The following is a 57,671-nucleotide window of genomic DNA, read 5'->3' on the forward strand; positions in this document are numbered from 1 at the left end:
GCATCGGTGGAGACCGATATCGGTCGCACCACTGACCCGGTGCGCATGTACATGCGTGAAATGGGTACGGTCGAGCTTCTGACTCGTGAAGGCGAAATAGAAATCGCCAAACGTATAGAAGAGGGCATCCGTGAAGTGATGAGCGCTATTGCGCACTTCCCTGGCACGGTTGACCACATTCTCTCCGAGTACACTCGCGTCACCACCGAAGGTGGTCGCCTGTCCGACGTTCTGAGCGGTTACATCGACCCGGACGACGGCATTGCGCCGCCGGCCGCCGAAGTGCCACCGCCGATCGACGCGAAAGCCGCCAAGGCTGACGACGATACCGACGACGATGACGCAGAAGCTTCGGATGACGAAGAAGAAGCCGAAAGCGGTCCGGATCCGGTCATCGCTGCCCAGCGTTTCGGCGCTGTGTCCGATCAGATGGAAATCACCCGCAAGGCCCTGAAAAAGCACGGTCGTCACAACAAGGCAGCGATTGCCGAGTTGCTGGCCCTGGCCGAGCTGTTCATGCCGATCAAGCTGGTGCCGAAGCAATTCGAAGCCCTGGTCGAGCGTGTTCGCAGTGCCCTGGATCGTCTGCGTCAGCAAGAGCGCGCGATCATGCAACTGTGTGTACGTGATGCACGTATGCCACGCGCCGATTTCCTGCGTCAGTTCCCGGGCAACGAAGTCGACGAAAGCTGGTCCGACGCCCTGGCCAAAGGCAAGAGCAAATACGCCGAAGCCATTGGTCGCGTACAGCCGGACATCATCCGTTGCCAGCAGAAACTGATTGCGCTGGAAACCGAGACCGGCCTGACCATCGCTGAAATCAAGGACATCAACCGTCGCATGTCGATCGGTGAGGCCAAGGCCCGCCGCGCGAAGAAAGAGATGGTTGAAGCCAACTTGCGTCTGGTGATCTCGATCGCCAAGAAGTACACCAACCGCGGCCTGCAATTCCTCGATCTGATCCAGGAAGGCAACATCGGTCTGATGAAAGCGGTGGACAAGTTCGAATACCGTCGTGGTTACAAGTTCTCGACTTATGCCACCTGGTGGATCCGTCAGGCGATCACTCGCTCGATCGCCGACCAGGCCCGCACCATCCGTATTCCGGTGCACATGATCGAGACGATCAACAAGCTCAACCGCATTTCCCGCCAGATGCTGCAGGAAATGGGTCGCGAACCGACCCCGGAAGAGCTGGGCGAACGCATGGAAATGCCTGAGGACAAGATCCGCAAGGTATTGAAGATCGCTAAAGAGCCGATCTCCATGGAAACCCCGATCGGTGATGACGAAGACTCCCATCTGGGCGACTTCATCGAAGACTCGACCATGCAGTCGCCAATCGATGTTGCGACCGTTGAGAGCCTGAAAGAAGCGACTCGCGAAGTGTTGTCCGGCCTCACTGCCCGTGAAGCCAAGGTACTGCGCATGCGTTTCGGTATCGACATGAACACCGACCACACACTCGAAGAAGTGGGCAAACAGTTTGACGTAACGCGTGAGCGGATCCGTCAGATCGAAGCCAAGGCGCTGCGCAAGCTGCGCCACCCGACGCGAAGCGAGCATCTGCGCTCCTTCCTCGACGAGTGATACCAGAACCCCCGGCCCAGGCCGGGGGTTTTGTTTATGTGGCAGATTAAATTCCTTGCGCAGCCCCTCCCCTGCATACCCCGTCTACACTCGAAGCAATGAATCCCGTGCCCTAACGAGACGGTTATGCCCAGACTGGCGCCCGTGCTTTTCTTGCTGTCACTGATGATCTGGACCGCAACGGCTAACGCGCTGACTCTGACCGATGAAGAACGTAGCTGGCTCGCGGCTCACCCCGACTTGCGCCTGGGTGTCGATGCGTCGTGGCCGCCGTTCGAGTTCCGCGATGAACAGAATCGCTATCAGGGGCTGGCCGCTGATTACATCGACGTGATTCGCCAGCGCCTGGCGATCAAACTCACCCCGATCGAACCTTCGAGCTGGACCGAAGTGCTGGCCCAGGTGAAAACCGGCAGGATCGACCTGCTGCCGGGGATCATGTCCACGCCGGAGCGCCAGAACTATCTGTCGTTTACCCGCCCCTACCTCGATTTCCCGATCGTGATCCTTGCCCACATCGGCGGCGCGCAACCGCGCAAGCTGGACGATCTGTATGGCCTGAAGATCGCTGTCGTGGAGAACTATGCCCCGCATGAGTTGCTGCGCACTCAGCATCCAGACCTGAACCTGGTGGCCATGCCCAATGTCAGCTCGGCCCTGCAAGCGCTGGCGACCGATGAGGTCGATGCCGTGGTTGGTGATCTAGCCTCCAGCGTCTGGAGCCTGCGCCAGCTCAAGCTCGACGGTTTATACGTGAGCGGCGAAACCCCGTATCGCTATCAGTTGGCCATGGGCGTACCCCGCGATAACAAAATGCTAGTGGGCATTCTCGACAAAGTCCTGGCGGACATGAGTCCCGAGGAAATCAGCAGCATTCAGGAGCACTGGGTCGGCAATGTTCTGGACCATCGGACATTCTGGTCGGACCTGCTGATCTACGGTCTGCCGGGTCTGTTACTGCTGGTGATCATCCTGGCGGTGGTCATTCGCATCAATCGTCGCTTGAGCTCGGAAATCGCCCGCCGCGTCGACCTTGAACAGGAATTGCGCAGCAGCGAATACCACTACCGCGGGCTGGTGGAGAGCCTGTCGGCCATTGCCTGGGAAGCGCGCATGAGCGACTTCACTTACAGCTATGTGTCGCCCCATGCCGAAGACCTGCTTGGTTATCCACAGGCGCACTGGCTGATTCCGGGGTTCTGGCGCAACATCATCCACCCCGCCGACCTGACCCGCGCCCAGGCCATTTGCGATGAAGCGGTGCGCGATGGGCGCGACCACGCTCTCGACTATCGAGTGATCACCGCTGACGGGCGCTGCCTGTGGGTGCGTGACATTGTCAGTCTGATTGAACATGGCCATGAGCCCGTGATGCGCGGGCTGATGATCGACATCAGCGAAACCAAGCGCACTGAAGAAGCACTTCGACTGTCGGAACAGAAGTTCGCCTCGGTGTTCCAGCAATGCCCGGATATCCTGGTAATCGCGCGACTGTCCGACGGCTGCCTGCTGGAGGTCAACGAAGCCTTTGAGGAACAGATCGGCCTGAAAGCCGAAGAAGTCGTCGGCCAGACCGCCACCGAACTCAACATCTGGGGCATTCCCGGGGTCGGGCCGGGGCTCTTGCAACGCTTGCAGGCCGGCAGTATTCGCAACCTGGAGATGCCCTTTCGCCGCAACAACGGCCAGGTGTTCACGGGTCTGATTTCCGCCGAACCGTTCGATCTCGACACCACCCCGGCGCTGGTTGTCGTGGTACGCGACATCACCCAGCTCAAGGAAACCCAGCAACAACTGCAAACCTCCGAAGAGAAGTTCGCCAAGGCCTTTCATGCCTCGCCGGATGGCCTCTTGCTGTCGCGCCAGAGCGATGGCCTGCTGCTGGAAGTCAACGAGGGTTTCAGCCGCATCACCGGGTTCAACAGCGCGATGTCGGTGGATCGTTCCGCGCTGGACCTGGGGATCTGGGTCAACCTCAACGAACGCAAGCAGATGCTCGACTTGCTGCACCGCGACGGCTTCGTACGCGATTTCACCTGCCATATCCGCCGCAGTGACGGGCAAATCCGTCTGTGCGAAGTGTCCAGCCGTCCGCTGCCGATCGGCGAAGAAGACTGCATGTTGACCATTGCCCGGGACATCACCGAGCGCCACCTGATGCAGGAAAAACTGCAACAGGCCGCCACCGTATTTGAAAGCACCGCCGAAGGCGTGTTGATCACCGACACCCAACAGCACATCAGCGCGGTCAACCGCGCGTTCAGCGAAATCACCGGCTACAGCGAAAGCGAAGCCCTCGGCCATACCCCGCGCCTGCTCGCGTCGGGGCTGCACGACAGCGCTTTTTATGCGGCGATGTGGCACCAGTTGACCGCCGAAGGACACTGGCAGGGAGAGATTTCCAACCGGCGCAAGAACGGCGAGTTGTACCCCAGCTGGCTGACCATCAGCGCCGTACGTAATCGCGACAAGTTCATCACCCATTTTGTTGCGGTGTTTGCCGATATCTCCAGCCTCAAACACGCGCAAGCCAAGCTCGATTATCAGGCGCACCACGACCCGCTCACCGGTCTGCCGAATCGCACCCTGTTTGAAAGTCGCCTGCTCACCGCGCTGAACAGTCAGCAGGAAAACGGCGGTCAGGGCGCCGTGCTGTTTCTCGATCTCGACCGCTTCAAACACATCAACGACAGCCTCGGGCACCCGGTCGGCGACCTGCTGCTCAAGGGCATTGCTGTACGCCTGAAGGAGCAGTTGCGCGACATCGACACCGTCGCACGATTGGGCGGTGATGAGTTCATTATTCTGCTGCCGGGTCTGCAACAAGCCAGCGATGCCGACAACATCGCATTCAAACTGCTCAACTGCTTTGGCGCACCGTTTCAGGCCGGTGAGCACGAGTTTTTCATCAGCGCCAGCATCGGCACCAGTCTGTATCCCCGCGACGGCTGCGACGTCGCCACGCTGGTGAAAAACGCCGACGCGGCGATGTACCGCTCCAAGGCCAAAGGCCGCAACCGCGTCGAAAGCTACACCCGCGACCTCACCGCCCAGGCCAGCGAACGTGTGGCACTGGAGCACGAACTGCGCCGGGCCATCGAGCGCGAGGAGTTGTTCCTCTACTACCAACCGAAAATCAGCCTCGACGACCATCGCCTGGTCGGCGCCGAAGCGCTGATTCGCTGGCGTCACCCGACCTTTGGCGAAGTGCCGCCAGAACACTTCATCCCACTGGCCGAAGAGAACGGCATGATTCTGCAGATCGGTGACTGGGTGCTCGAAACCGCCTGCCGGCAGATGTTCGAATGGAGCCAGATCTACGACAGCCTCGGACCGCTCTCGGTCAACCTCGCCGGCGCGCAACTGCGCCAGCCGAATCTGCTTGGCCGCATCGAGCAACTGCTCAGGGACAACTGCCTGATGCCGGATTTGTTGCAACTGGAGATTACCGAAAACTTCATCATGAGCCAGGCCGAAGAAGCCTTGGCGGTGCTGCATCAGCTCAAGCACCTGGGCGTGCAGCTGGCGATCGATGACTTCGGCACGGGTTATTCCTCGCTCAGTTACCTGAAACGCCTGCCGCTGGACATCCTCAAGATCGACCAGTCATTTGTCCGTGGATTGCCCGATGACCCGCACGACGCGGCTATTGTGCGCGCGATCATCGCTCTGGGCCGGAGCATGCAATTCACCGTGATCGCCGAAGGTGTGGAAACCCAGGCCCAGCAACAATTCCTCGCCGCCGAAGGCTGCGAACAGATTCAGGGCTACATCGTCAGCCTGCCGCTGCCCCCGGAAGAATTCGCCGCAACGTTTCTTCGTGTAACCGTATCGGATTATTCGGATAGCACAGCCGCCAAACCGTCGCTATAATCCGCGACCTACTGAGGGCCTATAGCTCAGTTGGTTAGAGCAGAGGACTCATAATCCTTTGGTCCACGGTTCAAGTCCGTGTGGGCCCACCACATTTGAAAGCCGCGCAATTGCGCGGCTTTTTCTTGGGCGATCGGTTGAGGGGACAATCTTTGCGAGCGCAATGTTCGGAAGACGTCCAGAAGGCTGTAGGAATGTTCCGAAGCTGTTTTTTCTCCCCTCCCCGCGCCTTGTTGACTGTTTCCCCAGACAAGTAATCTCCGGACGCCACTGCCCGTCCAGGATTGTTTTTATGCTTGTGAATGCTGCGCCACTGATAAAGGAAGCAGCCGACCAACCAACCTGGATCGACCTTGCTCTGCCAGATCTAAGAACATTGCCAAGAGAAATTCGGTCAGCCGCAATCGAAGAAGTAAAAAGGGCTGACGACGCCGAAGGCGCTCTCAAAATCCTTCTGAATCACTTTGGGTTCGTCGACGATTCCGTACTGGCCGTTACTATCCTCACGCCTATTGGAAACGTTGCAGTCATGAGAGACAAACTGGCCCACATCGTCGAGAAACGTCCCGACTCCCGAGAACGCTATGCTCGACATGCCATCGATACGCTGGCGGGACCTTTCGAAGTATGGAAAGTCCTCTACGATAATGGCGGTTTCCGATTAGCATTCATCAACGCCTATGAAGCAAAAAACGACATGCTCGTCGTAGTCGATGTGCGTAACGGGCACGTCCTCTGGAATTTCATGCACGCTCCGTCAAGAGCAATGAACAAGCACCGCCAAGGCGATCTTTTGTACAAACGGTACATTCTTGAAGACAAAGAAAAGGGCAGCCAGTTGGCTGCCCTTGATATTTGAATCCTGATATTTGCATCCTCAGGAAATGGGATGAAGAGGTCTCACCTTACACCGATGTTGCAGCATCGCTGAGGTACCTACGTCCGCTAAAGCCCTGCAAGGCAGCAGATTTCGCGCTCTTGTTGGCATTCTTGATAAATAGACCCGGCAAGTCAAACCAAATATTTGATGTTTGTTTTGGCGCAACGATTGCCTCCACGCATAAGTGGCATGCTCAGTCATCGCCAGCAGCGTGTCGCTAATGGTGCCTGTAACATGCAAACTCATCCGCCCTCGACAGTCACGGAGCCCAACCCTTGCCAGACATCCGCCCACCCGCTCTCGACGAAATCGACCGCCAGTTGATCGCCGCCCTGCAGATCAACGCCCGCGAAAGCGTGGCCATGCTAGCCCGGCAACTGGGCATCGCGCGTACCACCGTCACCTCACGCCTGGCGCGGCTGGAAAAGGCCAAGGTGATCACCGGTTATGGCGTGCGTCTGGGGCAGCGCGTGGTCGATGGCGGGTTGCAAGCGTATGTCGGGATCAAGGTGCAGCCGCGCTCCGGCAAGGAAGTGCTGCGTCGGTTGAGCGCCATGGCGCAGGTGCAGCAGTTGTGTGCAGTGAGTGGTGAGTTTGATTATGTGGCGTGGTTGCGTACCGACTCACCGGAACAGCTGGATCAGTTGCTGGATCAGATTGGCAGCGTGGATGGGGTGGAGAAGACGACAACCTCGATCATTTTGAGCAGCAAGATTGATCGGGGGCAGCCGGTCTGAATTTGTTGGCTGCAAGGACCTCTTCGCGAGCAGGCTCGCTCCTACATTTGGTCGGAGTGCAGTCATTAATCGTCATATTGATCAGATAACCGGCAAAACGACGACACTTTGCGTCTTATTAACGTGTTCTACGCTCCCTAGAATGGCTGGCATCTTTTCCTATACTCAGACGCGCATCCTGCGTCGGGTCGCCAGCAAGGTCAGCCATGAACAAGAACAATCGCCATCCTGCAGACGGTAAGAAACCCGTCACCATTTTCGGCCCGGACTTTCCGTTTGCTTTCGACGACTGGATCGAACACCCGGCCGGCCTCGGCAGTATTCCTGAACACTACCATGGCGCTGAAGTGGCGATTGTCGGCGCCGGTATCGCGGGCCTGGTGGCCGCTTACGAACTGATGAAGCTCGGCTTGAAACCGGTGGTGTACGAGGCCTCGAAACTGGGTGGCCGCCTGCGTTCACAAGCGTTCAACGGCACCGACGGCATCGTCGCGGAACTGGGCGGCATGCGTTTCCCGGTGTCCTCCACGGCGTTCTACCACTACGTCGACAAGCTTGGCCTTGAGACCAAACCGTTCCCGAATCCGCTGACACCGGCCTCCGGCAGCACCGTGATCGATCTGGAAGGCAAAACCCATTACGCACAAAGCCTGAAGGATCTTCCTGCACTGTTCCAGGAAGTGGCTGACGCCTGGGCGGATGCGCTGGAGGCCGGCTCGCAGTTCGCCGATATCCAGCAAGCCATCCGCGACCGCGATGTGCCGCGCCTCAAGGAGCTGTGGAACAAGCTCGTGCCACTGTGGGACGACCGCACCTTCTACGACTTCGTTGCCACGTCCAAGGCCTTCGCCAAACTGTCGTTCCATCACCGCGAAGTGTTCGGTCAGGTCGGTTTCGGTACGGGCGGCTGGGACTCGGACTTCCCCAACTCGATGCTGGAAATCTTCCGCGTGGTGATGACCAACTGCGACGATCACCAGCACCTGGTGGTTGGCGGTGTGGAGCAAGTGCCGCAAGGCATCTGGCGCCATGTACCGGAGCGCTGCGTGCACTGGCCGCAAGGCACCAGCCTGAAATCCCTGCACCGTGGCGCACCGCGCTCGGGCGTGAAAAAAATCGCCCACGCGCCGGATGGCCGCTTTGCCGTCACCGACAACAACGGCGACACCCGCGAATACGCCGCCGTGCTGACCACTTGCCAGAGCTGGCTGCTGACCACGCAGATCGAATGCGACGAAACCCTGTTCTCGCAGAAGATGTGGATGGCGCTGGACCGCACGCGCTACATGCAGTCGTCGAAAACCTTCGTGATGGTCGACCGGCCGTTCTGGAAGGACAAGGACCCGGAAACCGGCCGCGACCTGATGAGCATGACCCTCACCGATCGCCTGACTCGCGGCACCTATCTGTTCGACAACGGGGACGATAAGCCGGGGGTGATCTGTCTGTCGTACTCGTGGATGAGCGACGCGCTGAAGATGCTGCCGCACCCGGTGGAAAAACGCGTAGAGCTGGCGTTGAACGCGCTGAAGAAGATCTACCCGAAAGTCGATATCGCCGCGCGGATCATCGGCGATCCGATCACCGTGTCGTGGGAAGCCGACCCGTACTTCCTCGGCGCATTCAAAGGCGCCCTGCCCGGCCACTATCGCTACAACCAGCGCATGTACGCGCACTTCATGCAGGACGACATGCCAGCCGAGCAACGCGGGATTTTCATCGCCGGTGACGACGTATCGTGGACCCCGGCGTGGGTCGAGGGCGCGGTGCAGACTTCGCTCAACGCAGTGTGGGGGATCATGAAGCACTTCGGCGGATCGACACATAAAGAGAACCCCGGCCCGGGTGATGTGTTCAAAGACATCGGCCCTGTCGCCCTGCCTGAGTAAGAGGAGTCCCCGATGCGTGTAGCCCTTTACCAATGTCCACCGCTGCCCCTGGAACCCGCCGCCAACCTGCATCGTCTGCAGCAACTGGCGATGGAGGCCAAGGGTGCCGACCTGCTGGTGCTGCCGGAAATGTTTCTGACCGGCTACAACATCGGCGCTGAGGCAGTCAGTACGCTGGCCGAGGTCTACAACGGTGAATGGGCGCAGCAGATCGGTCGAATCGCCAAAGCCGCCGGGCTGGCGATTGTCTATGGTTATCCGGAGCGCACTGCCGACGGGCAGATCTACAACGCCGTGCAGTTGATCGACGCGCACGGCGAGCGCCTGTGCAATTACCGCAAGACCCATCTGTTCGGCGACCTGGATCGTTCGATGTTCAGCCCCGGCGAGGATGCGTTTCCGGTGGTTGAGCTCAATGGCTGGAAGCTCGGTTTCCTGATCTGCTACGACCTGGAGTTTCCCGAGAACGCGCGACGTCTGGCGCTGGCCGGTGCCGAGCTGATTCTGGTGCCGACGGCAAACATGATTCCGTTCGATTTCGTCGCTGACGTCACCGTGCGTTCCCGCGCCTTCGAAAACCAGTGTTACGTGGCGTACGCCAACTACTGCGGGCATGAAGGCGAGATTCACTATTGCGGACAAAGCAGCATCGCCGCGCCGGACGGCAGCCGTATCGCCCAGGCCGGTCTGGATGAAGCGTTGATCGTCGGTGAACTGGATCGCCAGTTGATGGCCGATTCCCGCGCCGCCAATCGCTACCTCAGTGACCGCCGTCCCGAGCTTTACCACGCGTTGAACAAGCGCTGACCCCACGCAATCCGCTAGCATTGGCACTTCACTGTTCTGGAAGTGCCCATGCCTGCGCCGACTCACCCCCGCCCCCACACTGAAACCCTGCCAAACGGCTTGCGCGTGACCCTGCGTCAGGTGCCCGGCCTGAAGCGCAGTGCCGCTGCGTTGCGGGTGGCTGCCGGTAGCCATGACGTGCCACTCGAGTGGCCGGGGCTGGCACATTTTCTTGAGCATTTGCTGTTTCTCGGCACCGAGCGCTTTCCCGCCAGCCAGGCGCTGATGGCCTACGTGCAGAGTCACGGTGGGCAGGTGAATGCCAGCACCCGGGAGCGCACGACAGACTTCTTCTTTGAATTGCCGACCGCCGCTTTCAGTGCCGGGCTTGAGCGTCTGTCAGACATGCTCGCCCAGCCGCGTATGAATCCGGACGATCAGTTGCGCGAACGGGAAGTGCTGGACGCAGAGTTTGTCGCGTGGTCGGAAGATCCCACAGCTCAGCAGGAACTGGCGTTGTACGAAGGGTTGCCCGCCACGCATCCGCTACGCGGGTTTCATGCGGGGAACCGCGATAGCCTGAAGGTTGAGTTACCAGCGTTTCAACAGGCGCTGAAGGAATTCCACCGGCAGTTTTATCGCACCGGGCAAATGACGCTAAGCCTGGTCGGGCCGCAGAGCATTGAAGAGCTGCGCGCAATGGCAAACCAATTCGCTGCAGCGCTGCCGATTGGGGATAAAGTGGAGCCGCCAGCGCTCCAGCCGTTGACGGTAAAAAGTTATCAACAGGTCGGCGAGCGAAGCAGCAATCTGCTGTTCGCTTTCGAAGCACTGCCCGAATTGTCCGCCGAAGCGCTGGCGTTTCTCTGCCATTGGCTGAACAGTACCAAGCCCGGCGGGCTGTTCGCCCATCTGCAACAACAACGCCTCGCGGACGGTTTGAAAGCCGTGCCGCTGTATCAGTTCGCCGGGCAAGCGCTGCTGCATCTGCGATTCACCGCCCCCGCCGAATCCCTCAGCGCCATTCGTGAACAGTTTCTGGACTGGTTGAGCTTCTTCGCCGCGCAACAGGACTGGGCAGCGTTGCGCGAGGAATACACCAGGCTGCTTGAGCGTCAGCAGCAAATCAGCGGCGCCTTGCAACTGGCGCGGCTCGACAGTGAACAACGGGAAAACGGTCTGTCGGAAAACGGCGTTGTTGCGCTCAAACAGGTCCTGCGCGACATCGGTGCTGTGGATAACTTCAGCGACCATTGGCACCTGCCGGCCGCCAACCCTTTCCTGCGCTCCAGCGAACCGCTGGCCAACGCCGGCCTGATTCGCGGCCAGACCAGCGCCCATCGTGGTTTGCGGACGTTCGCTCAAGATCGCTCGCGGGGGCGACGTGAGCGCTCACCGATGCAATTCAGTCAGGCGCTGCCGGATAACAGTGATCACGGCGCGATTTACCTGCGTTGGCAGACGGAAGCGGCTGCCAGCACCGACCTGCAGGGCAAGCTGCAACGCAGCCTGCGGGAAACTCGAGAAGATGCGCGGCAGGCCGGCGTCGAGCTGTCGCTCGATGTCAGCGGCACGCAATGGCTGCTGAGACTCACCGGGCTACAGGAACCGATGCCCGGTGTCCTGGAGCATGCGCTGAAATGTCTGACGCAGGTTGACGCCGATTCCCCGCGCACAGAGCCAAAAGCACCGTTGATTCCGATCCGTCAGTTGCTCAAGGCATTGCCTGAGCATTGCCTGACACCGGCCATCGAATCGGACGATGCAAAAGGGCTGTGGACAACTTCACGCTGGGACGGACTGGCCCTGGGCCTCAGCGCACAGACGCAATCGGCCTTGGGCCTGGCCCTGAGCCGCATCCCCGGTATCCCGGACAATCAATTGCCGGCAGGGCCCACGATCACCAAGCAACACCTGTGGAGCCACATCGACACCGCGTCCAGCGAACACGCCTTGCTGCTGTTCTGCCCGACCGCTAGCCACGAGATTGCCGATGAGGCCGCTTGGCGACTGCTCGCGCAACTGTGCCAGACCCCGTTCTATCAGCGCCTGCGGGTCGAATTGCAATTGGGTTATGCGGTGTTCAGCGCCTTGCGGCAGATGCATGGCCAGAGTGGATTGCTGTTCGGTGTGCAGTCGCCAAATACTGCGCCAGTTGAGCTGCTCGGCCATATCCAGCAATTCCTCAAGGGCATTCCTGCGCTGATCGAAAACCTCGATGAAGAGCGCTTCACCCAGCAACGCCAGTCACTCGCAGATCAGTTCGGTGAGAGTCATCTGTCCGGCAAAGACGCCGCCGAGCTGCTGTGGCAGGCCAAGCTCGCCGGCCACTCGTCGGATTATCTGGCGCAACTGCACACGGCCATCGGCCAATTGGAACGCTCAACATTGCTGGCGGCAGCGCAGCGCTTGCTCAACGCCGAGGGCGGCTGGCGCTGCCTGGCCAGCGAATCGTCACCCGGCGCACCCTGGCAAGCGACAAAATGATCATTACCCAGGCTGCAAGGAGCTTTCTCAAAGATTCACGGGCAATACCGTTGAAATTTTGAGTAACATAGCAGCCTAACTATTTGGAACATCCCTGCGCTGCCGTGGACTATAACTATGGACAGCGCTATCCCACCCACCCAATGAGGAGTCACCTTATGTCCTGGACAAAACCGGCTTACACCGACCTGCGTATCGGCTTCGAAGTCACCATGTACTTCGCCAGCCGCTGAGTTCTGCCTACGCAGACTTGCAGTGCAACGCCTCGGCTCGCCGGGGCGTTTTATTTTCAGCGTTGAAAGATGGGAGCGTTCATGTTCGTCCAGATTCTGGGTTCGGCCGCCGGTGGCGGATTTCCGCAGTGGAACTGCAACTGCGTCAATTGCGCAGGCTTTCGCGACGGCAGCCTGAATGCCAAGGCCCGCACCCAATCGTCCATCGCGATTTCCGATGACGGTGTGAACTGGGTGCTGTGCAACGCTTCGCCGGACATCCGCGCGCAACTGCAGAGCTTCGCCCCGATGCAACCGGGCCGAGCCCTGCGCGACACCGGCATCAGCGCGATCATCCTGATGGACAGCCAGATCGACCACACCACCGGCCTGCTCAGCCTGCGCGAAGGCTGCCCGCATCAGGTCTGGTGCACGGACATGGTTCACGAAGATTTGAGCACCGGTTTCCCGCTGTTCAAGATGCTGATCCACTGGAACGGCGGACTGAACTGGAACCGGATCGAGCTCGACCAGAGTTTCACCGTGGCGTCTTGCCCGAACCTGCGCTTCACCCCGCTGCCGTTGCGCAGCGCCGCGCCACCGTATTCGCCGCACCGTTTCGACCCGCACCCGGGCGACAACATCGGCCTGATCGTCGAAGACCTCAACACGGGCGGCAAACTGTTCTACGCGCCGGGGCTGGGCAAGGTCGACGCGCCGCTGCTGGAAATCATGGCCGGCAGCGACTGCCTGCTGGTGGACGGCACGCTGTGGGAGGACGATGAAATGCAGCGCCGTGGCGTCGGCACCCGCACCGGCCGCGAGATGGGCCACTTGGCGCAGAACGGCCCCGGCGGCATGCTCGAAGTGCTGGAGCAGCTTCCCGAGCAGCGCAAGGTGCTTATCCACATCAACAACACCAACCCGATTCTCGATGAGGATTCGCCGGAGCGCGCGGAGCTGGCGCGGCGTAATGTTGAAGTGGCGTTTGATGGCATGAGTATTGTGCTGTAGCGCACGCCCCATCGCTGGCAAGCCAGCTCCCACAGGGTTCTGTGGCGTACACAAAAACTGTGGGAGCTGGCTTGCCAGCGATGACGTCCGACCAGACACCCAAGATTTTAACGGTTGTTCCCCGGAGAACCGCAATGACCGACACCCCGCTGTCCCCCACCGAATTCGAAGCGGCCCTGCGCGCCAAAGGCGCCTACTACCACATCTACCACCCCTACCACGTGGCGATGTACGAAGGCCGTGCCACCCGCGAGCAGATTCAGGGCTGGGTCGCCAATCGCTTCTACTATCAGGTGAACATCCCCCTGAAAGACGCGGCGATCCTCGCCAACTGCCCCGATCGCGAGATTCGTCGCGAGTGGATTCAACGCCTGCTCGACCACGACGGCGCCCCCGGTGAAGACGGCGGGATTGAGGCGTGGCTGCGCCTCGGTCAGGCGGTCGGCCTCGATCCGGATCAACTGCGCTCCCAGGAACTGGTGCTGCCCGGCGTGCGTTTCGCCGTCGATGCCTACGTCAACTTCGCCCGCCGCGCCAGTTGGCAGGAAGCCGCCAGCAGCTCGTTGACCGAACTGTTCGCGCCGCAGATCCACCAGTCGCGCCTCGACAGTTGGCCGCAGCATTACCCGTGGATCGACCCGGCCGGTTACGAATATTTCCGCACCCGCCTCGGACAGGCGCGGCGCGATGTCGAGCATGGTCTGGCGATTACGCTCGAGCACTACAAGACCCGTGAGGGTCAGGAGCGCATGCTGGAAATTCTCCAGTTCAAACTGGACATTCTTTGGAGCATGCTCGATGCCATGAGCATGGCTTACGAACTCAACCGCCCGCCGTATCACAGCGTCACCGAGCAGCGGGTCTGGCACAAAGGAATCACCCTATGAGTTTTGATCGCAGCAAGATCCCGACCTGGCGTCCCGGCTATCGTTTCCAGTACGAACCGGCGCAAAAAGGTCACGTGCTGCTCTACCCCGAGGGCATGATCAAACTCAACGACAGCGCCGCGCTGATCGGCGGTTTGATCGACGGTGAACGCGATGTCGGGGCGATCATCGCCAAACTCGACGAGCAGTTCCCCGGCGTGCCTGAGCTCGGTGACGACATCGAGCAATTCATGGAGGTTGCCCGTGCGCAGCACTGGATCGAACTTGCCTGAAGCATCGGTGCAAGTACCGCCGAAACCTGAAGTCGGCCTGCCGCTGTGGCTGCTCGCCGAGCTGACCTACCGCTGCCCGCTGCAATGCCCGTACTGCTCCAATCCGCTGGATTTCGCCGAGCAGGGCAAAGAGCTGAGCACCGAGCAGTGGATCAAGGTGTTCCGCGAGGCGCGGGAGATGGGCGCGGCGCAACTGGGTTTCTCCGGTGGCGAACCGTTGGTGCGTCAGGACCTCGCGGAGCTGATTCGTGAGGCGCGGCAGCTGGGTTTCTACACCAACCTGATCACCTCCGGCATCGGCCTGACCGAGCAGAAGATCAGTGACTTCAAGAAGGCTGGTCTCGATCACATCCAGATCAGTTTTCAGGCCAGTGACGAGCAAGTGAACAACCTGCTCGCCGGCTCGAAAAAGGCTTTCGCGCAGAAACTGGAAATGGCCCGCGCGGTGAAGGCTCACGGTTATCCGATGGTGCTGAACTTCGTCACCCATCGGCACAACATCGACAAGATCGACTGCATCATTGAGCTGTGCATTGCGCTCGAAGCGGACTTCGTCGAACTTGCCACCTGCCAGTTCTACGGCTGGGCGCAGCTCAACCGTGTCGGCCTGTTGCCGACCAAGGAACAACTGGTGCGCGCCGAACGCATCACCAACGAATACCGCGCCAAACTGGAAGCCGAAGGGCATCCGTGCAAGCTGATATTCGTCACCCCGGATTACTACGAAGAACGTCCGAAAGCCTGCATGAACGGCTGGGGCAGTATCTTTCTGACGGTGACTCCGGACGGCACTGCCCTGCCCTGCCATGGTGCCCGACAGCTGCCGGTACAATTTCCCAACGTGCGCGACCACAGCATGCAGCACATCTGGTACGACTCGTTCGGCTTCAACCGCTTTCGCGGTTACGACTGGATGCCCGAGCCGTGCCGCTCCTGCGACGAGAAGGAACAGGACTTCGGCGGCTGCCGCTGTCAGGCGTTCATGCTCACGGGGGACGCAAGCAATGCCGACCCGGTGTGCAGCAAGTCCGACCATCACGGCGTGATTCTCAAGGCCCGCGAAGAAGCCGAGACCGCCAACCAGACCATCGAACAACTGGCCTTCCGTAATGAACGAAACTCACGCCTCATCGCCAAGGGCTGAGCCTTTCAGCGCCGCCCAGGCTGTCGCCGCCGGCATGGATTTCGCCGAACTGCAACTCGGTGCCCACGGCTTGTTCTGGAATGAATATCGCCCGGAAGATGCCGCGTGCCGGATCTGGCACTGGCGAGACGGCGTGGCGAAATGTCTGACGCCGAATGGCTTCAGTGTGCGCAGCCGGGTGTACGAATACGGCGGTGGCGCGTTTTGTCTGACGCCGGACGGGGTGGTTTTCGTCAATGAGGCGGATCAGCAGTTGTATCGGCAGGCGCTGGATGGCGCGCCCCAAGCGCTGACTGCTGGTGAGTGTCGTTATGGCGATCTGCACTTTGCTTTCGGCCAAGTGCTGGCGGTCGAGGAACTGCGCGACCAGCATCGGCTGGTAGCGATTGATCTGGCCGACGGCACCCGGCATTTGCTGGCTGAAGGTGCGGATTTTTATGCAGCACCGGTGATCAGCCCGGACGGTTCGCGACTGGCCTGGATCGAGTGGAGTCGGCCGCACCAGCCGTGGACATCCACCCGATTGATGGTTGCCGAGCGTCTGGCTGAGGGTGGCTTCGGCGCACCGCATTGCGTGGCGGGGGCTGACCTTGAAGAGTCGATCCAGCAACCGCGGTTCGACGCTAAAGGACGTTTGTTGTGCCTGACCGATCGCGGCGGCTTCTGGCAGCCATGGGGCGAAACGTCCGGCGGTTTGCAGCGACTGCCCTGCGCCGAGGCCGATCATGCGCCCGCCCCGTGGCAAATGGGTGGCTGCACCTGGTTGCCGGTGGACGATTCATTTCTGGCAAGCTGGACCGAGGGCGGTTTTGGTCGCCTGGCGCTAGACGGCGAAGACTTTACCGGCGACTACAGCCGCTTCCGCCATCTGGCGCTGGATCAGCAATTTATCTATTGCATCGCCGCTTCGCCGATCAGCCCCTCGGCGGTCATCGCCATCGATCGCACGACCCGCTCGGTGCAAGTGCTGGCCGGTGGTGTTGCACCTCTTCCGGCGGAGCGCATCAGCCGTCCGCAGACCTTGCGCTACCCGAGCGGCAGCGGAGAGGCTCACGGCTTCTTTTATCCGGCGATGAACGACGAAGCCAAGCCACCACTGGTGGTGTTCATCCACGGCGGTCCGACCTCGGCCTGCTACCCGATGCTCGACCCGCGCATCCAGTACTGGACGCAACGTGGCTTCGCTGTCGCCGACCTCAACTATCGCGGAAGCAGTGGTTATGGCCGCGAATACCGTCAGGCGCTGCATCTGAGTTGGGGCGAGGTGGATGTCGAGGACGCCTGCGCGGTGGTGGCGTATCTGGCTGAGCAAGGTCTGATCGATGGCGAGCGGGCATTTATTCGCGGAGGCAGCGCCGGGGGTTACACCACGTTATGCGCGTTGGCGTTTCAGCAGGTATTCCGCGCGGGCGCCAGTTTGTACGGCGTCAGCGACCCGGTGGCACTGGCCCGGGCAACCCACAAGTTTGAAGGTGATTATCTGGACTGGCTGATCGGTGATCCTGAGCAGGACGCCGAGCGCTACGCCGCCCGCACGCCGCTACTGCATGCGAGCAACATCCGGGTGCCGGTGATTTTCTTTCAGGGTGAGCTGGATGCGGTGGTGGTGCCGCAACAGACCCGCGACATGGTCGCGGCGCTGGAGCAAAACGGCATCCCGGTCGAGGCGCATTACTACGCCGAGGAGCGCCATGGCTTTCGCCGGGCGGTGAATCAGGCGCATGCGCTGGAGCAGGAATGGAAGTTTTATCGGCGGGTGATGGGGTTGGCGGACTGAGCATCGCATTTACATTCCATAATAGCGGTGCCCCTATCGCGAGCAGGCTCACTCCTACAGTTGACCGTGTTCACAACACAAATCTCCTGTAGGAGTGAGCCTGCTCGCGATGGCTTTTTATCTGACTCGGCAATACTCAGCGCTTGGCGATGATGTACACCGCATGCACGATCCCCGGGATATAACCGCACAGCGTCAGCAGAATATTCAGCCAGAACGCCCCGCCGAACCCGACCTGCAGAAACACACCCAGTGGCGGCAACAGAATGGCGATGATGATACGAATAAAGTCCATGAGTCAGCTCCTGAATGGGGGTTGGCTCACGTGAGCCATACAAGCTAATCGACCTGCGCCGTTCGTCAGGGTTCAGTGCAAACGCCATTTGATCGCCACCATGGGGCACAAAAAAACGCCCCACGCCAAAAGAATCAGGCGTGAGGCGTGCGTTATACCGCGAGACGGTTCTTCAAATCGGGCAGGAAACTTCAACTCAGACGGCAATCCCTTTGCGGCATTGCAGTTGCGCGGTGCGCACTCGCGAGAAGGCGCGGGCCAGGCGCAGGAGCATTTCGTCGATGTTGGCCTTGCTGACGCTGAGTGCCGGAGTGAAACGCAGGCAGTTGGTTTGCGGCGCGTTGAGCAGCAGGCCTTCGTGCAAAGCGGCATTGACTATGGCATCAGCGGAATTCTCTGACAGGCTCAGTCCCCAGAACAGGCCTTGACCACGCAGTTCGCCATGCCCGTAGCGGTGTGCCAATCGTGCTAGACCTTCGCGCAGGTGCTGGCCGAGGTCTTTGACCTGCTCGAGAAATACCCGATCCTGCACGCTATCAAGCACCACCAGACCGGCCGCTGTCATCAGCGCATTGCCGTGATGAGTGCCGCCCAGTTCACCGGCGTCAAAACAGCAGGCCTTGCCACGGGCCAATAACGCCGCCAGAGGAACACCGCCGCCGAGGCCTTTGCCGAGCACGACGATATCGGCGCGCACGCCGTAGGACTGTTCGGCGAGCAAAGTGCCGCAGCGGCCGATGCCGGTCTGCACTTCGTCGAGGATCAGCAAAATGCCCAACTCGCGGCACAGGCGCTCGACACCCTTGAGGTAATGCTCGGTGGCCGGAATCACCCCGGCATCGCTCTGGATCGGCTCGAGCATGATCGCCACGGTTTGCGCATCGACAGCCGCATGCAGCGCCGGCAAATCGTTGAACGGCACCATATCGAAACCCGGCAGCAACGGCGCGAAACGGTTGTGCAGGTTGCAGCTGTCCGACGCGGAAATCGTCGCCAGACTACGGCCGTGACAGCCTTGTCTGGCAACAATGATCCGCGAGGCGCCGCCACGATGCAGCTGGCCCCACTTGCGCGCGAGTTTGATCGCTGCCTCGCAGGCCTCGCTGCCGCTGTTGAGCAGGTAAGCCTGATCGCTGGTGGTGCTGGCGCACAGGCGTTCGGCAAGGCTGAGCATGCCGCGGTTGTGCAGATTGAACCCGGGATTGATCAACGCCTGAGCCTGGCTGGCGATGGCTTTGACCAGTGCCGAGGGGCTATGGCCGAGGCTGTTGGCGCCGCCGGCCTGGGAAAAGTCGAGGTAGGCGCGGTCATTGCTGTCCCACAACCAGGAGCCCTGGCCGCGCACGAACACCTGCTGCGGCCGTTCGACACTGGGCATCAGTCGCTCGGCATTCAGGCTATCGCCTGCTTGAGGTAGCCCCGCCTCGAAAGCGAGGTCATCAAGACTCGGCGCCTGGCGCCGCAAACTGAACAGATTCATTGAAAAAAACCTCGTTTGAGGTTTTTTGAACTGCCTATGCAAACACTGTCGAAGCAAACGCTATTCATCGCGCTCTCTGGCCCTGTAAGCCTTGTGATTGCGGTTAGACTAGGCTCACTGACGGCTTCGGGCCATTTCGATTTACCAGCATTTTCGATAAGCATTACTTATGGATTTCAAACAACTGCGTTATTTCGTCGCGGTCTACGAAGAGGGCCATGTCGGCCGCGCTGCCGAACGCCTGTCGATCTCGCAACCGGCGCTGTCGCAGCAGATTCGCCAGCTCGAACAGAACCTCGACGTCACGCTGTTCGAGCGCAGCAGCAAGCGCCTGTTGCCGACCCTCGCCGCGCACACGCTGTACAACCACGCCCTGCCACTGCTCGACGGTTTGCAGCGTGCGCGGGAAGCGCTGGGCAACTTCAAGGGGCAGGCCTTGCGCACGCTGGCGATCGGCGTACTGCAAACCGTGCACACCAGCCTCGTGCCGCAAATGCTCGAACGGGTGCGCAAGGCGCAGCCGCATCTTGTGGTGCAGATCTATGAACTGACGGGCCTGGAGATCGAGCGCCGTTTGCTCAACGGCTCGCTGGACATCGGCATCAGCTACCTGCCGCCGCGCCAACCGGGGCTGCATGGCGTGATGCTGTATGAAGATGAGCTGACGCTGGTCATCCCGGCGGATCATCCGCTGCGTGAATTCAAGAAAGTCTCGATGCGCCAGGCTGCGGAATTGCCGATGTTGCTGCTGGGCGAAGAGTTTCAGATCCGGCAGATCTGGCAGGCGCAGCTCACAAGCCTGGGTCGGCGCCCGCAGGTGCAGGCCGAGCTGAACAATATGCTGGGGATTCTCGACAGTCTGCCGCACACCAGACTGGCGACGGTGCTGCCCGGGCGCTCACAGAGGGAATACGACGAGCAGGATCTGCTGTGGAAGCCGTTGAGCGAACCACGGGTGCCGCTGAAGGTTGGACTGGTATGCCGCGACGTGCAGCGTCAACAGGCGTCTTTGGCGTTGCTGCGCACATTGCTGGAAGAAGTGATTCAGCGTGAGGACAAACTGCTTAAAGCCACGCCGCCACTGGATCCGCTGGCCTGAAAACTTTCCTGCAGGCAAAAGAAAACCCCGCCGAAGCGGGGCTTTGCAGACTGTTTCCCTGACATCCATTTCACTCCGCCATCCTGGCAGAATCCTACGTGTCCGTGTTGTTGCTTTGCGCTTCCTGCGCGACGTCCATGAGTTGTAGATTAGCTGTGGATCCAATCCACGCCTATGGGAGAACAGCAGCACGTCATGTAAGAGAATGCTTACATGACGTTACATCATCAGAACTGCTCAGCATTCAGCAGGAACAGCGACTCGCTGCCGGCCTTCACCGACGCGCTCAACGAGTGGATACGCGGCAGCAGTCGGGCGAAATAGAAGCGTGCGGTGCCCAGCTTGCTGGCGTAGAAATCGTCCTGCGCTTCTTTGCCCAGCGCGGCTTTCGCCATCAGTGCCCACATGTAGGCATAAGCGGTGTAGCCGAACGCTTGCAAATATTCGACCGAGGCTGCGCCGATTTCGTTCGGATTGGTTTTCGCCCGATCCAGCAGCCACGCCGTCAGCTCGTCGAGGATGCTGACGGCATCGTTCAGCGGCTTGGTGAATTCGCCCAGCTCAGCGCCGGCGGTCGCGGTGAAGTGGCGGATCTCGTCTGCGAACAGCTTGTAGAACGCGCCACCGCTGCCGACGATCTTGCGCCCGACCAGATCCAGCGCCTGAATGCCGTTGGTGCCTTCGTAGATCTGGGTGATGCGCACGTCACGCACCAGCTGCTCCTGGCCCCACTCGCGGATGTAGCCGTGGCCGCCGAAAATCTGCTGGCCGTGGACGGTGGTTTCCAGGCCCAGGTCGGTGAGGAATGCCTTGGCCACCGGGGTCAGCAGCGCGACCAGATCTTCTGCGCGCTTGCGGGTGGTCGCGTCTTCGCTGAACTTGGCGGTGTCGAGTTGCATCGCCACGTAAGTGGAGAAGGCGCGACCGCCCTCGTTCGAGGCTTTCATGGTCAGCAGCATGCGACGCACGTCGGGGTGGACGATGATCGGGTCAGCAACCTTGTCCTTGTTCTGCGCGCCGGTCGGCGAACGGCTTTGCAGACGATCGCGCGCATATTCGATAGCGTTCTGATAGGAACGCTCGCCGCTGGCCAGGCCTTGAATGCCGACGCCCAGACGCTCGTAGTTCATCATGGTGAACATCGCCGCCAGGCCCTTGTTCGGCTCCCCGACCAGATAGCCCACAGCTTCATCGAAGTTCATCACACAGGTCGCGGACGCCTGGATGCCCATCTTGTGTTCGATCGAACCGCAGTTGGCCGGATTGCGCGCGCCCAGGCTGCCATCGGCATTGACCATGAACTTCGGCACCAGAAACAGCGAAATGCCTTTCGGGCCAGCCGGTGCGTCCGGCAGTTTCGCCAGCACCAGGTGAATGATGTTCTCGGTCAGGTCGTGCTCACCGCCGGTGATGAAAATCTTGGTGCCGCTGACCTTGTAGGAACCGTCGGCCTGCGGTTCGGCCTTGGTGCGGATAATGCCCAGGTCGGTGCCGGCGTGCGGCTCGGTCAGGCACATCGAACCGGCCCAAATGCCGGCGTACATGTTCGGCAGGTAGGCGGCCCTCAGCTCTTCGCTGGCGTGGGCGTTGATCGACAGGCAGGCGCCGGCGGTCAGCATCGGGTACAGGCCGAACGACAGGCTGGCGGAGTTGACCATCTCTTCTACTTGAGCCGAAACAGCCTTGGGCATGCCCATGCCGCCGTAGGCCGGATCGCCACCGACGCCGACCCAGCCACCTTCGGCGTAAGTCTGATAGGCCTGTGGGAAACCGGCCGGGGTGCTGACGGCACCGTCCTTCCAGTGGCAGCCTTCTTCATCGGCTGCGCGGCTCAGGGGGGCGATGCTTTTGCTGGTGACCTTGCCGGCTTCTTCGAGAATGGCTTCTACGGTTTCTGCGTCGACAGTCTCGGCCAACGCCGGCAGTTCGGCCCAGAGTTTGGCGACTTCGAATACTTCATTGAGGACGAAGCGCATATCGCGCAGCGGCGCTTTGTAGTCAGCCATAGCAAACCTCGCAAGATCTAAACAGGTGATTCGTGGAAGAGTGTTTTCGTTGAGGCCGAGTGTACCTCAACAACTTTTGCGACACATAGGGTCAACCGGTGACTGATTTGTTATTTTTGGTCATCGGCATTCAGCGATAAAACAAAGCCCGCAATCAGCGGGCTTTTGAGTGATGAAGCGTGGCTTGATTCAGCCAGCGGCGCTGTCCATCCGCACCGCGCCGCGACGGTTCTGTCCGAACGCCATGACGCAGTTACGCCCGGCGCCCTTGGCGCTGTACAACGCCTGGTCGGCGGACTTGAGGACTTCTTCCGGGGTGCGTTGCTCGACGCGCTCGGCAACGCCAATACTGACCGTGACCGAAACACTGGAAGCACCACTGCCGCTACGTCGCTGGCGCCCTTGCTGATCGTCCTGCGGGCGGTTCTCCTGATTGCGCAACTGAATGTTGTAGGAGGCAATCGACTCGCGGATCACTTCCAGGTGCGGCATACATTCCTCGAGGGTTTTGCCCGCAAATACCAGGGCGAATTCCTCACCACCATAACGATACGCCCTACCGCCGCCGCTGATTTTCGACAGCTTGCTGGCGACCAGTCGCAGTACTTGGTCACCGACGTCATGACCGTGGGTGTCGTTGAATTTCTTGAAGTGATCGACGTCGCTCATCGCCAGCACATAGTTGCGCCCCAGGCGCTGCATCCGTTCATTGAGCGCACGACGCCCCGGCAGACCGGTGAGTTCATCGCGAAAGGCCATTTGATAGGCCTCATGCGCCACGGCAGCGGCAATCATCAGCATCACCTGACTGCACATGATGTTCAGGGTGAACGGCAGGATGAAGGTTTTCGGCAGCATCCAGAACACCCCGAGCAGGCCGACCAGTTGCGCCGCATGCAACGGCCGAGGGTTGCGCCAGTACTGCCAGGCCAGCAGCAGGAACGCGGAGAGGAACACCGGATAAGACATCTGGATCAAACTCATCCAGGCGCCGTGCAGCGCCGGCCAGCGGATTTCCGAGAGCCACATCAATAACGCCTGGGGATAACTCTGTTCAAGGCCGAGGGCGACACTGCCGAAGGCCAGCAACACGGCGAACCGCGCCACCATGTCCTGGAACAGATGCGTGCGTTCCTGCCACGCGGCGAACAGCCCGAACAGCAGCGGCAACAGCAGACAAACAAGGTGGAACACCACGGCGGCGTCCTCGCGGACTTTGCCGTTGTCGCGGTAGTAGTCGGTCTGGGTGTCGAGCAAGAAGTAGGCGATGTACACCGTGAGCATCAGAAACAGCTCGCGCTGACGTCGGTAAACCGCACAGTAGGCGCCGCCCAACAGCAGCACCAGAGTCGGCAGCACATTGAATAGCGAAGTGAAGAACACGTTGAGGTCTTTGACGTACGCAGCCGCCAACCCCGCGAGCAACAACAGCAGTGAAGGTAGAAAATGACTGAAACGTACAGCGGAAGAACGCGGCAAGGGTAAAGCTCCGACCCGTCATATCAAAGAGATGGCATTGTGCCTGCAATGTGGCCAGTTAAGCACACACAATGTGATCCAGATCACACGCAGTCTCTTTAACGGCAGAAAACCCGGGTTTCTGAGCGATTCGGAAACAAAAAACCGCTGCCCCCAAGGGAGCAGCGGTTTTCGTCAGACCACGTTAAGGCTTAGTAGCCCAGTGCGAAGTCTTCTTCTTTCATGTCCATCAGGTTGTTGGCGCCCGACAGCATGGTGGCCACGTGGGTACGGGTACGTGGCAGGATGCGCTGGAAGTAGAAGCGCGCGGTTTGCAGCTTGGCGGTGTAGAACGCCTCGTCGCTGGTGCCGGCGGCCAGTTTTTCCGCTGCCAGACGCGCCATGTCAGCCCAGAAGTAGGCCAGGCAGGCGTAACCGGAGTACATCAGGTAATCCACGGAGGCCGCGCCGACTTCTTCGCGATCTTTCATGGCCGCCATACCGACCTTCATGGTCAGCTCGCCCCATTCCTTGTTCAGTGCAGCCAGCGGTGCAACGAACTCTTTGACGGCTTCGTTGCCTTCGTTGTTCTGGCAGAACTTGTGGACGATCTTGGTGAAGCCTTTCAGGGCCTCGCCTTGAGTCATCAGCACTTTGCGGCCCAGCAGGTCGAGTGCCTGAATACCGGTGGTGCCTTCGTACAGCATCGAGATGCGGCTGTCGCGAACGTTCTGCTCCATGCCCCACTCGGCGATGAAGCCGTGGCCGCCGTAGATCTGCACGCCGTGGTTGGCGGATTCGAAACCGACTTCGGTCATGAACGCTTTGGCGATCGGCGTCATGAAGGCCAGCAGTGCGTCGGCTTTCTTCTTCTCTTCTTCGTCGACGCCGTATTTGACGATGTCGACCTGTTTGGCGGTGAAGTACACCATCGCACGGTTGCCTTCGGCGAATGCTTTCATGGTCAACAGCATGCGGCGTACGTCAGGGTGCACGATGATTGGATCAGCAGCTTTATCCGGCGCTTTCGGGCCAGTCAGGGAGCGCATTTGCAGACGGTCGCGAGCGTATTTCAGGCCACCCTGGAAGCCGATCTCGGCGTGGGCCAGACCTTGCAGCGCAGTACCCAGACGTGCGGTGTTCATGAAGGTGAACATGCAGTTCAGACCTTTATTCGCCGGGCCGATCAGGAAACCGGTGGCACCGTCGAAGTTCATCACGCAAGTGGCGTTGCCGTGGATGCCCATCTTGTGTTCCAGCGAACCACAGCTCACTGCGTTGCGCGCACCGATGGTGCCATCGGCGTTCGGCAGGAATTTTGGAACGATGAACAGGGAAATGCCTTTGGTGCCAGCCGGAGCGTCCGGCAGGCGGGCCAGTACGATGTGGACGATGTTGTCGGCCATGTCGTGTTCACCGGCCGAGATGAAGATCTTGGTGCCGGAAACCTTGTAGGAACCGTCGGCCTGAGGTTCGGCCTTGGTGCGCAGCATGCCCAGGTCGGTGCCGCAGTGCGGTTCGGTCAGGCACATGGTGCCGGTCCACTCGCCGGAGACCAGTTTGGTCAGATAGGCTTCTTGCTGCTCAGGGGTGCCGTGCTCGGAAATGGTGTTCATCGCGCCGTGCGACAGTCCCGGGTACATGCCCCACGACCAGTTGGCTTCGCCGACCATTTCGCTCACAGCCAGACCCAGCGACTCAGGCAGGCCTTGACCGCCGTGCTCGACGTCATGGGCCAGGCTTGGCCAGCCGCCTTCGACGAATTGCTTGTAGGCTTCTTTGAAGCCAGTTGGGGTTTTCACGCCGGACTCGCTCCAGGTGCAGCCTTCGAGGTCGCCCACTCGGTTCAGCGGTGCCAGTACCTGCTCACAAAACTTGGCGCCTTCTTCGAGAATGGCGTCAACCATGTCCGGCGTTGCTTCGGAGCAAGCTGGAAGGCTCTGATAGTGCGCTTCGTAACCGAGCAGTTCGTCACGAACGAAGCGAATATCACGCAAGGGGGCCTTGTAGTCAGGCATAGCGATAAACCTCTGCTGATGTAACCGGGAATGAACGACCGTGTTGATTTGTTATGACGGTCAAACAGTTGTTTGAAACATACGTTTACGCCGAAATCTTGTCAAGCATCGATCTTTTGCCGTTCGTCATGACTTTTTTCAAATGCCGGACACGGCAAACCGCCATGGACTGCAAAGCGCCACGGGCAATGAAAAAAGATTAGTTGAGGGAGAAGGACTTACAACGAAAAACGCCGCGACGAGGCGCGGCGTTCAGCAGGCAGGAGACACGAAAATCAGGCAAACGTATCGATGATCGTCCCGAGCATTTCATCGGAAGCCTTGGCGACCTTGGTGCCCAGCTCCACCTGAAACTTGCCTTGGGCCATCTCGGCCATCGCGCTGCCCGGATCCATTTGCTGACTGCGGTCGATACCGCGCAGACGATCGACCTGCGCCTCGGAAGACTGGCTGGTGACCGAACGCTCGATGGTGTTGTTGGCGATCTGGCTGGCCGCCTGATCAACACGATTCTGCCCGGTCTGAATGGTACTCAAACCCGCATAAAAAGCTGTGTTACCGGTGATTTCCATGGGAGTTCTCATCCTTGGGAAGGATCAATGGCTGCCATTGAAGCAGAGGCGCCCTAAAAACACCCGTCAAAAATACTGATGGCACAGTGCCCCGTCATAGCAAAAGCATTAATCCAGCAGATCGAGTTGCAAATGGGCTGCCACCGCTTCGGCACTGAGCGCTTTGAGTTTCGGCACTCGCCCCAGACAAGGCGCGGGAATCCGCTCGGCCAGCGTCGCCAGATTCTCTTCCAGACGCGAGGTTTTCGGATCAATGATATTCGCCACCCAACCGGCCAGTTGCAGGCCATCACGCGCAATCGCCTCTGCCGTCAGCAAGGCATGACTGATACAGCCCAGCCGCACGCCCACCACCAGAATCACCGGCAGCTTCAGCGCGATGGCCAGATCCGACAGATTGTCCTGATCCGCCAGCGGCACCCGCCAGCCCCCCGCGCCTTCGATCAAGGTGAAATCGGCATTGAGCGCCAGAATTTCGCGCATCGGCGCCAGCAGCGATTGCACCGTCAACGCGACACCGGCCTCACGCGCGGCCAGATGCGGCGCGATGGCTGGCTCGAAAGCTACCGGATTGACCTGTTGATAAGTCAGCGGCACCGAGCTTTCGGCCAGCAGCGCCAGCGCATCGGCATTGCGCAAGCCCTTGGGCGTCACTTCACAGCCCGACGCCACCGGTTTGCCTGCCGCCGTGCTCAGCCCGGCCGAGCGCGCAGCATGCAGCAAACCCGCAGCCACGGTGGTCTTGCCGACATCGGTGTCAGTCCCGGTGATGAAATAGGCTGCACTCATAACGGTTTCTCCAACACGGCGTAGACCACCTGGTAAGTCGCCGGCAATCCCTGTGCCTGACGGAACTGCTCGTAAGCCTCGACCAACCCAAGAATCCGCTCGCGTCCGGTCAAGCCACCTGGCCGACCGGGGTTGAGATTGTGCGCGCCGAGTGCCTTGAGTTCGTGGGTCAGACTGCGCACATCCGAGTAGTGCAGCACGTGCGCCTGATTCTGCAGACTCACCGTACGCAAGCCACTTTCGGCACACAACTGCTCATACCGGGCGAATTCGCGGAAGCGATTGACGTGCACCAGCCCATCGACCTGACGCCAACTGTCGCGCAATTCGTACAACGTCCCGACACAAAGACTAGCAAACGCGAAAATCCCGCCGGGTTTCAGTACACGCAGTGCTTCACTGAGCACCGATTCGAAGTCCGCGCACCACTGCACGGCGAGGCTGGAGAAGATCAGATCACAGGTCGCGTCCCGCAGCGGCAGGCGCTCGGCATCACCGGCGATGAAATGCTGCGCACCGCCCAATGGCCGTGCGTGGTTGAGCATGCCCTCGGCGATATCCAGCGCCAGCCCCTGACCCTCGGCAAATCGCTCGGCCAGTGCGCGAGTGAAGTAACCGGTGCCGCAGCCCAGATCCAGCCAACGCGATGGCGCAAAATCCGCCGGCAAACGCTGCAACAATTGCGAACCGACGTCGCGCTGCAACTCGGCAACGCTGTCATAGCTGGCCGCTGCGCGCGAGAACGAGGCCGCCACCTGGCGCTTGTCGGGCAAGCCACCAGGCAGCGCCACAAAAGACAAATCAGTCATCACCGCACTCGTGTAGAAAAGCCTGGATCGCCCCCGCCACGCCATGGGGGTCTTCCAGAAGAAATGCATGGCTGGCCTGTTCGATCAGACCAATTTCGATATCCGGCAACAGCGCAAACAACGCCCCCGCCGCTTCCGCCGGCACCAGACCGTCCTGCCCGGCGAACAGGTGCAACTGCGGGCCACGAAACGCCTGCAACGCTTCACGGATATCGAGTTGTGCGAGCAGTTCCAGTCCGGCCATCAAGGTCTCGGGTGCCGCATTCGGCGCACCGCCGAGCATCAGCCGCGACAAGCCGCGCGGGTCCTGTGCACCCTGGGCACACAACAGCGAGAAACGCTTGAGGGTTATCCGCGGATCTGCCTGGCAGCCCGCGAGAAACGCATTGAACGTCTCGCCGGGCATCGCACTCGGCCACTGCTCGTGAGCAACGAAGGACGGATTGCTCGCCAGTGTCAGCAGACCGCAACAACGCTCGCCGCGCCGTACCGCCAATTCAGAGGCAAGCATGCCGCCCAGCGACCAGCCGCCCAGCCACACGTCCTGAGCGATACGTTCATCGAGTTCGTCGAGCCAGTCCTGCAAGTCGCTGGAATCGAGTTCCGGCAACGGTTCGATCTCGACATGCAGATGTTCATCGAGCCCCCGCAACGCCGCGGCCAGAGGCTCCAGCGGCGAAATACCGAGGCCCCAGCCGGGCAGCAGAATCAGGCGATCACGCATGGCTTGGCTCCGGCGGCAGTTGGGCAAAGCAATCGGCCAGTCCTTCCAACAATAGCTGCACCTGCGCCTCGCTGTGAGCGGCGGTCAGGGTCACGCGCAGGCGTGCACTTCCTGCCGGGACGGTAGGCGGACGGATTGCCGTGACCATCAAGCCGCGTTCGCGCAGCATCTGCGACAGGCGCACGGCGCGACCGGCGTCGCCGATCAGGATCGGCTGGATCGGGGTGAAGCTGTCCATCAGCTGCAGACCGATCTGCTCGGCCCCTCGACGAAATTGGCGGATCAGCAGGTTAAGGTGCTCACGTCGCCAATGCTCGCTGCGCAGTAATTCCAGACTTTTCAGCGTCGCACAGGCCAACGCCGGTGGCTGGCTGGTGGTGTAGATGTAGGGCCGGGCGAACTGGATCAGGCTTTCGATCAGTTCTTCGCTGCCGGCGACGAAAGCACCGGCGGTGCCGAACGCCTTGCCGAGGGTGCCAACCAGCACCGGCACATCGTCCTGACTCAAGCCGAAATGCTCGACGATCCCGCCGCCATTGGCACCGAGCGGGCCGAAGCCATGGGCATCATCAACCATCAGCCACGCGCCTTTGGCCTTGGCCTCACGCGCCAGCGCCGGCAGATCGGCGAGATCGCCGTCCATGCTGAACACGCCGTCGGTGACCACCAGCGTGTTGCCGGTGGCTTTCTCCAGGCGCTTGGCCAGGCTGTCGGCGTCGTTGTGCAGATAACGATTGAAACGCGCGCCGGACAACAGACCGGCATCCAGCAACGAGGCGTGATTGAGCCGGTCTTCCAGCACCGTATCGCCCTGCCCGACCAGCGCCGTGACCGCGCCAAGGTTGGCCATGTAGCCGGTAGTGAACAACAGCGCACGCGGCCGGCCGGTAAGATCGGCCAATGCTTCTTCCAGCGCATGGTGCGGGCCGCTGTGGCCGATCACCAGATGCGACGCCCCGCCACCAACGCCCCAGCGCTCTGCTCCGGCGCGCCAGGCTTCGATCACCTGCGGGTGATTGGCCAGGCCCAGATAGTCGTTGTTGCAGAACGCCAGCAACGGCTGCCCGTCAACCACCACTTCAGGCCCCTGTGGGGACTCGAGCAGCGGCCGCTGGCGATAGAGATTTTCAGCACGGCGGGCAGCAAGGCGTGCGGCGAGATCGAAAGACATGCAGGCCTCGACAGTCAGATCAGATGAATCAAGACGGACACAGACCCTGTGGGAGCTGGCTTGCCAGCGATGACGGTGGCACATTCAACATAGATGTCGACAGCCAGTGCGCTATCGCTGGCAAGCCAGCTCCCACAGGGTTTTGCATCGCATCAAAAACTTAGATGGCAGCGTTATAGAACTGCTCGCTGCTCTTCTGCTCCACCAGCGCCTGCTCGATCGCGGCCTGATGCACTTCATCGGCATGCTCTTCGCGTGCTTCCGGCTGAATGCCCAGGCGCGCGAAAAGTTGCATGTCCTTGTCGGCCTGCGGGTTGGCGGTGGTCAGCAGTTTGTCGCCGTAGAAAATCGAGTTGGCGCCGGCGAAAAACGCCAGGGCCTGCATCTGCTCGTTCATCGCTTCGCGGCCGGCGGACAGGCGCACGTGGGATTGCGGCATGAGGATGCGCGCGACAGCGAGCATGCGGATGAAGTCGAACGGGTCGATGTCTTCGGCGTTTTCCAGCGGCGTGCCGGCGACTTTCACCAGCATGTTGATCGGCACCGATTCCGGATGCTCCGGCAGGTTGGCCAACTGGATCAGCAGATTGGCGCGATCGTCCAGCGACTCGCCCATGCCGAGAATGCCGCCGGAGCAGATCTTCATCCCCGACTCACGCACGTAGGCCAGCGTCTGCAAGCGTTCGCTGTAGGTGCGGGTGGTGATGATGCTGCCGTAGAACTCCGGCGAGGTGTCGAGGTTGTGGTTGTAGTAATCGAGGCCAGCCTTGGCCAGCGCTTCGGTCTGTTCCTGATCGAGACGACCGAGAGTCATGCAGGTTTCCAGACCCATGGCTTTCACGCCTTCGACCATCTTCAGCACATACGGCATGTCTTTGGCCGACGGGTGCTTCCACGCAGCGCCCATGCAGAAACGGGTCGAGCCGATGGCTTTGGCGCGGGCAGCCTCTTCGAGGACTTTCTGCACTTCCATCAGCTTTTCTTTTTCCAGGCCGGTGTTGTAGTGACCGGACTGCGGGCAGTACTTGCAATCTTCCGGGCAGGCACCGGTCTTGATCGACAGCAGCGTGGAAACCTGCACGCGGTTGGCGTTGAAATGTGCGCGGTGCACCGTCTGCGCCTGGAACAGCAAGTCGTTGAATGGCTGTACGAAGAGCGCTTTGACTTCGGCTAAAGACCAGTCGTGACGCAGGGTGGCAGAGGTGCTGGCGCTCATGGGCAGTTCCTTGGTTATGCTTGGCTGGCGGCTGCGGGAACGGAATACCCACAGGCGCGACACGGATGTTCGGCATATTTAAGGAAGAGTCATGCGCTGTCAACCACGACACGAACAACAGGTTTACATCTGTTTAAAAAACGTACAGACCTGCTTGCTATGCGATGAACCCGCAGAAGCAGAATTGCCAATTTGCGTCGCCTGCGAAACCGATCTGCCCTGGCTCGGCGACCACTGTCAGACCTGCGCCTTGCCGCTGACCGGCGCTGGCCTGACCTGCGGCGAGTGCCTGCTAGAGCCACCGGCGTTCGAACAGGTGGTCGTGCCGTGGCGCTATGACTTCCCGGTGGACAGTCTGATTACGCGCTTTAAACACAACGCGAAATGGCCGTTTGGCCACTTGCTCGCCGACGTAGCCGGACAATACCTGCAACATCGCTTCGATGAAGGTTTGCCGCAACCCGACGTGTTGTTGCCGGTGCCGTTGGCGAAAAAACGCCTGCGCAAACGCGGTTTCAATCAAGCCGCAATGCTGGGACGCTGGTTGAGCCAGGAGCTGGATCTGCCTTTTGAGGAACACGCTTTACGGCGGATCCACGACACCAGTGCCCAGCAGGACCTCGACGCCAAGGCGCGCAAACGCAATCTGCGTCACGCCTTCGCTCTGGCGCCTGACGCCGAGGTGAAAGGTCGGCACTTCGCATTGATCGATGACGTGCTGACTACCGGAGCCACGGCCCAGGCACTGGCGCGACTGCTGCGGGATGCAGGGGCGGCGCGAGTTGACGTGTATTGCCTGGCGCGCACGCCAAAACCCGGAAACTGAAACCGACACAATCCCTTGTAGGAGTGAGCCTGCTCGCAATAGCGCAATCACGGCCAACATTGATGCTGACTGTTCCACCGCCATCGCGAGCAGGCTCACTCCTACAAGGGCACTGTGTTTGGCTTGACTGATGCGTCGCAAGCCGCCAACTTCACTCTCCACCGCCACAGTGAAAAAAAGCACCCACTTCATGTCCCTGCCCAGCCTGCTCTCCCAGCACATCGTCCGCCGTCCGCAGCGCATCGCCCTGCTGCAACACATTGCCGAACAGGGCTCGATCACCCGCGCCGCGAAAAGCGCCGGGCTCAGTTACAAAGCGGCATGGGATGCGATCGACGAGCTGAACAACCTGGCGCAAAAGCCACTGGTGGAGCGCGCCGTCGGCGGCAAGGGCGGCGGTGGCGCCAGATTGTCCAGCGAAGGTGAGCGGGTGCTGCGTCTGTATCAAAAGCTGCAAGCCTTGCAGGCGCAGGTGCTGGAGGCCGCTGAAGACGCCAGCGACCTGGATCTGCTCGGGCGATTGATGCTGCGCACCAGCGCGCGCAACCAACTGCACGGCAAAGTCGTGGCCATCGAAGGTCAGGGCCGCAATGACCTGATCCGCCTCGAACTGGCCGAAGGCCTGTGGATCGATGCGCAGATCACTCACGACAGCACCGTGCACCTGGAGCTGCAACCGGGCACCGAAGTGGTGGCATTGATCAAGGCCGGCTGGCTTGAATTGTTGGCGGCGGATCAAGCGGCAACATCTGGACACAATCTTCTCAAAGGCACCCTCGAAGCCATTCTCGATGCCGATGACGGCCCCAGCGAAGTGCGCGTCGCCCTGCCCAACGGCCAGACGCTCTGCGCTCTGGCTGAGCCGTTGCTGCTTCGCACTCGCGGGCTCAGCGTCGGGCAACCGGTGCAGGTGCAGTTCTCGCCGTCCAATGTGCTGATCGGCACGCCGCTGTAATCAGGCGCTGCAACGAAAGCGTAATCGACGCTCATTAAGGTTGCTGCCAAAACCAAGCAGGGAGCCTGATGTGAGCCTATTAGAAGAAAACCAATCCACTGATCTGGAAAAGATGGTCGGCCTCAGCCGTCGCGGTTTCATCAGCGCCGGTGCACTGTGCGGCGCTGCCATGTTCCTCGGCGGTAACCTGCTCAGCCGCAGCGCGCTGGCCACCGGCATCAGCGCCGGCAACAGCCGCCTGCTCGGCTTCGAGAGCATTCCCGCCGCGACCACCGACGTCATCAGCCTGCCCAAGGGCTACAAGTCTTCGGTGCTGATCAGTTGGGGTCAGCCATTGCACAAGAACGGCCCGGCGTTCGACCCGAGCGGCAATGGCACCGCCGCCGCTCAGGAAGTGCAGTTCGGCGACAACAACGACGGCATGAGCCTGTTCGAATTCCCCGACGACCGAAACCGTGCGTTGATGGCGATCAACAACGAATACACCAACTACCGCTACCTCTACCCGCACGGCGGCATGCCGCAGTCGGCCGAAGACGTGCGCAAGGCACTGGCCTGCGAAGGTGTATCGGTAATTGAAGTGCAGCGCAGGAACGGCCAATGGCAGTTCGTTCAGGGCTCGCGCTACAACCGCCGCATCCACGGCAACTCGCCGCTGCGCATCAGCGGCCCGGCGGCCGGTCATGAGCTGATGAAGACGGCCGCCGACAAGCACGGCAAGAAAGTCCTCGGCACCTTCCAGAACTGCGCCAACGGCAAGACGCCGTGGGGCACTTATCTGACCTGCGAAGAGAACTTCACCGACTGCTTCGGCAGCAGCAACGCCCAGCAACAGTTCGACCCGGCGCAGAAACGCTACGGTGTGTCGGCCGCCAGCCGTGAGATCAACTGGCATCCGTTCGATCCGCGCTTCGACATGGCGAAGAACCCGAACGAGCTCAACCGTCACGGCTGGGTCGTGGAGATCGATCCGTTCGACCCGCAATCGACCCCGGTCAAACGCACCGCGCTGGGCCGCTTCAAACATGAAAACGCCGCACTGGCCGAGACCGATGACGGTCGCGCCGTGGTGTACATGGGCGACGACGAACGCGGCGAGTTCATCTACAAATTCGTCAGCCGCGACAAGATCAATCACCGCAACGCTAAGGCCAACCGCGACATCCTCGATCACGGCACGCTGTACGTGGCCAGGTTCGATGCGGGCGACGGCAATCCGGATCACCCGAAAGGCCAGGGCCAGTGGATCGAACTGACCCACGGCAAGAACGGCATCGACGCCAGCAGCGGTTTCGCCGATCAGGCTGAAGTGCTGATTCATGCGCGTCTGGCGGCCAGTGTGGTCGGCGCCACGCGCATGGACCGTCCGGAATGGATCGTGGTCAGCCCGAAAGACGGCCAGGTTTATTGCACCCTGACCAACAACGCCAAACGCGGCGAAGACGGCCAACCGGTGGGCGGGCCGAACCCGCGCGAGAAGAACGTCTACGGGCAGATTCTGCGCTGGCGCACCGACCGCGACGATCACGCGGCGAAGACCTTTGCCTGGGATCTGTTCGTGGTCGCCGGCAACCCGGGCGTGCACGCCGGTACGCCGAAGGGCGGATCGAAGAACATCACCCCGCAGAACATGTTCAACAGCCCGGACGGTCTGGGCTTCGACAAGGCCGGGCGCTTGTGGATTCTCACCGACGGCGACTCGAGCAATGCCGGGGACTTTGCCGGGATGGGCAACAACCAGATGCTCTGCGCCGATCCCAGGACCGGCGAGATCCGCCGCTTCATGGTCGGGCCGATTGGTTGCGAAGTCACCGGGATCAGCTTCTCGCCGGATCAGAAAACCCTGTTTGTCGGGATTCAGCATCCGGGCGAAAACGGCGGCTCGACCTTCCCCGAGCATCTGCCGAACGGCAAGCCGCGCTCCTCGGTGATGGCGATTACCCGTGAGGATGGCGGAATAGTCGGCGCCTGATTGGCCCTCATCGCGAGCAGGCTCACTCCTACAAGGAAATGCGTTCCAACTGTAGGAGTGAGCCTGCTCGCGATGGCGTCAGCACAGACACCAACCAACTCCCCCGCTGCCATCTGCGCTACCATGCTGGGCCGGACGCGGCAGCCTGCTGCGCGCAGGAGTCAGCATGGCCCACCCGTTTGAAACCCTCACACCCGATCTCGTGCTCGATGCCGTCGAAAGCATTGGCTTCCTGAGTGACGCGCGCATTCTGGCGCTCAACAGCTACGAAAACCGCGTCTACCAAGTCGGCATCGAAGACTCCGAACCGCTGATCGCCAAGTTCTACCGTCCGCAGCGCTGGACCAACGAAGCCATCCTCGAAGAACACCAGTTCACCTTCGAACTGGCCGACGTCGAGATTCCCGTGGTGGCGCCGCTGATCCACAACGGCCAGACCCTGCACGAACACGCCGGTTTCCGTTTCACCCTGTTTCCGCGTCGTGGCGGGCGGGCGCCGGAGCCGGGCAATCTTGATCAGCTGTATCGCCTCGGCCAGTTGCTCGGGCGTATCCACGCCGTCGGCGCCACCAAGCCGTTCGCACACCGTGAAGCACTCGCCGTGCAGAACTTCGGCCACGCCTCGCTGAACACTTTGCTCGAAGGCAATTTCATTCCCAAGAGCCTGCTGCCGGCTTATGAATCCGTCGCCCGCGATCTGCTCAAGCGCGTGGAAGATGCCTACGCCAACACGCCGCACCAGAACATCCGCATGCACGGCGACTGCCATCCCGGCAACATGATGTGCCGCGACGAGATGTTCCACATCGTCGACCTCGACGACTGTCGCATGGGCCCGGCGGTGCAGGACATCTGGATGATGCTGGCGGGCGACCGTCAGGATTGCCTCGGCCAGCTCTCGGAGCTGATGGATGGCTACAACGAATTCCATGATTTCGACCCGCGCGAACTGGCGCTGATCGAACCGCTACGCGCCCTGCGCCTGATGCACTACAGCGCCTGGCTGGCGCGGCGCTGGGACGACCCGGCGTTCCCGCACAGCTTTCCGTGGTTTGGTACGGAACGGTATTGGGGGGATCAGGTGTTGGCGTTGCGCGAGCAGCTGTCGGCGCTCAACGAAGAACCCCTGAAACTCTTCTGACCCACCGCCGCCTCTGTAGGAGTGAGCCTGCTCGCGATAGCGTTTTATCAGTCGACGTAAATGTTGAATGTCAGACCGCTATCGCGAGCAGGCTCACTCCTACAGGGTTCTGTGTTCACACTTTTCTGACCAATCAGCTCAGGCATTCGTCGACAAATCTCCTTACAATCCCTGCTTTGTCAGCTGCCTAAGCAAGGATTCTGCATGCAAGCCGCCAACCCGCGTCGCGGGTACATTCTGGGCCTGAGTGCCTACATCATCTGGGGCCTGTTCCCGATCTACTTCAAGGCCATCGCCGAAGTCCCCGCTGTCGAGATCATCATTCACCGCGTGTTGTGGTCGGCGCTGTTCGGCGCACTGTTGCTGATGGTGTGGAAGCATCCGGGCTGGTTGCGCGAGTTGCTCGACAACCCCAAGCGCCTGGCGATTCTGGCCCTGAGTGGCACCCTGATCGCGGCCAACTGGCTGACCTACGTGTGGTCGGTGAACAACGGACGCATGCTCGAAGCGAGCCTCGGTTACTACATCAACCCGCTGGTCAACGTGCTGCTGGGGATGCTGATTCTCGGCGAACGCCTGCGGCGCATGCAGTGGATAGCCGTGGGGCTGGCAGCCATCGGCGTGGCGCAGCAGGTGTGGCAGGTCGGCAGTCTGCCGTGGGTCTCGCTGGTGCTGGCACTGACCTTCGGTTTTTACGGCTTGATCCGCAAACAGGCGCCGGTCAAGGCCTTGCCGGGGCTGGTGGTGGAAACCTGGATGCTGGTGCCGATCGCTGTGGCCTGGCTGCTGTTCAACCAGACCGCGACCAGCGCCCAACCCGAGTTCTGGACCACTTCCCAAGCCTGGTGGCTGGTGGCGGCGGGTCCTGTGACGCTCATCCCGCTTGTGTGTTTCAACGCCGCCACCCGGCACCTGCCCTACACCACCATCGGTTTCCTCCAGTACACCGCGCCAACCCTGGTGCTGCTGCAGGCGGTGCTGCTGTTTGGTGAGCACTTGTCGTCGAGCACGCTGATCGCGTTCATCTTCATCTGGGCCGGTCTGGCCGTTTACAGCGTCGATGCGGTGATCAGCTTGCGCCGGCGCAGCTGATCAAAAAACGCACAAAGCTTCGCAGGCCACGGTTCTCGTGGCCTGCGACGTTCCTTCCCAAGGTTATCCACAGCGTGATCCCCGCCGTTTGTGCGCAAGTCACTGAATGCTGGCGGTTTTTTGACCAGTTCGCTGCAAGCCATAGCCGACGCGGCGTTGCGCCCGGTCTCTACAGGTTATCCACAGGCAGGTGCACGTTAAAACTGGATAACCCAAGCAGGGACTAAACGTCCGTACGTAACACCAGTTCGACCATCAGATCATCGGCCAGGGTTTCCAGCCGCGATTGCAGCACGTCCAGCGACAGGGTCAGCGGCACCGCGAGGATCGCTTCGGCGTGAAACAGCGGCTCGCTGCTCATCGGCGCCGGGCGCACTTCGGTCACCAGGCGTTCGAGGTTCACCCCCTGCTCACTGAGCAAGCGGGTGATGTCGCGCACGATGCCCGGGCGGTCATTGCCCACCAGCTCCATGGCGATCGGTTTCCAGGTGCAGGACTGCTCAATGCCACTCTCGGCAATCAGTACGCGAATGCCTTGTGCCGACAGTGCCTGTAGGGAATCGACTAATTCGTCGTAAGCCTCCGCCGGTACGCCCACCCGCAGAATCCCCGCGAACTGCCCGGCCATCCGTGACATGCGGCTTTCCAGCCAGTTGCCGCCATGCTCGGCGATGCATTGGGCGATGCGCTCGACCTGCCCGGGCTTGTCCGGGGCAAACACGGTGAGTACGAGATGGTCCATGGCGCCGCCCTCTTGTCATGACTTTTGTTATAGAAAGGCAAGTATAGGCAAGCACTGACATTCAGCCGCCATGCTCAAGTGAACAACACCTGTGGCGAGGGAGCTTGCTCCCGCTGGGCGGCCGCAGGACGCCCTCTCCAGTCAGTAATATCTGTTGCGGGTGCTTCGCACCCGAGCGGGAGCAAGCTCCCTCGCCACAAATGCAGGCTCATCGAAGCTGAATGGAAGCCGCACGTAATTTATGTGTACAACTTTTTATATTTAGCTGGAACAATCCGCTGGTTTTTTGAGAACATCCCGTTCCGCGACGTGACCGCAATGCGTCATGAGGTCGCAGAACGACGTAATTAGTCAGATTTTCACAAGCGCAACGCATCATGTAGTATGCCTCGGCGCGCACTACATAACGCTGGATCGATGTCTGCCCAAGGCACGTTCGCAACCTTGAAAGCCCCGTCAGCAAGGCCCCCAAGCCGTTGATTGGTCCCAGCCCAGCCGCCAGCAATGGCATGTACTGGTCGGAAGGTTTGTGGTTTAAATGGCCAGAGGCTTCATTGTTAAATTGAAGAGCTGAAAAGCGAAATAGCTGAGCAGAGTGAGGCAAGCAATGACTGAACACGTTCAAGTCGGTGGCCTGCAGGTCGCCAAAGTCCTGTTCGACTTCGTGAACAACGAAGCCATTCCCGGTACCGGCCTCACCGCCGAAAAATTCTGGGAAGGTGCCGACAAGGTCATTCACGACCTGGCACCGAAGAACAAAGCCCTACTCGCCAAACGCGATGACTTCCAGGCTCGTCTTGATGCCTGGCACCAGGAACATGCCGGCCGGGCGCACGACGCCGTGGCCTACAAAGCCTTCCTGCAGGAAATCGGTTATCTGCTGCCAGAAGCGGCTGATTTCCAGGCAACGACGCAAAACGTCGATGATGAAATCGCCCGTACCGCCGGCCCGCAACTTGTGGTCCCGGTGATGAACGCCCGCTTCGCCCTCAACGCCTCGAACGCCCGCTGGGGTTCGCTGTACGACGCCCTCTACGGCACCGACGCCATCAGCGAAGACGGTGGCGCGGAAAAAGGCAAAGGCTACAACAAGGTGCGTGGCGACAAGGTCATCGCCTTCGCCCGTGCCTTCCTCGACGAAGCGGCGCCACTGGCGGCCGGCTCCCACGTCGACTCCACCGGTTACAAGATCGCTGACGGCAAACTGCTGGTCTCCCTCAAGGGCGGCAGCAACACCGGCCTGCGTGACGATGCACAGCTGATCGGCTTCCAGGGCGATGCCAACGCGCCGATTGCCGTGCTGCTGAAACACAACGGTCTGCACTTCGAAATCCAGATCGACGCCAGCACCCCGGTCGGCCAGACCGACGCTGCCGGCGTCAAAGACGTTCTGATGGAAGCAGCCCTGACCACCATCATGGACTGCGAAGACTCCGTGGCCGCCGTCGATGCCGACGACAAAGTGGTGATCTACCGCAACTGGCTCGGCCTGATGAAGGGCGACCTGTCCGAAGAAGTCGCCAAGGGCGGCCAGACCTTCACCCGCAGCATGAACCCGGATCGCACCTACACCGCACCGAACGGCGGTGAAGTGACCCTGCACGGCCGTTCGTTGTTGTTCGTGCGTAACGTTGGCCACCTGATGACCATCGACGCGATCCTCGATAAGGACGGCAACGAAGTGCCGGAAGGCATCCTCGACGGTCTGGTCACTTGTCTGGCAGCGATGCACAACCTCAACGGCAACACCTCGCGTCGCAATACGCGTACCGGCTCGGTCTACATCGTCAAACCGAAAATGCACGGCCCGGAAGAAGCAGCGTTCACCAACGAGCTGTTCGGTCGCATCGAAGACGTGTTGGGCCTCAAACGCAACACGCTGAAAGTCGGGATCATGGACGAGGAGCGCCGTACCACGGTCAACCTCAAGGCCTGCATCAAGGCGGCCAGCGAGCGCGTGGTGTTCATCAACACCGGTTTCCTCGACCGCACGGGCGATGAAATCCACACCTCCATGGAAGCCGGGCCGATGGTGCGCAAGGCCGACATGAAGGCCGAGAAGTGGATCGGCGCCTACGAGAACTGGAACGTCGATATCGGTCTGAGTACCGGCCTGCAAGGTCGCGCGCAAATCGGTAAAGGCATGTGGGCGATGCCCGATCTGATGGCGGCGATGCTCGAACAGAAAATCGCTCACCCACTGGCCGGCGCCAACACCGCCTGGGTACCGTCGCCGACCGCTGCTGCGCTGCACGCGTTGCACTACCACAAGGTCGACGTGTTCGCCCGTCAGGCCGAACTGGCCAAGCGTGCCCGCGCTTCGGTGGACGACATTCTGACCATCCCACTGGCGGTCAACCCGAACTGGACGCCAGAGCAGATCAAGAACGAACTGGACAACAACGCCCAGGGCATTCTCGGTTACGTGGTGCGCTGGATCGACCAGGGCGTGGGTTGTTCGAAAGTGCCGGACATCAACGACGTCGGCCTGATGGAAGACCGTGCGACGCTGCGGATCTCCAGCCAGCACATCGCCAACTGGCTGCGCCACGGTATCGTCACCGAAGCGCAAGTGATGGAAAGCCTCAAGCGCATGGCGCCGGTGGTTGACCGGCAGAACGCCAACGACCCGCTGTACCGTCCGCTGGCACCGGACTTCGACAGCAACATCGCCTTCCAGGCGGCGGTCGAACTGGTGATCGAAGGCACCAAACAGCCGAACGGCTACACCGAGCCGGTGCTGCACCGTCGTCGTCGCGAGTTCAAAAAGGCTAACGGCCTGTAACCTGCGCTGACTGCCGGACATGAAAAAGCCCTGATCTCGCGATCAGGGCTTTTTTGTTTGGATTGAAATCCCAAGCAGGCAGTAATCCCTGTGGCGAGGGAGCTTGCTCCCGCCTGGCGGCGCAGCCGTCGTAATTTTAGCGAATGCGATGTGTCAGGATTAATGTGGATGCAGGGTTTGGGGCCGCTTCGCAGCCCAGCGGGAGCAAGCTCCCTCGCCACAAGGGTAGCGGTTAAACACGATTACGGATCAATGCCCAATTCGTGTTTGACCAGCCCCAGCAACTTCGCCGTATCAATCGGCTTGAGCAGAAAATCCACCACGCTCAAATGCATCGCCGCGATGGCGTCCTTCACATCGGCATCGCCGGAAACAATGATGATCGGCATCGCTGCCCGTACCGACTCGCGTACTTGGCGGATCAAGTCCAGACCACCGACGTTGCCCATGCGCAGATCAGTGATCACCAGGCCTATCGAGGGTTTTTCCGCAAGCATCTTCAGTGCGGTTTCGCCACTGGCCGCGGTCATGCAGTGAATACCGTCCAACGCGAGTATCTCCGACAACAGCTCCCGGGCGTCCTTGTCGTCATCGACGATCAGCACACGCTGCGGCGGCAAGTCAGGTTCGAGCATTACAGCGCTGAGCGCTTCACGCTCGGCGTCGCTCAAAATATCGTGGTCGGACATGGCGTTCTCTAAGTTTTCAAATCAATCACCTGGCACAGTCGTCAGACATCGCTAAGCAGAGCTTCAATGTGCACTTCGTCGGATTTTTTTCCAAGTGGCTGGCGGGGGAATTTCCGACTGTTTTTGTAGGGCACTTCCCAAATGTGCCCAACGGCAGCTCAAACCTAGACTTACGTCCAATGGGCACCCCGCACGCGGGGGCCGACCATGGCTGCAACGATCCGACAACAACAATTCAAAAAAGACTGCGGTAATGGTTATGAGTAAAGCGGACGCCTTCACCCAGGCAGGGAAAACCGCGGTGTTGCAGAACATTCAGGGCACCCTGCAATTCCTCCAGCGCTTCCCGCCCTTCAATCAGATGGAACACGCCCACCTGGCTTATCTGGTGGAGCAGTGTCAGCTGCGGTTCTACGGCCAGGGCGAAAGCATCATCAAGCCCGCCGACGGGCCGGTCGAACACTTCTACATCGTCAAACAGGGCCGGGTGATCGGTGAGCGTCAGCACATCACCAGGCCCGGCACCGAAACCACGTTTGAAATCACCACTGGCGAGTGTTTCCCCCTCGCCGCGCTGATTGGCGAACGGGCGACCCGCACCGAACACCTGGCCGGCGAAGACACCTTTTGCCTGCAACTGAACAAACCGGCGTTCATCAAGCTGTTCGCTCTGTCCAACAGCTTCCGCGATTTCGCTTTGCGCGGGGTCAGCAGCCTGCTCGATCAGGTCAATCAGCAAGTCCAGCAGAAAGCCGTGGAAACCCTCGGTACCCAGTATTCGCTGAATACCCGCCTCGGCGAATTGGCGATGCGCCATCCGGTGACCTGTAGCCCGGATACATCTCTGCGCACAGCGGTGAAGCTGATGCACGAACAGCAGGTTGGCAGCATCGTCGCGGTGGATGAACACAAGGCGCCGCTGGGGATTTTCACCCTGCGCGATCTGCGCGAAGTGGTCGCCAATGGCAGCGGTGATTTCAGCGAAACCATCGAGCGGCACATGACCTGTTCGCCGTTCTTTCTGTCGCCCGATCACAGTGCTTTCGACGCGGCGATTGCCATGACCGAACGGCACATCGCCCACGTTTGTCTGGTCAAGGATCAGCGTCTGTGTGGCGTGGTTTCCGAGCGCGACCTGTTCTCGCTGCAACGGGTGGATCTGGTGCACCTGGCCCGGACCATCCGCAGTGCCCAGCGCATCGAGCAACTGGTGAGCCTGCGCGGCGAGATCGGCCAACTGGTCGAACGCATGCTCGCCCACGGTGCGTCTTCGACGCAGATCACCCACATCATCACACTGCTCAACGACCACACCGTGTGCCGGGTGATCGAACTGACCCTCGCCGAAAAAGGCGACCCCGGCGTGCCGTTCAGTTGGTTGTGCTTCGGCAGCGAAGGCCGGCGCGAACAGACGCTGCACACCGATCAGGACAACGGCATTCTGTTCGAAGCGCGGGACGCAGCGCACGCGGCGGAGATTCGCGGCAAGCTGCTGCCGATTGCCCAGCAGATCAACCAGAGTCTGGCGCAGTGCGGCTTCAGCCTGTGCAAGGGCAACATCATGGCCGGCAATCCCGAGCTGTGTCTGTCTCGGGCGGAGTGGGCGCGGCGCTTTGCAGCGTTTATTCGCGAAGCGACGCCGGAGAACCTGCTCGGTTCGAGCATTTATTTCGATCTGCGAGTGGTCTGGGGCGACGAGAAAGGCTGCGCGCAACTGCGCCGGGGGATTCTCGATCAGGTCGGCGACAACCGTTTATTCCAGCGCATGCTGGCCGAAAACGCCCTGCGCAATCGTCCACCGGTGGGACGCTTTCGCGAGTTTGTGCTGGCGCGCAAAAACGGCGAGAAAGCCACCCTCGACCTCAAGGTCCAGGGCCTGACGCCCTTCGTCGACGGCGCGCGTCTGTTGGCACTGGCGCACGGCATCGAAACCAACAACACCCTCGAACGCTTGCGTCAGTTGGTCGAGAAAGAGGTGATCGAACGGCTCGACGGCGCCGCGTATGAAGAGGCTTACCACTTCATCCAGCAGACCCGCATGCAGCAACACCAGATCCAGACGCGGGAAAATCTGCCTTGGTCGAACCGCGTCGATCCGGACAGCCTCAATCATCTGGACCGGCGCATCCTGCGTGAATCCCTGCGCCAGGCCCAGCGCCTGCAGAGCAGCCTGGCCTTGCGGTATCAGCTATGAGCCTGTTTTCGTGGCTGCGCCCGGCCAGCCCTCTGCTGTCGGCCGACCTGCAACAGCGTCTGGCGGAGCTGCCGGCGATCAGCGAACTGAAAGAGTGCAGCCTGCGCGAGCAGCGCTGGGTGGTGCTGGATCTGGAAACCACCGGGCTGAACCTGAACAAGGATCGTGTGCTGTCGATCGGCGCGGTGGTGATCGAAGACGGCGCGATCGACTTCAGCCAGCAGTTCGAGCGCACCCTGCAATGTCGAGAGCTGAAACTCAGCCCGAGCGTGTTGATTCATGGCCTGGGGCCGAATGCGATTGCCGCCGGTAGCGACCCGGCCGAGGCATTGCTGGAGTTGATGGAATTCATCGGCGACAGCCCGGTACTGGCGTTTCATGCGCCCTTCGATCAGCACATGCTCGGGCGCGCATTGAAAGAACACTTGGGCTACAAGCTGCAGAACGTGTTTCTGGATGTCGCGGACATGGCACCGCTGTTGTGCCCGCAGGCGAATATCCGTGAGGCCGGGCTGGATGAATGGATCGACTGGTTCAGGCTTGAGGTGTTCGAGCGGCACAACGCGAGTGCCGATGCGCTGGCGACGGCAGAGCTGGCGTTGATCCTGTTCAGCCGGGCACGGCAGCAGCAGATTCATAGTCCGCTGAACCTGCAGCAGCGTTTGAGTCAGTGGAAACGTCGGCAGCAGGCGCCTTCCTTCTAGATTGCAGCCGACCCACATCCCTCTGTAGGAGCTGCCGCAGGCTGCGATCTTTTGATCTCGCTTTTAAAAACAAGATCAAAAGATCGCAGCCTGCGGCAGCTCCTACAGAGGCTATCCAAACGTACCATCTGACCAGTGGCCAATTGCTAACCATTCCCACCTCTGCGAGAATCGCGAACAATTCTCGTTGGTTAACATTTCCCAATCGGTGCGTCTGGTGTCGTCAGTCCCAAGCCCTCACAGTGAACTCGTCGGTGCGTTGTATCGCGACCATCGCGGTTGGCTGCTGAGCTGGTTGCGGCGCAACGTGGCGTGCCCGCAACGGGCAGAAGATCTGAGCCAGGACACCTTCGTGCGCCTGCTCGGTCGCGAACAATTGCTGACGCCGCGCGAACCGCGGGCGTTTCTGGTGGCGATTGCCAAGGGCCTGCTGTTCGACTATTTCCGCCGCGCCGCGCTGGAGCAGGCCTATATCGCCGAATTGATGCTGATCCCCGAAGGCGAACAGCCTTCGGTGGAAGAACAGCAATTGATCCTCGAAGACCTCAAGGCCATCGACCGCCTGCTCGGCAAACTGTCGACCAAGGCCCGCGCCGCTTTCCTTTATAACCGCCTCGACGGCCTCGGCCATGCCGAAATCGCCGCGAAGCTCGGCGTCTCGGTGCCGCGTGTGCGGCAATACCTCGCTCAGGGCATTCGCCAGTGCTACATCGCCCTCTACGGTGAGCCGACATGAGCCCGGCCAGCTCCAGACCGGTTTCGGCTCAGGTGCTGGACGCGGCGATTGCCTGGCAATTGTCGTTGGATTCCAGCAGTGCGCTGGAGCGCGAAGAGTTCGCCAAGTGGCACGCAGCCAATGAAGAACACGCCCGCGCCTGGCGCCAGCTGGGCATGCTCGATCAGCGCTTCAGCGTCGCCAACGGCCCGGCCCGCGCTGCGTTGCTGCAATCGCGCGAGGGCATTCGCCGAAGAGTGCGCAAGCTCGGCAGCGGACTGGCCAGCGTGGTGGCGGTGGTCGGTCTGGCGCTGTTTGCCGGTGATCGCTACCTGCCGCTGGATTACTGGCTGGCCGATCAACGCACCGCCACCGGCGAGCAGCGCACGGTGCGGCTGGTCGATGGCACCGTGCTCAACCTCAACACCCACAGCGCGGTGGATGTGCGTTTCGACGCCAGCCAGCGGCTGATCGTATTGCAGGCAGGCGAGATCATGGTCGAGACCGGTCACGGCGATGCGCGACCGTTCATCGTCGAGACCCGCGAAGGCAGCATGCGCGCGCTGGGCACGCGGTTTCTGGTCAAGCGTGAAGACCAGGGCACGCGTCTGAGCGTCCTGCAATCGGCGGTGGCGGCGCATCCGCAAAGTCATCCTGACGAGCAGATCCTGCGCGAAGGCCAGCAAGTGCTGATTCGCAACGACGGCCTCGACGCGGTCGCCGCACTCACCCCCGGCGCCGATGCCTGGACCCGCGGCATGCTGGTGGTGGACAACGCGCGGCTCGGCGATCTGGTGCACGAACTCGGGCGCTACCGCCGTGGCTATCTGGGCGTCGCCCCGGAGGTCGCCGACCTGCGCATCACCGGCAGCTTCCCGCTGCACGACACCGACAAGGCCCTGAGTGCTCTGCTGCCGACCCTGCCGGTACAGATCGAGCAGCACACGCCGTATTGGGTCACGGTGGCGAAGGCTGATACCAAGCCTTGAGGGCGACCGACCTCTGTGGCGAGGGAGCTTGCTCCCGCTCGGCTGCGCAGCAGTCGTCAAACCAGTCAATGCGATTTATCTGAAAGACAGCAGGGACCGCTTCGCGCTCCAGCGGGAGCAAGCTCCCTCGCCACAGGGTCTCGGTCACTTTTCAGTTAATCGAAATTATTTTCATCCAGCCCTATCACTTTTCAATTCTCGTCCGGCACACAGGCAATTGAGAAATATTTCCATTCAGGAGCCTTCGCATGTCCCGTTCGCTAGACACCTTGTTGCGCCCCAGTCTGCTGGCGGTCGCCATCGCCCTCAGCACCCCGCTGATCAGCCACCCGTTGCTCGCCGCTGAGCAGGCCTCCAGCGTACGCGCCTACAACCTGCCGGCGGCGCCGTTGTCGACCACGCTGAACCAGATCGCCAGCCAGGGCGGCCTCGCGCTGTCGCTCAATCCCTCGCTGGCGGCGGGCAAGACGTCGGCACCGGTCAACGGCCAATACGATGCCGCCGGCGCGCTGCGTGCCGCCCTGCGTGGCACCGGTCTGCAACTGGAACAAAGCAACACCGGCACCTACACACTGGTTGCGGTGCCGGAAGGGACACTGGCGCTGCCGGAAACTGCAGTGATCGGCGTGGAAAACTACGAAAGCGCCTGGGGCCCGGTCGAAGGCTACACCGCCACCCGCACCGCCGCCGGCACCAAGACCGACACTGCGCTGGTCGAAGCACCGCGCTCGATCTCGGTCGCGACCCGTCAGCAAATGGACGACCGCAGCGTGCACAGCCTCGATGACGCCGTGCGCTACATGCCCGGCATCACCGCCAGCAGCTACGGCAGCGACACCCGCGCGGACTGGCTGCGCGTGCGCGGTTTCGAGCCGACCCAGTTCCTCGATGGCCTGCCGCTGCCCAAAGGCGTATACGCCAACCCGAAACAGGAAACCTGGAACCTCGACCGCCTCGCCCTGCTGCGCGGCCCAGCCTCTTCCGTCTACGGCCAGACCCCGCCGGGCGGCCTGCTGGACATGGTCAGCCGGCGCCCGAACAGCGACGCCAGCAGCGAAATCCAGTTGCAGTACGGCAGCGACAACCATCGCCAGATCAACTTCGCCAGCACCGGCAAGATCGACGATGCCGGGCAGTTTCTCTACGGCATCAGCGGTGTGGTGCGTGACAGCGGCACGCAGATCGACCACATCGATAACAAGCGCTACAACATCGCGCCGAGCCTGACCTGGAACATCGACGACGACACCAAAATCACCCTGCTGAGCCAGTTCACCCGCGACGATACCGGCATTACCAGCCAGTTCCTGCCGGTGCAGGGCACCAAGATCGACATGCCGTTCGGTAGCGTTTCGCACCACAAAAATCTCGGCGACCCGGATTGGGAATACTACGACCGCACCTACTACGCGCTCGGCTATGCCTTCGAACATCGGCTGAACGATGTCTGGCAGTTCAAGCAGAACCTGCGCTACACCAAGTCGGATCTGTCGTTCCAGGCCCTGACCGTCGGCTCTTACCCGTACACCATGGTGGACGATCAAGGTAACGTCGGGCGCACCAGCACCAGCGTTGACGAAGACATCAGCCAGTTCGCGGTGGACAACAACTTCCAGGCCGACTTCGCCACCGGTGACATTCGCCACACCGTGCTGTTGGGGCTGGATCACCAGCGCAGCAACACCAACTACCTGTCGATCTACGGTGACGGCCTGAAAACCAACGTGCTGAACCCGATTTACGGCCAGCCGATCGTTCGTCCGGATCGCTCGACGGCGTATTACGACTACGACCAGAAGACCTACCAGACCGGCCTCTATGTGCAGGATCAGATGGCCCTCGACCAATGGCGCCTGACGCTGGGCGGTCGTGAAGACTGGGTCCACACCGGCACCAAATTCTTCAACAAGGCCGACGCGACCAACACCCAGCGCGACAAGAACTTCAGCGGTAACGCAGCGCTCAGCTACGTGTTCGACTCGGGCTTCGTCCCGTACATTTCCTACGCCGAATCCTTCCAGCCAACCACCGGCGCCGACGCCTCCTCCACCGGTTCGCTGAAACCGACCGAAGGCAAGCAATGGGAAATGGGCGTCAAGTACCAGCCACCGGGCAGCAAGACCCTGCTGACCGCCGCCGTGTATGACCTGACGCAGAAAAACGTCGCGGTCACCACCACCGTCGGCAATACCCCGATCACCAGCCAGACCGGCGAAGTGAAGGTCAAAGGCCTGGAACTGGAGGCGACCTCGGACGTCACCGATAACCTGAAAGTGATTGCCGCCTACACCCTGGCCAAGTCCGAAGTGCAGAAAGGCGACTACAAAGGCAACCGCCTGCAACTGATGCCGAACCAGCAAGCCTCGCTGTGGACTGATTACACCTGGCACAGCGGCGTGCTCGACGGCTTCGGTATTGGCGGTGGCGTGCGTTACACCGGCAACACCTATGGCGATCAGGGCAACACCTGGCTGGGCAAGGCCAATGCTTACACGGTGTTCGACGCCTCCGTGCATTACGACCTCGGGCGCCTGGACAACAGCCTCAAAGGTGCATCGGTCGCGGTCAACGCCACCAACCTGTTCGACAAGGATTACATCTCCACCTGCGACGGCTTCTACTGCTACTACGGCGACCAGCGCAGCGTCGTCGCCAGCGCCACCTACAAGTGGTAACCGCGTGAGCTGAAACAGGTCCTGTCACCAAGCCGTCCTTCATGGACGGCTTCGGTGTTTTTGAAGGTCATGAAATGAAAAGTAAAACAATCCGCCGCTGGTCGTTCATCCACACCTGGACCAGCCTGATCTGCACCGTGTTTTTGCTGTTGCTGGCATTGACCGGCCTGCCGCTGATCTTCCATCACGAGATCGAGCACCTGCTCGGCGATGCCCCGCAAGTGCGCGAGATGCCGGCCGACACGCCGCGCCTGAACCTGGCGCAACTGGTCGAGGCCGCCGAACAACATCGTCCCGGCGAAGTGGTGCAGTACTTCGGTTTCGAGGACGACGAACCCAATGCCGTGTTGACGATCATGGCGAAGACCGCCGGCACCGAACCGAACTCGTCGCACACCTTCATGCTCGATGCGCGCACCGGTGAAGCGCTGGAAACCCCGTCGGCAAATGGCGGGCTGATGCTGTTCATCCTGCGCCTGCATGTGGACATGTTCGCCGGATTGCCCGGCAAGTTGCTGCTGGCGTTCATGGGTTTGCTGTTCGTGGTCGCGATCATCTCGGGCACCGTGCTGTACTTGCCGTTCATGCGTCGCTTGCCGTTCGGCACCGTGCGTCAGGACAAGTCCACCCGCTTGCGTTGGCTCGACCTGCACAACCTGATCGGCGTCGTCACCCTGACCTGGGCACTGGTGGTGGGCGTCACCGGAGTGATCAGCGCCTGCGCCGACCTGCTCATCGCCGCGTGGCGCAATGACTCGCTGACCGCCATGGTCGCGCCGTACCGCGATGCCCCGCCACTGACCCGACTGGCCCCCGCCACCCGCCTGCTCGACATCGCCCGGGACGTGGCGCCGGGGATGAACCCGGACTTCATCGCCTTCCCCGGCACGCGCTTTTCCAGCGAGCATCACTACGCGGTGTTCATGAAGGGCGGCACCCACCTGACCTCGCACCTGCTGACGCCGGTGCTGATCGACGCCAGCACTCTGCAGGTCACCGCTGTGGCCGAGCGCCCGTGGTACATGGACGCCATGGGCATGTCCCAGCCGCTGCACTTCGGCGACTACGGCGGCATGCCGATGAAAATCCTCTGGGCGACCCTTGATGTGCTGACCATCATTGTCCTCGGCAGCGGCGTGTACCTCTGGGTGGTGCGGCGTAAAGCGGCGAAACCGGTGACGGCGGAGGCTGCTGCATGAAGCCGCGTCAGAGCAATTTCTGGAAAGTGTTCAGCACGCCGCTGGTGATCGCACTGCTGAGTGCGGCGGGGTTGTTTTCGGCGCTGTTGGGGGATGGAATCTGGGATGCGTTGAGCTGGGTCGGGCTGGGTGTTCCGGCTTATCTGGCCATTAGAGGTTTATTGCAGCGCAGGTAGTTTTTGTGTTGTCGGTGATGGCCTCATCGCTGGCAAGCCAGCTCCCACAGGGGTTTATGCTGAATCTGAAATTTGTGTTCGCTGCAAAAACTGTGGGAGCTGGCTTGCCAGCGATGGCGATCTCACGAACACCATCAATTCCTCGCCAGCCACAGTGGTTGTAGCTAGGCTAACCTGCTGTTCTTGATGACCACCGAGGTTTGCCAATGTCCGCCCCCAGCATGACCCTGTTTCACAACACGCTCTCCCCGTTCGTGCGCAAAGTGATGGTGCTGTTGCACGAGACCGGCCAGCAGAATCGCGTCGCCCTGCAAGACTGCGTGCTCAGCCCGGTCAGCCCGGACGCTGCGCTCAATGCCGACAACCCGCTGGGCAAAATCCCGGCCCTGCGTCTGGCCGACGGCAGCGTCATCCATGACAGCCGCGTGATCCTCGAATACCTCGACCAGCAGCACGTCGGCAATCCGCTGATCCCCCGCGAAGGCGCGGCCCGCTGGCGCCGTCTGACCCTGGCCTCGCTGGCTGACGGGATCATGGACGCCTCGGTGATGGTGCGTTACGAACTGGTATTGCGCGCCCCGGAAAAGCACTGGGACGAATGGCTCAACGCCCAGCGCGAGAAAATCCGTCGCGCCCTGGCCTATCTGGAAAGTGACGCCATCGCCGAGCTGACCAGCCATTTCGACGTGGCCGCAATCAGCGTCGCTTGTGCGTTGGGTTACATCGATCTGCGTCATCCGGATCTGGACTGGCGCAGCGCCAACCCGCAACTGGCCAGCTGGTATTTCGAGGTGAGCCAGCGAGCGTCCATGGTCGCCACCCTGCCCAAGCCTTAAATCGGCGGTGCCTGTACCGGCCTCATCGCTGGCAAGCCAGCTCCCACAATGGATTTGGATATGACAGAGCCCTCTGTTTCAGCACAAATCCTGTGGGAGCTGGCTTGCCAGCGATGGCACCAACTCGCATCCACAGGCAGAAACTCGACAATCCGCGTCACCAACGCTTCCTTCCAGCGCTGATCCTCGCGCAACCCGCTCATTGCATCGCCCCCCCATCAAACTCCAGCGGCCTGGCCGGTTTCTGCCCGATCCCGTACCAGTCGAGTTTGCGCGTCAGCACCATGAACACCCCAAGCAAGCCGAACAACAGCAGCGAACCCATCAGCAGCGCGTAATCCTCGGCGCTCAGCAGTCCGTACAGCAGGCCATACAACGCCGCCAATCCCGCAGAGAAACTCAGGCCGTGGCGCACGCTGTGCAGCACGTGACACACATAAAACCCGATCAACAACACACAGCCACTGGCCGACAGCAGATACGCCAGGGCAAAGCCGATGTGCTCCGACAACGACAGCAGCAACAGGTAAAAGAACGCCAGCGCCACCCCGACCAATGCGTATTGCACCGGATGCACCGCCAGACTCTTGAGCACTTCGAACAGGAAGAAACCGGCGAAGGTCAGGACGATGAACAACAGCGCATATTTGATCGCCCGATCACTCTTCAGGTACTGGTCCACCGGATCGATGAAACTCACGCCAAAACTGCGCCCGCTGAACCCCTCGCATTCATTGCCCGTCACGCAACGACTCATGGCTTCTTGCAGGTTGGTGGAGAAGAACGTGGTCTGCCAATCGGCGCTGAAACCCTGATCACTGATCTCGCGTTTGCCCGGCAGGAAATTGCCGATGAAGCTTGGGTGCGGCCAGTTGGCCGCGAGGCTGACGTGGCTGGTTTTGCCCACCGGCAACACCTGCAGCGAACCGGTGCCCTGCAGACGCAGGTCGAAACCGAAGGTCAGTTCCGTGGTTTTGCGGGTATCCAGCGCCGGCAGCGTGACCCGCACGCCTTCGCCCAGCCAGCCCACCTGAGTACCGGGTACGAAGTCCAGGCGCTGGCCGTCGAGTTCCAGTTTCAGGGCGTTTTCGATACCGCGAATGTCACTGATGCCCACCGCCAGAAACGGCGCATCGAACTGGTAATCGGCGAAGTCTTCCTTGATCCCCAACTGCGCCGGCAACGAGAAATGCCCATTGATGCGATTGTCGGCATGGAACAGCCGCGCCTCGTAGATACCGCGCTTGCGCAGCTCGGTCTGCACCTGGCCATCGAGTTCGAAACGTTGCGGCAGAAAGTACAGCCGACCGCGCTCTTCGCCGAGCTCTTCATAGCGCTGACTGGTTTTCTCGTTGGTCTTCCAGGTACGCACCACCTTGCGGTACGGCACCACCATCACCGGCCCGCTCAGTTGCTGGCTGTAGCTGGAACTGCGGGCGATGTCTTCGAGTACGCCGTCGCGCCGTTGCTGGCGGTCATCGATGATGCCGTCGATCATCAGCAACGGGATCAGCAACAGCAGGATCAACAGGGCGACAGCCCCGAGTTTGATAGTCAGATTTCGATTCATAACGACGCTCCCTGGTTGGAATGTGGCCAGTCTGGGAGTGCTTTGTGGTTTTGTTATGGAGGTTGTGTGGGCTTTGCGTGGAAATACCTGTAAAACGCTTTTTCCTCATCACCTTGGCAATGTTCATAGAAAGGACGGACACGTTGCGCAACAACTCTTTCGATTTGATCCGGCACTTGGCGGCACTCATGGTGCTGATCAGCCATCACTTTGCGCTGTGGGGTCTGCCAGAGCCAGGCATCGCCGGCTTCAACTCACTGGGCGGTATCGCCGTGATCGCGTTCTTTGCGATCTCCGGCCTGCTGATCACTCGCAGCTTCGTCAACGCCACGAACTTCACCGACTATCTGATCAAACGCATTGCCCGCATCTTTCCAGCATTGATCCTCTGCGCCTTCGCGATGACTTATATCGCCGGTGCACTGTTTGCCGAAGGCTATGTCACAAGCTTGAGCGCCACGATCGACTTCCTGCGAATCTCGGTTTTCGGTCAAGCCACTATCGAACAGATCACCAATGGATTTATCTTCGACGAATCCTTCAATGGCAGTCTCTGGACGCTGAAAATCGAATTCGGCTTTTACTTGCTGCTGGCGGCGGTTCTGGGTCTGTACCGAAAAGCCCTGTTGCCATGGATCCTGCTGATGGGGTTTGCGGTGGCAACGTATGTCTTGAGTAGTGCAGTGTCCGGCGCCATGGCGCAAAAACTGGCGACTTACTGCGGTGCTGGTATCGCCTTCTTTGCCGGTTCCGTGATTGCCTTTCACAAACAGTACCTCGGCAATCCCCGTGTGCTGGCGATCGCTCTGGCGGCCGGGACCGGATTGATCTGCCTCAGCGTCGGCACCCCATTGGCCACAGTGCTGGCGACGCTGGGCTGTGCGCTGGTCACCCTGAGTCTGGGCCTGCTCTACGTCGACAAAAGTATCCGGGGCCGATTCGATATTTCTTACGGAATCTATCTGTATGCGTTCCCGGTCCAGCAACTGGTCATCAACAAGTCCCACCTGAGCTTTTTGCCGTCCATGCTTGTCTCGGCGCTGATCGTGATCATGCTGGCGATCGCTTCATGGCGTCTGGTGGAGCAACCAGCGTTGAATTTCGCCCATCGGAAGAAGCTTCAGCACACCGCAGCGGCCTCGTCCCCACCCTGAGCCCGGCCTGTCCGTAAGGTTTCAGGGCAGGCTCAGAACGGCTTGCACACCGCCCGACACGTTGCTGATCGACAGTTGGCCACCATGCAACTTGGCTACCTCTGCCACAAAGTTCAGCCCCAGCCCGGTGCTCTTGCGCCCACTGTCCGGTCGCGGCAGCGAATAAAACCGCTCGCACAGACGCGGCAAGGCGTACTCGGGAATCGGGGCGGCTTCGTTGAACAGGCGCAACTCGACCTGCTCCCCCACGCGTTCGGCACTGAAGCGCAGCAACCCGGCGACCGGGGTGAAATCCAGCGCATTCTCCAGCAGATTGCCCAGCGCCTGACGCAGCAGAAACGGCTCGCCGATCAGCATCAGATCCGGCGCAATGGTCTGCTCAGCCGTGAGCCGCCGGCCTTCGATTCGCGCTGCCTGCGCGCGCAACAATTCATCGACCAGCGCCGCCAGCGGCACCGCCACGCGTTCCTCAAGCCCCTGACGCTGCTCGACTTGTGCCAGATTCAACAGCCGCTCGATCAACTGCTGCATCCGCGCACTTTCACTGTCGATGTTGCCGACAAAGCGCAGGCGCTGAATCGCTGGCATCTCCTCCTGCAGCAATTCCGCCGCACCGCGAATCGCCGCCAGCGGACTCTTCAGTTCATGGGTCAGGGTGTGCACATAGCGCTCGACGTAGGCCTTACCTTCCAGTTGAGTGCGCATCTGCTCCACCGCCGTCGCCAGTTGTTCCAGCTCACCGCCACGGTAATGTGGCACTTCCACCCGGCGCCCCTCACTCACCGCTTTGGCGTACCCGGTCAAACGGTGCAGCGCGCGGCTCAGCCACCACGACAGCACAGCGCCGAACAGCAGACCGAGGCCGATCAACCCCGCGCCGTAAAACAGCAAGCGCCGCTCGGTGCGGTCGACATAAGGCTGCAATGAACTGTTGGGTTTGGCCACGGTGACCACGCCGATGATTTTGCCGTTATCACGGATCGGCGCGCCAACGTGCATCACCGACGACGCCGAATCATTCGGATCGCTGCGGGTCGAGCGCGCGCCGTATTCGCCGCGCAGGGTCAGGTAGACGTCGTTCCAGCGCGAGTAATCCTGCCCGACCGCCACCCCGCTGGAATCCAGTACCACAATGCCTTTGGCGTCGGTGACGTAGATGCGGTGGTTGACCTGGTTTTTCGGCAAGCCCCAAATGGTCGCCTGTGGCTGGCGCTCACCGTAGGCGCGCAGCAATTCGGGCCAGCGGTTCTCGCTGAGCGTCCCGGCCTTGAAATCATCACGCAGGATCTCCGCCATCAGGTTCGCGGTGTCGACCAGGGTTTCTTCGGTGGACTGGCGCACACCGGGGCGGATTTCTTCCATCACCGTGTTGAGCACGAAGTAACCGGTCAGGCCGACAAACAGCACATACACCAGAAAAATCCGCAGCCCCAACGACATCAGCTGTGCCCCGGGCTGTAGCTGTAGCCGAGGCCGCGATGGGTCTGGATCGGCTCGGCATCGGCGCGCACCAGGCGCAATTTGGCGCGCAGGCTTTTGATATGGCTGTCGATGCTACGCTCGTAGCCGGCGTCGGCGGCAACCCCCAGCGCATCGAGCAATTGCTCGCGGCTGAACACACGCTGCGGTTGTTCGAGCAGGCATTGCAGCAGACGGAATTCGTGGCGGGTCAGGCTCAATGGCTGGCCGCGGTAGGTGATCAGCACACGCTCGGCATCGATGCGAAACAGTGCCGAGGAGGCTTCAACCACAGGACGCGGCGCCATACGCTTGAGAATCGCCCGCACCCGCGCGGCAACTTCCCGTGGGCTGAACGGCTTGACCACGTAATCGTCGGCGCCGATCTCCAGCCCCACCACCCGATCGATCTCGGCGTCCCGGGCACTGAGGAACAGCACCGGCACTTCACTGTAGCGCCGCAGCTGTTTGCAGGTTTCGAAACCGTTGATGTCCGGCAGGCCGATATCGAGAATGATCAAGTCAGCCGGGGTCTGCCGTTGAAACTCCAGCGCCGCCGCGCCGAGACTCAGCCACGTGGTGGCGAACCCCTCGCCCTGCAGGGCAAAAATCAGCGTGTCGGCAATCGCCGCTTCGTCTTCGACAATCAGGATATGAGGCATGGCGTCCGAGCCCATGGGTTAAGTGCGCGAACGGTGCCCCAAGCCTGACCTTACGTCAATGAGACCACTTAGCAGTCCGGCTTGTCGGCGGTGAAACGCCGCGCCGGGTTCACCGCCGCGCCGAACTCGCGCAGGGCCTTGGCACCGATCAACAGTGGGTAGTTGAAGTTGCTGCGGTCGGTCAGGTTGACCTCAACGGTGCGCTTGACGTTGCCCAGGCACAGTTCCAGATCGACCACCGGGCGCTTGGCGACTTCGGTGCTGTCACCCTCGTCCTCTTCATCCGAGCGACTCTTGATCTTGCTGATCCGCGCGACCTTGTGTTCGTAGACCTTGTTGCTGGCGTCCTTGGTGCCGAGGCGGAAACGCACCCAGTTCTCGCCGTCGCGGGTGAAGGTCTCGATGTCCTTGGCCGACAGCGAGGCGGTCAGCGCGCCGGTGTCCATCTTGGCCTTGAGCACCTCACCACCGATTTCCGGCAGCGCGATGTATTCATAACGCCCGTACAGGGTCGGCTCGGCGGCCATGACCGGCAGGGCGACGAGGGCAAACAGTGCAAGGAGGGATTTCACGTAAGGGGCTTCCTTGGAAAATGAGGGCTCAACGCCGAATTCTAGACCGCGAAAAAACACGATAGTTGGTTCGCCGCCGACCTTTGTGGCGAGGGAGCTTGCTCCCGCTCGACGACGCAGTCGGCGTGAACCAGCCTGCAGGTTTCGCCTGACACACCGAGGTGAATGGATTTGGGGCCGCTTCGCACCCCAGCGGGAGCAAGCTCCCTCGCCACAGGATGCTGTTTAATCATTCAAAGAATAACGGAGCAAAAGTGAAACATTCGTCACCACCGATTTGGCCTGCCGCCCGAAGCCACTTATCATGGCGCGCCCATCCGCCTTCATAGAGTTGCTTATGCGCCGCCTGCTCACCGGCTGTTTCGTCACCCTGCTGCTGTTGCTCAACACCCTGATCCTGATCGGGCCGTTGCTGGTCTTTGCCCTGCTCAAACTGATTGCGCCGGGGCGCTGGCGCGACTACGCCTCGTGGGCGGTGATGTGGATTGCCGAGACCTGGGCCGAGATCGACAAGCTGATCTTTCAGCTGTGCATCCCGACCCAATGGGACATTCGCGGCGGCGCAGACCTGCGCGGTGACACCTCGTATCTGGTGATCAGCAACCACCAGTCGTGGGTCGATATTCCGGCACTGATCCAGACCCTCAACCGGCGCACACCGTTCTTCAAGTTCTTCCTCAAGAAAGAGCTGATCTGGGTGCCGTTCCTCGGTCTGGCGTGGTGGGCGCTGGATTACCCGTTCATGAAGCGCTACAGCAAAGCGTTCCTGGCCAAACACCCTGAGTTGGCGGGCAAGGATCTGGAGATCACCAAACAGGCCTGCGAGCTGTTCAAGCGCCAGCCGGTCACGGTGGTGAATTATCTGGAAGGCACCCGCTATACGGCGGCGAAAAGCGCGCAGCAGCAGTCACCGTTCAAGCATCTGCTCAAACCCAAGGCGGGCGGTGTGGCGTTTGTTCTGGCGGCAATGGGCGAACAACTCGATGCGCTGCTCGATGTGACCGTGGTCTATCCACAGGAAAAGATTCCGGGGTTCTGGGATCTGATCAGCGGCAGCGTGCCGCGGGTGATCGTCGACATCCAGACCCGCGAACTCGACCCGGCGCTGGCGCAGGGCGATTACGAGAACGATCCGCTGTTTCGCCAGCAGGTCCAGAACTGGGTCAACCAGCTCTGGACCGAGAAGGATCAGCGCATCAGCGAACTGCGCGGCGAGCGCAGCTGAATCAGCTACCGGTGCCGGCGCCCCAGATGCTGCCCAGGCTCTGCAGAATCGGGCCGCCGACGCCTTGGTCACCCAGGTACTTGAGCAGCACCGGGGCAAACTGGCCGACCATGCCACTGTCCATGCCCAAGGCGCCGAAGGCGTTGTTCAGGTCA

General features: G+C 60.8%; 48 protein-coding genes and 1 tRNA gene (1 of these 49 running past the window's edge). 31 read left to right on the forward strand and 18 right to left on the reverse strand.

From position 1 onward, the window contains the following. From rpoD to ACIP8I_RS13095, 14 genes are all read left to right on the forward strand, one after another. Positions 1-1,590: RNA polymerase sigma factor RpoD (gene rpoD / locus ACIP8I_RS13030; RefSeq protein ID WP_400761565.1), on the forward strand; the 1,590-nt coding region annotated here is incomplete at its 5' end. A gap of 126 nt (positions 1,591-1,716) precedes the next feature. After that, positions 1,717-5,463 (forward strand): bifunctional diguanylate cyclase/phosphodiesterase, encoded by a 3,747-nt coding sequence (locus tag ACIP8I_RS13035; RefSeq protein ID WP_400761567.1) that lies wholly within the window; start codon positions 1,717-1,719, stop codon positions 5,461-5,463. A gap of 15 nt (positions 5,464-5,478) precedes the next feature. Continuing rightward, positions 5,479-5,555, forward strand: a tRNA-Ile gene (locus tag ACIP8I_RS13040). 200 nt (positions 5,556-5,755) lie between these two features. Further along, positions 5,756-6,322, forward strand: a complete 567-nt coding sequence (locus tag ACIP8I_RS13045; protein ID WP_400761570.1) for a PBECR2 nuclease fold domain-containing protein — start codon at positions 5,756-5,758, stop codon at positions 6,320-6,322. Between the two features lie 296 nt (positions 6,323-6,618). Continuing rightward, positions 6,619-7,080, forward strand: coding sequence for an Lrp/AsnC family transcriptional regulator (locus ACIP8I_RS13050; protein WP_187680847.1), 462 nt, complete (start codon positions 6,619-6,621; stop codon positions 7,078-7,080). Between the two features lie 206 nt (positions 7,081-7,286). After that, positions 7,287-8,969, forward strand: coding sequence for a flavin monoamine oxidase family protein (locus tag ACIP8I_RS13055; protein ID WP_400761571.1), 1,683 nt, complete (start codon positions 7,287-7,289; stop codon positions 8,967-8,969). A 12-nt stretch (positions 8,970-8,981) separates the two neighbouring features. Then, on the forward strand, positions 8,982-9,776 hold the full coding sequence (locus tag ACIP8I_RS13060) for a carbon-nitrogen hydrolase family protein (protein WP_400761574.1): 795 nt from the start codon (positions 8,982-8,984) through the stop codon (positions 9,774-9,776). A gap of 48 nt (positions 9,777-9,824) precedes the next feature. Continuing rightward, positions 9,825-12,242, forward strand: a complete 2,418-nt coding sequence (pqqF, locus tag ACIP8I_RS13065) for a pyrroloquinoline quinone biosynthesis protein PqqF (protein WP_400761575.1) — start codon at positions 9,825-9,827, stop codon at positions 12,240-12,242. Positions 12,243-12,400: 158 nt separating this feature from the next. Continuing rightward, positions 12,401-12,475 carry a pyrroloquinoline quinone precursor peptide PqqA gene (gene pqqA, locus ACIP8I_RS13070; protein ID WP_003422658.1) on the forward strand — a complete coding sequence of 25 codons (75 nt, stop codon included), beginning with the start codon at positions 12,401-12,403 and terminating at the stop codon, positions 12,473-12,475. A gap of 81 nt (positions 12,476-12,556) precedes the next feature. Further along, on the forward strand, positions 12,557-13,468 hold the full coding sequence (gene pqqB / locus ACIP8I_RS13075) for a pyrroloquinoline quinone biosynthesis protein PqqB (protein WP_400761576.1): 912 nt from the start codon (positions 12,557-12,559) through the stop codon (positions 13,466-13,468). Between the two features lie 134 nt (positions 13,469-13,602). Next, on the forward strand, positions 13,603-14,355 hold the full coding sequence (gene pqqC, locus ACIP8I_RS13080; protein ID WP_003228879.1) for a pyrroloquinoline-quinone synthase PqqC: 753 nt from the start codon (positions 13,603-13,605) through the stop codon (positions 14,353-14,355). Further along, on the forward strand, positions 14,352-14,627 hold the full coding sequence (pqqD, locus tag ACIP8I_RS13085) for a pyrroloquinoline quinone biosynthesis peptide chaperone PqqD (RefSeq protein ID WP_400761578.1): 276 nt from the start codon (positions 14,352-14,354) through the stop codon (positions 14,625-14,627). Before pqqC ends, pqqD begins: the two co-directional genes overlap by 4 nt. After that, positions 14,599-15,771 carry a pyrroloquinoline quinone biosynthesis protein PqqE gene (gene pqqE / locus ACIP8I_RS13090; RefSeq protein ID WP_400761581.1) on the forward strand — a complete coding sequence of 391 codons (1,173 nt, stop codon included), beginning with the start codon at positions 14,599-14,601 and terminating at the stop codon, positions 15,769-15,771. Before pqqD ends, pqqE begins: the two co-directional genes overlap by 29 nt. Further along, positions 15,737-17,548 carry a S9 family peptidase gene (locus tag ACIP8I_RS13095; RefSeq protein ID WP_400761582.1) on the forward strand — a complete coding sequence of 604 codons (1,812 nt, stop codon included), beginning with the start codon at positions 15,737-15,739 and terminating at the stop codon, positions 17,546-17,548. The genes pqqE and ACIP8I_RS13095 overlap by 35 nt, the downstream gene beginning before the upstream one ends. 136 nt (positions 17,549-17,684) lie before the next feature. On the opposite strand, the gene ACIP8I_RS13100 is transcribed toward ACIP8I_RS13095, so the two are convergent. Next, positions 17,685-17,843, reverse strand: a complete 159-nt coding sequence (locus ACIP8I_RS13100) for a YqaE/Pmp3 family membrane protein (RefSeq protein WP_003228885.1) — start codon at positions 17,841-17,843, stop codon at positions 17,685-17,687. A gap of 196 nt (positions 17,844-18,039) precedes the next feature. Further along, positions 18,040-19,323 (reverse strand): aspartate aminotransferase family protein, encoded by a 1,284-nt coding sequence (locus ACIP8I_RS13105; RefSeq protein WP_400761585.1) that lies wholly within the window; start codon positions 19,321-19,323, stop codon positions 18,040-18,042. Positions 19,324-19,492: 169 nt separating this feature from the next. Between ACIP8I_RS13105 and ACIP8I_RS13110 the strand changes: the two genes are divergently transcribed. Continuing rightward, a complete protein-coding gene (locus tag ACIP8I_RS13110; RefSeq protein ID WP_007966519.1) occupies positions 19,493-20,422 on the forward strand; it encodes a LysR family transcriptional regulator in 930 nt (309 codons plus the stop codon). A gap of 227 nt (positions 20,423-20,649) precedes the next feature. Here the strand turns inward: ACIP8I_RS13110 and ACIP8I_RS13115 are convergent, their stop codons facing one another. The 9 genes from ACIP8I_RS13115 to bioB all read right to left on the reverse strand — a co-directional run bounded on the left by ACIP8I_RS13115 (position 20,650) and on the right by bioB (position 31,185). Next, positions 20,650-22,428, reverse strand: coding sequence for an acyl-CoA dehydrogenase C-terminal domain-containing protein (locus tag ACIP8I_RS13115; RefSeq protein WP_400761587.1), 1,779 nt, complete (start codon positions 22,426-22,428; stop codon positions 20,650-20,652). A 189-nt stretch (positions 22,429-22,617) separates the two neighbouring features. Continuing rightward, on the reverse strand, positions 22,618-23,907 hold the full coding sequence (locus tag ACIP8I_RS13120) for a GGDEF domain-containing protein (protein WP_027610695.1): 1,290 nt from the start codon (positions 23,905-23,907) through the stop codon (positions 22,618-22,620). 191 nt (positions 23,908-24,098) lie between these two features. Further along, positions 24,099-25,904 (reverse strand): phenylacyl-CoA dehydrogenase, encoded by a 1,806-nt coding sequence (locus ACIP8I_RS13125; protein WP_400761589.1) that lies wholly within the window; start codon positions 25,902-25,904, stop codon positions 24,099-24,101. Positions 25,905-26,179: 275 nt separating this feature from the next. After that, positions 26,180-26,476 carry a hypothetical protein gene (locus tag ACIP8I_RS13130; RefSeq protein ID WP_041069983.1) on the reverse strand — a complete coding sequence of 99 codons (297 nt, stop codon included), beginning with the start codon at positions 26,474-26,476 and terminating at the stop codon, positions 26,180-26,182. Between the two features lie 108 nt (positions 26,477-26,584). Then, entirely contained in the window at positions 26,585-27,265 is a 681-nt protein-coding gene (gene bioD / locus ACIP8I_RS13135) for a dethiobiotin synthase (RefSeq protein WP_400761591.1), read from the reverse strand. Continuing rightward, a complete protein-coding gene (gene bioC, locus ACIP8I_RS13140) occupies positions 27,262-28,074 on the reverse strand; it encodes a malonyl-ACP O-methyltransferase BioC (RefSeq protein ID WP_400761593.1) in 813 nt (270 codons plus the stop codon). The genes bioD and bioC overlap by 4 nt, the downstream gene beginning before the upstream one ends. Then, positions 28,067-28,798, reverse strand: coding sequence for an alpha/beta fold hydrolase (locus ACIP8I_RS13145; protein ID WP_400761595.1), 732 nt, complete (start codon positions 28,796-28,798; stop codon positions 28,067-28,069). The genes bioC and ACIP8I_RS13145 overlap by 8 nt, the downstream gene beginning before the upstream one ends. Continuing rightward, entirely contained in the window at positions 28,791-29,969 is a 1,179-nt protein-coding gene (gene bioF, locus ACIP8I_RS13150) for an 8-amino-7-oxononanoate synthase (RefSeq protein ID WP_134787488.1), read from the reverse strand. Before bioF ends, ACIP8I_RS13145 begins: the two co-directional genes overlap by 8 nt. 160 nt (positions 29,970-30,129) lie before the next feature. Beyond that, positions 30,130-31,185, reverse strand: a complete 1,056-nt coding sequence (gene bioB / locus ACIP8I_RS13155) for a biotin synthase BioB (RefSeq protein ID WP_367085973.1) — start codon at positions 31,183-31,185, stop codon at positions 30,130-30,132. 91 nt (positions 31,186-31,276) lie between these two features. On the opposite strand from bioB, the gene ACIP8I_RS13160 reads away from it, so the two are divergent. The 5 genes from ACIP8I_RS13160 (at position 31,277) to rarD (ending at position 37,171) form a co-directional block, all read left to right on the forward strand. After that, on the forward strand, positions 31,277-32,011 hold the full coding sequence (locus ACIP8I_RS13160) for a ComF family protein (protein WP_400761598.1): 735 nt from the start codon (positions 31,277-31,279) through the stop codon (positions 32,009-32,011). Positions 32,012-32,201: 190 nt separating this feature from the next. Beyond that, positions 32,202-32,966 (forward strand): TOBE domain-containing protein, encoded by a 765-nt coding sequence (locus ACIP8I_RS13165; protein ID WP_400761599.1) that lies wholly within the window; start codon positions 32,202-32,204, stop codon positions 32,964-32,966. Positions 32,967-33,036: 70 nt separating this feature from the next. After that, positions 33,037-34,938, forward strand: coding sequence for a PhoX family protein (locus tag ACIP8I_RS13170; RefSeq protein ID WP_400761601.1), 1,902 nt, complete (start codon positions 33,037-33,039; stop codon positions 34,936-34,938). 166 nt (positions 34,939-35,104) lie between these two features. Continuing rightward, entirely contained in the window at positions 35,105-36,079 is a 975-nt protein-coding gene (locus ACIP8I_RS13175) for a serine/threonine protein kinase (RefSeq protein WP_007966536.1), read from the forward strand. A gap of 204 nt (positions 36,080-36,283) precedes the next feature. Continuing rightward, positions 36,284-37,171: an EamA family transporter RarD gene (gene rarD / locus ACIP8I_RS13180; RefSeq protein WP_027610684.1), complete on the forward strand. Its 888-nt coding sequence runs from the start codon at positions 36,284-36,286 to the stop codon at positions 37,169-37,171. Between the two features lie 223 nt (positions 37,172-37,394). On the opposite strand, the gene ACIP8I_RS13185 is transcribed toward rarD, so the two are convergent. Next, positions 37,395-37,913, reverse strand: a complete 519-nt coding sequence (locus tag ACIP8I_RS13185) for a glycine cleavage system protein R (RefSeq protein WP_007966538.1) — start codon at positions 37,911-37,913, stop codon at positions 37,395-37,397. Between the two features lie 607 nt (positions 37,914-38,520). On the opposite strand from ACIP8I_RS13185, the gene ACIP8I_RS13190 reads away from it, so the two are divergent. After that, positions 38,521-40,698, forward strand: a complete 2,178-nt coding sequence (locus tag ACIP8I_RS13190) for a malate synthase G (protein ID WP_400761606.1) — start codon at positions 38,521-38,523, stop codon at positions 40,696-40,698. Between the two features lie 242 nt (positions 40,699-40,940). Here the strand turns inward: ACIP8I_RS13190 and ACIP8I_RS13195 are convergent, their stop codons facing one another. Continuing rightward, a complete protein-coding gene (locus tag ACIP8I_RS13195) occupies positions 40,941-41,387 on the reverse strand; it encodes a response regulator (protein ID WP_007966541.1) in 447 nt (148 codons plus the stop codon). A gap of 259 nt (positions 41,388-41,646) precedes the next feature. Between ACIP8I_RS13195 and ACIP8I_RS13200 the strand changes: the two genes are divergently transcribed. From ACIP8I_RS13200 to ACIP8I_RS13235, 8 genes are all read left to right on the forward strand, one after another. Then, positions 41,647-43,581 (forward strand): putative nucleotidyltransferase substrate binding domain-containing protein, encoded by a 1,935-nt coding sequence (locus ACIP8I_RS13200; protein WP_400761609.1) that lies wholly within the window; start codon positions 41,647-41,649, stop codon positions 43,579-43,581. Then, positions 43,578-44,285, forward strand: a complete 708-nt coding sequence (locus ACIP8I_RS13205; RefSeq protein ID WP_400761612.1) for a PolC-type DNA polymerase III — start codon at positions 43,578-43,580, stop codon at positions 44,283-44,285. Before ACIP8I_RS13200 ends, ACIP8I_RS13205 begins: the two co-directional genes overlap by 4 nt. Positions 44,286-44,502: 217 nt before the next feature. Next, positions 44,503-45,021 carry an RNA polymerase sigma factor gene (locus ACIP8I_RS13210; RefSeq protein ID WP_400761749.1) on the forward strand — a complete coding sequence of 173 codons (519 nt, stop codon included), beginning with the start codon at positions 44,503-44,505 and terminating at the stop codon, positions 45,019-45,021. Then, positions 45,018-45,989 carry a FecR domain-containing protein gene (locus ACIP8I_RS13215; protein WP_400761614.1) on the forward strand — a complete coding sequence of 324 codons (972 nt, stop codon included), beginning with the start codon at positions 45,018-45,020 and terminating at the stop codon, positions 45,987-45,989. Before ACIP8I_RS13210 ends, ACIP8I_RS13215 begins: the two co-directional genes overlap by 4 nt. 248 nt (positions 45,990-46,237) lie before the next feature. Continuing rightward, entirely contained in the window at positions 46,238-48,664 is a 2,427-nt protein-coding gene (locus ACIP8I_RS13220; protein ID WP_400761617.1) for a TonB-dependent siderophore receptor, read from the forward strand. Positions 48,665-48,738: 74 nt separating this feature from the next. After that, positions 48,739-49,863: a PepSY domain-containing protein gene (locus ACIP8I_RS13225; RefSeq protein WP_367085988.1), complete on the forward strand. Its 1,125-nt coding sequence runs from the start codon at positions 48,739-48,741 to the stop codon at positions 49,861-49,863. Then, positions 49,860-50,039: a hypothetical protein gene (locus tag ACIP8I_RS13230; RefSeq protein ID WP_400761620.1), complete on the forward strand. Its 180-nt coding sequence runs from the start codon at positions 49,860-49,862 to the stop codon at positions 50,037-50,039. The genes ACIP8I_RS13225 and ACIP8I_RS13230 overlap by 4 nt, the downstream gene beginning before the upstream one ends. Before the next feature lie 206 nt (positions 50,040-50,245). Beyond that, positions 50,246-50,875, forward strand: a complete 630-nt coding sequence (locus ACIP8I_RS13235; RefSeq protein ID WP_367085990.1) for a glutathione S-transferase — start codon at positions 50,246-50,248, stop codon at positions 50,873-50,875. Positions 50,876-51,074: 199 nt separating this feature from the next. On the opposite strand, the gene creD is transcribed toward ACIP8I_RS13235, so the two are convergent. Then, positions 51,075-52,445, reverse strand: a complete 1,371-nt coding sequence (gene creD / locus ACIP8I_RS13240) for a cell envelope integrity protein CreD (protein WP_400761623.1) — start codon at positions 52,443-52,445, stop codon at positions 51,075-51,077. 77 nt (positions 52,446-52,522) lie between these two features. On the opposite strand from creD, the gene ACIP8I_RS13245 reads away from it, so the two are divergent. Continuing rightward, a complete protein-coding gene (locus ACIP8I_RS13245) occupies positions 52,523-53,599 on the forward strand; it encodes an acyltransferase family protein (protein WP_400761626.1) in 1,077 nt (358 codons plus the stop codon). Between the two features lie 21 nt (positions 53,600-53,620). On the opposite strand, the gene creC is transcribed toward ACIP8I_RS13245, so the two are convergent. The 3 genes from creC to ACIP8I_RS13260 all read right to left on the reverse strand — a co-directional run bounded on the left by creC (position 53,621) and on the right by ACIP8I_RS13260 (position 56,291). Further along, a complete protein-coding gene (gene creC, locus ACIP8I_RS13250; RefSeq protein WP_400761629.1) occupies positions 53,621-55,039 on the reverse strand; it encodes a two-component system sensor histidine kinase CreC in 1,419 nt (472 codons plus the stop codon). Beyond that, positions 55,039-55,719, reverse strand: coding sequence for a two-component system response regulator CreB (gene creB, locus ACIP8I_RS13255; protein ID WP_400761632.1), 681 nt, complete (start codon positions 55,717-55,719; stop codon positions 55,039-55,041). Before creB ends, creC begins: the two co-directional genes overlap by 1 nt. A gap of 68 nt (positions 55,720-55,787) precedes the next feature. Continuing rightward, positions 55,788-56,291: an ATP-dependent zinc protease gene (locus ACIP8I_RS13260; RefSeq protein WP_007962587.1), complete on the reverse strand. Its 504-nt coding sequence runs from the start codon at positions 56,289-56,291 to the stop codon at positions 55,788-55,790. A 337-nt stretch (positions 56,292-56,628) separates the two neighbouring features. Between ACIP8I_RS13260 and ACIP8I_RS13265 the strand changes: the two genes are divergently transcribed. Beyond that, a complete protein-coding gene (locus ACIP8I_RS13265) occupies positions 56,629-57,516 on the forward strand; it encodes an acyltransferase (protein ID WP_007962588.1) in 888 nt (295 codons plus the stop codon). A 1-nt stretch (position 57,517) separates the two neighbouring features. Here ACIP8I_RS13265 and ACIP8I_RS13270 read toward each other — a convergent pair whose 3' ends face one another. Further along, positions 57,518-57,671: the 3' portion of a DUF2780 domain-containing protein gene (locus ACIP8I_RS13270; RefSeq protein ID WP_007962589.1), read on the reverse strand. Its footprint extends 404 nt past the window's final position; only the last 154 of its 558 coding nucleotides appear in the window; its start codon lies off the right edge, out of view; the stop codon is at positions 57,518-57,520.

It is taken from the genome of Pseudomonas sp. NPDC088414, assembly GCF_044753325.1.
GTDB lineage: Bacteria > Pseudomonadota > Gammaproteobacteria > Pseudomonadales > Pseudomonadaceae > Aquipseudomonas.

Excerpts from the sequence above, each read along its gene's own strand:
- ACIP8I_RS13220 (WP_400761617.1), top strand. The coding sequence starts at position 46,238 with ATGTCCCGTTCGCTAGACACCTTGTTGCGCCCCAGTCTGCTGGCGGTC.
- bioC (WP_400761593.1), bottom strand. The coding sequence starts at position 28,074 with ATGACTGATTTGTCTTTTGTGGCGCTGCCTGGTGGCTTGCCCGACAAG.
- ACIP8I_RS13190 (WP_400761606.1), top strand. The coding sequence starts at position 38,521 with ATGACTGAACACGTTCAAGTCGGTGGCCTGCAGGTCGCCAAAGTCCTG.
- ACIP8I_RS13265 (WP_007962588.1), top strand. The coding sequence starts at position 56,629 with ATGCGCCGCCTGCTCACCGGCTGTTTCGTCACCCTGCTGCTGTTGCTC.
- ACIP8I_RS13175 (WP_007966536.1), top strand. The coding sequence starts at position 35,105 with ATGGCCCACCCGTTTGAAACCCTCACACCCGATCTCGTGCTCGATGCC.
- creC (WP_400761629.1), bottom strand. The coding sequence starts at position 55,039 with ATGTCGTTGGGGCTGCGGATTTTTCTGGTGTATGTGCTGTTTGTCGGC.
- rarD (WP_027610684.1), top strand. The coding sequence starts at position 36,284 with ATGCAAGCCGCCAACCCGCGTCGCGGGTACATTCTGGGCCTGAGTGCC.
- creB (WP_400761632.1), bottom strand. The coding sequence starts at position 55,719 with ATGCCTCATATCCTGATTGTCGAAGACGAAGCGGCGATTGCCGACACG.
- ACIP8I_RS13045 (WP_400761570.1), top strand. The coding sequence starts at position 5,756 with ATGCTTGTGAATGCTGCGCCACTGATAAAGGAAGCAGCCGACCAACCA.
- ACIP8I_RS13205 (WP_400761612.1), top strand. The coding sequence starts at position 43,578 with ATGAGCCTGTTTTCGTGGCTGCGCCCGGCCAGCCCTCTGCTGTCGGCC.
- ACIP8I_RS13215 (WP_400761614.1), top strand. The coding sequence starts at position 45,018 with ATGAGCCCGGCCAGCTCCAGACCGGTTTCGGCTCAGGTGCTGGACGCG.
- bioD (WP_400761591.1), bottom strand. The coding sequence starts at position 27,265 with ATGAGTGCAGCCTATTTCATCACCGGGACTGACACCGATGTCGGCAAG.
- creD (WP_400761623.1), bottom strand. The coding sequence starts at position 52,445 with ATGAATCGAAATCTGACTATCAAACTCGGGGCTGTCGCCCTGTTGATC.
- ACIP8I_RS13230 (WP_400761620.1), top strand. The coding sequence starts at position 49,860 with ATGAAGCCGCGTCAGAGCAATTTCTGGAAAGTGTTCAGCACGCCGCTG.
- bioB (WP_367085973.1), bottom strand. The coding sequence starts at position 31,185 with ATGAGCGCCAGCACCTCTGCCACCCTGCGTCACGACTGGTCTTTAGCC.
- ACIP8I_RS13145 (WP_400761595.1), bottom strand. The coding sequence starts at position 28,798 with ATGCGTGATCGCCTGATTCTGCTGCCCGGCTGGGGCCTCGGTATTTCG.
- ACIP8I_RS13115 (WP_400761587.1), bottom strand. The coding sequence starts at position 22,428 with ATGGCTGACTACAAAGCGCCGCTGCGCGATATGCGCTTCGTCCTCAAT.
- ACIP8I_RS13200 (WP_400761609.1), top strand. The coding sequence starts at position 41,647 with ATGAGTAAAGCGGACGCCTTCACCCAGGCAGGGAAAACCGCGGTGTTG.
- pqqC (WP_003228879.1), top strand. The coding sequence starts at position 13,603 with ATGACCGACACCCCGCTGTCCCCCACCGAATTCGAAGCGGCCCTGCGC.
- ACIP8I_RS13105 (WP_400761585.1), bottom strand. The coding sequence starts at position 19,323 with ATGAATCTGTTCAGTTTGCGGCGCCAGGCGCCGAGTCTTGATGACCTC.
- ACIP8I_RS13225 (WP_367085988.1), top strand. The coding sequence starts at position 48,739 with ATGAAAAGTAAAACAATCCGCCGCTGGTCGTTCATCCACACCTGGACC.
- ACIP8I_RS13235 (WP_367085990.1), top strand. The coding sequence starts at position 50,246 with ATGTCCGCCCCCAGCATGACCCTGTTTCACAACACGCTCTCCCCGTTC.
- ACIP8I_RS13165 (WP_400761599.1), top strand. The coding sequence starts at position 32,202 with ATGTCCCTGCCCAGCCTGCTCTCCCAGCACATCGTCCGCCGTCCGCAG.
- ACIP8I_RS13100 (WP_003228885.1), bottom strand. The coding sequence starts at position 17,843 with ATGGACTTTATTCGTATCATCATCGCCATTCTGTTGCCGCCACTGGGT.
- pqqD (WP_400761578.1), top strand. The coding sequence starts at position 14,352 with ATGAGTTTTGATCGCAGCAAGATCCCGACCTGGCGTCCCGGCTATCGT.
- ACIP8I_RS13095 (WP_400761582.1), top strand. The coding sequence starts at position 15,737 with ATGAACGAAACTCACGCCTCATCGCCAAGGGCTGAGCCTTTCAGCGCC.
- bioF (WP_134787488.1), bottom strand. The coding sequence starts at position 29,969 with ATGTCTTTCGATCTCGCCGCACGCCTTGCTGCCCGCCGTGCTGAAAAT.
- pqqB (WP_400761576.1), top strand. The coding sequence starts at position 12,557 with ATGTTCGTCCAGATTCTGGGTTCGGCCGCCGGTGGCGGATTTCCGCAG.
- ACIP8I_RS13195 (WP_007966541.1), bottom strand. The coding sequence starts at position 41,387 with ATGTCCGACCACGATATTTTGAGCGACGCCGAGCGTGAAGCGCTCAGC.
- ACIP8I_RS13185 (WP_007966538.1), bottom strand. The coding sequence starts at position 37,913 with ATGGACCATCTCGTACTCACCGTGTTTGCCCCGGACAAGCCCGGGCAG.
- pqqF (WP_400761575.1), top strand. The coding sequence starts at position 9,825 with ATGCCTGCGCCGACTCACCCCCGCCCCCACACTGAAACCCTGCCAAAC.
- ACIP8I_RS13060 (WP_400761574.1), top strand. The coding sequence starts at position 8,982 with ATGCGTGTAGCCCTTTACCAATGTCCACCGCTGCCCCTGGAACCCGCC.
- ACIP8I_RS13130 (WP_041069983.1), bottom strand. The coding sequence starts at position 26,476 with ATGGAAATCACCGGTAACACAGCTTTTTATGCGGGTTTGAGTACCATT.
- ACIP8I_RS13110 (WP_007966519.1), top strand. The coding sequence starts at position 19,493 with ATGGATTTCAAACAACTGCGTTATTTCGTCGCGGTCTACGAAGAGGGC.
- ACIP8I_RS13125 (WP_400761589.1), bottom strand. The coding sequence starts at position 25,904 with ATGCCTGACTACAAGGCCCCCTTGCGTGATATTCGCTTCGTTCGTGAC.
- ACIP8I_RS13160 (WP_400761598.1), top strand. The coding sequence starts at position 31,277 with ATGCGCTGTCAACCACGACACGAACAACAGGTTTACATCTGTTTAAAA.
- ACIP8I_RS13055 (WP_400761571.1), top strand. The coding sequence starts at position 7,287 with ATGAACAAGAACAATCGCCATCCTGCAGACGGTAAGAAACCCGTCACC.
- ACIP8I_RS13035 (WP_400761567.1), top strand. The coding sequence starts at position 1,717 with ATGCCCAGACTGGCGCCCGTGCTTTTCTTGCTGTCACTGATGATCTGG.